General features: G+C 43.8%; 51 protein-coding genes and 1 pseudogene (1 of these 52 running past the window's edge). 25 read left to right on the forward strand and 27 right to left on the reverse strand.

The genetic code is table 11. From position 1 onward, the window contains the following. From BWI44_RS19150 to BWI44_RS19175, 6 genes are all read right to left on the reverse strand, one after another. A partial coding sequence (locus tag BWI44_RS19150; RefSeq protein ID WP_286816001.1) for a transposase occupies positions 1-903 on the reverse strand: 903 nt, incomplete at its 3' end. 439 nt (positions 904-1,342) lie between these two features. After that, positions 1,343-2,929 (reverse strand): endonuclease/exonuclease/phosphatase family protein, encoded by a 1,587-nt coding sequence (locus tag BWI44_RS19155; protein WP_138291968.1) that lies wholly within the window; start codon positions 2,927-2,929, stop codon positions 1,343-1,345. 30 nt (positions 2,930-2,959) lie between these two features. Further along, positions 2,960-4,072 carry an endonuclease/exonuclease/phosphatase family protein gene (locus BWI44_RS19160; RefSeq protein WP_138291967.1) on the reverse strand — a complete coding sequence of 371 codons (1,113 nt, stop codon included), beginning with the start codon at positions 4,070-4,072 and terminating at the stop codon, positions 2,960-2,962. 17 nt (positions 4,073-4,089) lie between these two features. Further along, on the reverse strand, positions 4,090-5,043 hold the full coding sequence (locus BWI44_RS19165; RefSeq protein WP_138291966.1) for a D-2-hydroxyacid dehydrogenase: 954 nt from the start codon (positions 5,041-5,043) through the stop codon (positions 4,090-4,092). Positions 5,044-5,169: 126 nt separating this feature from the next. Continuing rightward, positions 5,170-6,444 (reverse strand): replication-associated recombination protein A, encoded by a 1,275-nt coding sequence (locus tag BWI44_RS19170; protein ID WP_195208854.1) that lies wholly within the window; start codon positions 6,442-6,444, stop codon positions 5,170-5,172. Between the two features lie 93 nt (positions 6,445-6,537). Next, positions 6,538-9,126, reverse strand: a complete 2,589-nt coding sequence (locus BWI44_RS19175) for a DUF5686 and carboxypeptidase-like regulatory domain-containing protein (RefSeq protein WP_195208855.1) — start codon at positions 9,124-9,126, stop codon at positions 6,538-6,540. Positions 9,127-9,324: 198 nt separating this feature from the next. Here BWI44_RS19175 and BWI44_RS19180 point away from each other — a divergent pair, with 198 nt between their 5' ends. After that, complete coding sequence (locus tag BWI44_RS19180; protein ID WP_138291964.1) at positions 9,325-10,449, forward strand: glycosyltransferase family protein; 1,125 nt, start codon at positions 9,325-9,327, stop codon at positions 10,447-10,449. Here BWI44_RS19180 and BWI44_RS19185 read toward each other — a convergent pair. Continuing rightward, positions 10,430-11,524 (reverse strand): UDP-N-acetyl glucosamine 2-epimerase, encoded by a 1,095-nt coding sequence (locus tag BWI44_RS19185; RefSeq protein WP_171032143.1) that lies wholly within the window; start codon positions 11,522-11,524, stop codon positions 10,430-10,432. The two genes, BWI44_RS19180 and BWI44_RS19185, sit on opposite strands and share 20 nt — an antisense overlap. A gap of 121 nt (positions 11,525-11,645) precedes the next feature. Between BWI44_RS19185 and BWI44_RS19190 the strand changes: the two genes are divergently transcribed. Further along, positions 11,646-12,284 carry a trimeric intracellular cation channel family protein gene (locus tag BWI44_RS19190; protein WP_007663390.1) on the forward strand — a complete coding sequence of 213 codons (639 nt, stop codon included), beginning with the start codon at positions 11,646-11,648 and terminating at the stop codon, positions 12,282-12,284. A gap of 107 nt (positions 12,285-12,391) precedes the next feature. On the opposite strand, the gene BWI44_RS19195 is transcribed toward BWI44_RS19190, so the two are convergent. Then, positions 12,392-15,292, reverse strand: a complete 2,901-nt coding sequence (locus BWI44_RS19195; RefSeq protein WP_007663388.1) for a M16 family metallopeptidase — start codon at positions 15,290-15,292, stop codon at positions 12,392-12,394. Positions 15,293-15,558: 266 nt separating this feature from the next. On the opposite strand from BWI44_RS19195, the gene BWI44_RS19200 reads away from it, so the two are divergent. Then, positions 15,559-16,062 (forward strand): RNA polymerase sigma factor, encoded by a 504-nt coding sequence (locus BWI44_RS19200; RefSeq protein ID WP_021967203.1) that lies wholly within the window; start codon positions 15,559-15,561, stop codon positions 16,060-16,062. 306 nt (positions 16,063-16,368) lie between these two features. Beyond that, positions 16,369-18,144, forward strand: coding sequence for a hydroxymethylglutaryl-CoA lyase-like TIM-barrel protein (locus BWI44_RS19205; protein WP_007663384.1), 1,776 nt, complete (start codon positions 16,369-16,371; stop codon positions 18,142-18,144). Between the two features lie 68 nt (positions 18,145-18,212). Here BWI44_RS19205 and BWI44_RS19210 read toward each other — a convergent pair whose 3' ends face one another. The 3 genes from BWI44_RS19210 to BWI44_RS19220 form a co-directional block, all read right to left on the reverse strand. Beyond that, a complete protein-coding gene (locus BWI44_RS19210) occupies positions 18,213-20,867 on the reverse strand; it encodes a PAS domain-containing hybrid sensor histidine kinase/response regulator (RefSeq protein WP_138291963.1) in 2,655 nt (884 codons plus the stop codon). Positions 20,868-20,906: 39 nt separating this feature from the next. After that, entirely contained in the window at positions 20,907-22,103 is a 1,197-nt protein-coding gene (locus BWI44_RS19215; RefSeq protein WP_021967201.1) for a glycosyltransferase family 2 protein, read from the reverse strand. A gap of 84 nt (positions 22,104-22,187) precedes the next feature. Further along, positions 22,188-23,396 carry a BamA/TamA family outer membrane protein gene (locus BWI44_RS19220; RefSeq protein ID WP_007663378.1) on the reverse strand — a complete coding sequence of 403 codons (1,209 nt, stop codon included), beginning with the start codon at positions 23,394-23,396 and terminating at the stop codon, positions 22,188-22,190. Positions 23,397-23,731: 335 nt separating this feature from the next. On the opposite strand from BWI44_RS19220, the gene BWI44_RS19225 reads away from it, so the two are divergent. The 12 genes from BWI44_RS19225 (at position 23,732) to BWI44_RS19280 (ending at position 36,411) form a co-directional block, all read left to right on the forward strand. Next, positions 23,732-25,132 carry a C1 family peptidase gene (locus tag BWI44_RS19225; RefSeq protein ID WP_044155019.1) on the forward strand — a complete coding sequence of 467 codons (1,401 nt, stop codon included), beginning with the start codon at positions 23,732-23,734 and terminating at the stop codon, positions 25,130-25,132. Positions 25,133-25,280: 148 nt separating this feature from the next. After that, positions 25,281-26,633, forward strand: coding sequence for a Na(+)-translocating NADH-quinone reductase subunit A (locus tag BWI44_RS19230; RefSeq protein WP_286816010.1), 1,353 nt, complete (start codon positions 25,281-25,283; stop codon positions 26,631-26,633). A gap of 33 nt (positions 26,634-26,666) precedes the next feature. Continuing rightward, a complete protein-coding gene (locus tag BWI44_RS19235) occupies positions 26,667-27,836 on the forward strand; it encodes an NADH:ubiquinone reductase (Na(+)-transporting) subunit B (RefSeq protein WP_007663374.1) in 1,170 nt (389 codons plus the stop codon). 14 nt (positions 27,837-27,850) lie between these two features. Beyond that, positions 27,851-28,537 carry a Na(+)-translocating NADH-quinone reductase subunit C gene (locus tag BWI44_RS19240; RefSeq protein WP_007663373.1) on the forward strand — a complete coding sequence of 229 codons (687 nt, stop codon included), beginning with the start codon at positions 27,851-27,853 and terminating at the stop codon, positions 28,535-28,537. 4 nt (positions 28,538-28,541) lie between these two features. Then, positions 28,542-29,177, forward strand: coding sequence for an NADH:ubiquinone reductase (Na(+)-transporting) subunit D (locus BWI44_RS19245; RefSeq protein ID WP_044155222.1), 636 nt, complete (start codon positions 28,542-28,544; stop codon positions 29,175-29,177). Between the two features lie 22 nt (positions 29,178-29,199). Beyond that, positions 29,200-29,826, forward strand: a complete 627-nt coding sequence (nqrE, locus tag BWI44_RS19250) for an NADH:ubiquinone reductase (Na(+)-transporting) subunit E (protein WP_007663369.1) — start codon at positions 29,200-29,202, stop codon at positions 29,824-29,826. A 19-nt stretch (positions 29,827-29,845) separates the two neighbouring features. Next, a complete protein-coding gene (nqrF, locus tag BWI44_RS19255; RefSeq protein WP_007663367.1) occupies positions 29,846-31,120 on the forward strand; it encodes an NADH:ubiquinone reductase (Na(+)-transporting) subunit F in 1,275 nt (424 codons plus the stop codon). Between the two features lie 109 nt (positions 31,121-31,229). Then, on the forward strand, positions 31,230-32,573 hold the full coding sequence (locus BWI44_RS19260; protein ID WP_044532461.1) for a DEAD/DEAH box helicase: 1,344 nt from the start codon (positions 31,230-31,232) through the stop codon (positions 32,571-32,573). Positions 32,574-32,847: 274 nt separating this feature from the next. Next, positions 32,848-33,915 carry a 3-phosphoserine/phosphohydroxythreonine transaminase gene (gene serC, locus BWI44_RS19265; RefSeq protein WP_007663365.1) on the forward strand — a complete coding sequence of 356 codons (1,068 nt, stop codon included), beginning with the start codon at positions 32,848-32,850 and terminating at the stop codon, positions 33,913-33,915. A gap of 104 nt (positions 33,916-34,019) precedes the next feature. Beyond that, positions 34,020-34,943, forward strand: coding sequence for an NAD(P)-dependent oxidoreductase (locus tag BWI44_RS19270; RefSeq protein ID WP_286816013.1), 924 nt, complete (start codon positions 34,020-34,022; stop codon positions 34,941-34,943). Position 34,944: 1 nt separating this feature from the next. Continuing rightward, positions 34,945-35,139 carry a hypothetical protein gene (locus BWI44_RS19275; RefSeq protein ID WP_007663363.1) on the forward strand — a complete coding sequence of 65 codons (195 nt, stop codon included), beginning with the start codon at positions 34,945-34,947 and terminating at the stop codon, positions 35,137-35,139. 24 nt (positions 35,140-35,163) lie between these two features. Next, positions 35,164-36,411 carry a DUF1015 domain-containing protein gene (locus tag BWI44_RS19280; RefSeq protein WP_021967628.1) on the forward strand — a complete coding sequence of 416 codons (1,248 nt, stop codon included), beginning with the start codon at positions 35,164-35,166 and terminating at the stop codon, positions 36,409-36,411. A gap of 60 nt (positions 36,412-36,471) precedes the next feature. Here BWI44_RS19280 and BWI44_RS19285 read toward each other — a convergent pair whose 3' ends face one another. Together BWI44_RS19285 and BWI44_RS19290 are read right to left on the reverse strand one after the other, a co-directional pair. Continuing rightward, positions 36,472-36,843, reverse strand: coding sequence for a hypothetical protein (locus BWI44_RS19285; RefSeq protein ID WP_021967629.1), 372 nt, complete (start codon positions 36,841-36,843; stop codon positions 36,472-36,474). Beyond that, positions 36,840-37,344 (reverse strand): annotated as a pseudogene (locus BWI44_RS19290) (RNA polymerase sigma factor). Before BWI44_RS19290 ends, BWI44_RS19285 begins: the two are co-directional and overlap by 4 nt. A 143-nt stretch (positions 37,345-37,487) precedes the next feature. On the opposite strand from BWI44_RS19290, the gene BWI44_RS19295 reads away from it, so the two are divergent. The 4 genes from BWI44_RS19295 (at position 37,488) to BWI44_RS19310 (ending at position 39,362) form a co-directional block, all read left to right on the forward strand. Beyond that, on the forward strand, positions 37,488-37,886 hold the full coding sequence (locus tag BWI44_RS19295) for a DUF6249 domain-containing protein (protein WP_007663356.1): 399 nt from the start codon (positions 37,488-37,490) through the stop codon (positions 37,884-37,886). Between the two features lie 135 nt (positions 37,887-38,021). After that, positions 38,022-38,195 carry a hypothetical protein gene (locus tag BWI44_RS19300; protein WP_009128493.1) on the forward strand — a complete coding sequence of 58 codons (174 nt, stop codon included), beginning with the start codon at positions 38,022-38,024 and terminating at the stop codon, positions 38,193-38,195. 49 nt (positions 38,196-38,244) lie between these two features. Beyond that, positions 38,245-38,496: a hypothetical protein gene (locus BWI44_RS19305; protein WP_044534268.1), complete on the forward strand. Its 252-nt coding sequence runs from the start codon at positions 38,245-38,247 to the stop codon at positions 38,494-38,496. Beyond that, positions 38,478-39,362: a D-isomer specific 2-hydroxyacid dehydrogenase family protein gene (locus BWI44_RS19310; protein ID WP_286816017.1), complete on the forward strand. Its 885-nt coding sequence runs from the start codon at positions 38,478-38,480 to the stop codon at positions 39,360-39,362. The genes BWI44_RS19305 and BWI44_RS19310 overlap by 19 nt, the downstream gene beginning before the upstream one ends. Positions 39,363-39,367: 5 nt before the next feature. Here the strand turns inward: BWI44_RS19310 and BWI44_RS19315 are convergent, their stop codons facing one another. Further along, entirely contained in the window at positions 39,368-40,159 is a 792-nt protein-coding gene (locus BWI44_RS19315) for an aspartate dehydrogenase domain-containing protein (RefSeq protein ID WP_130070015.1), read from the reverse strand. A gap of 123 nt (positions 40,160-40,282) precedes the next feature. Here BWI44_RS19315 and bamJ point away from each other — a divergent pair, with 123 nt between their 5' ends. Together bamJ and BWI44_RS19325 are read left to right on the forward strand one after the other, a co-directional pair. Beyond that, positions 40,283-40,684, forward strand: coding sequence for a BamJ family beta-barrel-assembly machinery protein (bamJ, locus tag BWI44_RS19320; RefSeq protein ID WP_286816019.1), 402 nt, complete (start codon positions 40,283-40,285; stop codon positions 40,682-40,684). A 10-nt stretch (positions 40,685-40,694) separates the two neighbouring features. Next, a complete protein-coding gene (locus BWI44_RS19325) occupies positions 40,695-41,267 on the forward strand; it encodes a flavodoxin family protein (protein WP_286816020.1) in 573 nt (190 codons plus the stop codon). A 25-nt stretch (positions 41,268-41,292) separates the two neighbouring features. Here the strand turns inward: BWI44_RS19325 and BWI44_RS19330 are convergent, their stop codons facing one another. Both BWI44_RS19330 and BWI44_RS19335 read right to left on the reverse strand, forming a co-directional pair. Continuing rightward, positions 41,293-42,423: a glycerate kinase family protein gene (locus BWI44_RS19330; RefSeq protein WP_286816021.1), complete on the reverse strand. Its 1,131-nt coding sequence runs from the start codon at positions 42,421-42,423 to the stop codon at positions 41,293-41,295. A 4-nt stretch (positions 42,424-42,427) separates the two neighbouring features. Beyond that, positions 42,428-43,045: a hypothetical protein gene (locus BWI44_RS19335; protein WP_195547033.1), complete on the reverse strand. Its 618-nt coding sequence runs from the start codon at positions 43,043-43,045 to the stop codon at positions 42,428-42,430. Positions 43,046-43,257: 212 nt separating this feature from the next. Between BWI44_RS19335 and BWI44_RS19340 the strand changes: the two genes are divergently transcribed. Further along, entirely contained in the window at positions 43,258-43,863 is a 606-nt protein-coding gene (locus tag BWI44_RS19340; protein WP_007663340.1) for an IMPACT family protein, read from the forward strand. A gap of 36 nt (positions 43,864-43,899) precedes the next feature. On the opposite strand, the gene BWI44_RS19345 is transcribed toward BWI44_RS19340, so the two are convergent. Next, positions 43,900-44,109, reverse strand: a complete 210-nt coding sequence (locus BWI44_RS19345) for a CDGSH iron-sulfur domain-containing protein (RefSeq protein WP_007663338.1) — start codon at positions 44,107-44,109, stop codon at positions 43,900-43,902. Between the two features lie 125 nt (positions 44,110-44,234). Between BWI44_RS19345 and BWI44_RS19350 the strand changes: the two genes are divergently transcribed. Together BWI44_RS19350 and BWI44_RS19355 are read left to right on the forward strand one after the other, a co-directional pair. Further along, positions 44,235-45,362, forward strand: a complete 1,128-nt coding sequence (locus BWI44_RS19350; RefSeq protein ID WP_195208861.1) for an HpaII family restriction endonuclease — start codon at positions 44,235-44,237, stop codon at positions 45,360-45,362. Continuing rightward, positions 45,362-45,928 carry a nitroreductase family protein gene (locus tag BWI44_RS19355; protein WP_171032142.1) on the forward strand — a complete coding sequence of 189 codons (567 nt, stop codon included), beginning with the start codon at positions 45,362-45,364 and terminating at the stop codon, positions 45,926-45,928. Before BWI44_RS19350 ends, BWI44_RS19355 begins: the two co-directional genes overlap by 1 nt. 990 nt (positions 45,929-46,918) lie before the next feature. Here the strand turns inward: BWI44_RS19355 and BWI44_RS19360 are convergent. From BWI44_RS19360 to BWI44_RS19405, 10 genes are all read right to left on the reverse strand, one after another. After that, positions 46,919-49,249, reverse strand: a complete 2,331-nt coding sequence (locus tag BWI44_RS19360; RefSeq protein WP_195208862.1) for a TonB-dependent receptor — start codon at positions 49,247-49,249, stop codon at positions 46,919-46,921. Positions 49,250-49,480: 231 nt separating this feature from the next. Then, positions 49,481-49,849 (reverse strand): GntR family transcriptional regulator, encoded by a 369-nt coding sequence (locus BWI44_RS19365; protein ID WP_022393556.1) that lies wholly within the window; start codon positions 49,847-49,849, stop codon positions 49,481-49,483. Positions 49,850-49,852: 3 nt separating this feature from the next. Next, a complete protein-coding gene (locus BWI44_RS19370; RefSeq protein WP_286816024.1) occupies positions 49,853-50,614 on the reverse strand; it encodes a hypothetical protein in 762 nt (253 codons plus the stop codon). Positions 50,615-50,623: 9 nt separating this feature from the next. Further along, on the reverse strand, positions 50,624-51,448 hold the full coding sequence (locus BWI44_RS19375; RefSeq protein ID WP_007663325.1) for an ABC transporter ATP-binding protein: 825 nt from the start codon (positions 51,446-51,448) through the stop codon (positions 50,624-50,626). A gap of 141 nt (positions 51,449-51,589) precedes the next feature. Beyond that, the gene (locus BWI44_RS19380) at positions 51,590-52,204 is read right to left on the reverse strand and encodes a GNAT family N-acetyltransferase (RefSeq protein ID WP_118295892.1); all 615 of its coding nucleotides are present in this window, start codon (positions 52,202-52,204) and stop codon (positions 51,590-51,592) included. A gap of 15 nt (positions 52,205-52,219) precedes the next feature. Continuing rightward, positions 52,220-52,879 carry a PAQR family membrane homeostasis protein TrhA gene (trhA, locus tag BWI44_RS19385; protein ID WP_195208986.1) on the reverse strand — a complete coding sequence of 220 codons (660 nt, stop codon included), beginning with the start codon at positions 52,877-52,879 and terminating at the stop codon, positions 52,220-52,222. 375 nt (positions 52,880-53,254) lie between these two features. Further along, positions 53,255-56,104: an aminomethyl-transferring glycine dehydrogenase gene (gene gcvP, locus BWI44_RS19390; RefSeq protein ID WP_195208864.1), complete on the reverse strand. Its 2,850-nt coding sequence runs from the start codon at positions 56,102-56,104 to the stop codon at positions 53,255-53,257. A gap of 22 nt (positions 56,105-56,126) precedes the next feature. Beyond that, a complete protein-coding gene (locus tag BWI44_RS19395; protein ID WP_044533096.1) occupies positions 56,127-56,765 on the reverse strand; it encodes an MBL fold metallo-hydrolase in 639 nt (212 codons plus the stop codon). Positions 56,766-56,796: 31 nt separating this feature from the next. After that, entirely contained in the window at positions 56,797-57,417 is a 621-nt protein-coding gene (rsmG, locus tag BWI44_RS19400) for a 16S rRNA (guanine(527)-N(7))-methyltransferase RsmG (RefSeq protein WP_007663315.1), read from the reverse strand. 113 nt (positions 57,418-57,530) lie between these two features. Further along, a protein-coding gene (locus BWI44_RS19405) for a DUF3298 and DUF4163 domain-containing protein (protein ID WP_195208865.1) crosses the window boundary here: on the reverse strand, positions 57,531-57,671 show its end. The gene runs 720 nt beyond the window's last position; only the last 141 of its 861 coding nucleotides appear in the window; its start codon lies off the right edge, out of view; the stop codon is at positions 57,531-57,533.

Consider the following 57,671-nt stretch of genomic DNA (forward strand, 5'->3'; position numbering starts at 1 on the left):
CAGTCGGAAGTCTATGAGAAATTGTTTTTCAGTACCTATTTGCAAATTATATCCGGGCTTGGTCTGCCCGTTCTTCATGGCGTCTTCTTTCATACGCATGAATGTGGCATCAGGATCAGTCTTGGAATAGGAATTACGTTCTCCAAGAGTGTCAAGATGATTGTCGTATTCCATCAGCTTGTCACGATACCCTTCAAGTTCCTTGAGCTGTTTCTTCTTTTCGCGCAGGGCTTTCTTTTGTTCCTTATCCTTTGTCGCAGGCTGGTGTTCTAGGACTTCTTTAAGTTCATCCACTATGTCAGAGAGCATGGCGGGAGTGAATTGGGCGGGTGTGTCTTTTACGGAGTTCTCTTGTGCAATGGCTTCGTCCACCTGTTCCAGAAGGATACGAATCTTGTCCAGCAACTTCGTGCGGTGCTTTTCAACACTCTTGCGCCAGACAAAAGTATATTTGTTGGCTTTGGATTCAATCTTAGTGCCGTCGATATACTCCACCTCACGACTGATGAAACCTTTGTCGGCAAGGACAAGAACTAACTGGGTGAATACATTATTTATCTCCTCCTTTACACGGTTACGAAAACGATTGATGGTGATAAAATCCGGATGCTCATTACCGGCAAGCCAGATATAATGAATGTCACGCAAGAGAAGCTTCTCTATTTTACGGCACGAATAGATATTATTCATGTAGGCGTAGATAATTACCTTAAGCATCATTTTAGGATGATAAGGACAGCGGCCGGTTTCTTTATAAAGTTTATTGAAACCTTCAAGATCGAGAGTATCAACAACTGTGTTAACTATGCGAACCGGGTCGTTCGACGCAATGTTTTCATCAATTCTTTGAGGAAAAAGAACGGTATGGTTGGGAATGTAAGGACGAAAATGTAACTTTGCCATAACGAAATACTTTATGCCTAAAGATACAAAAACTTTGGGTAATAGCAAAGCCCGGGCTTGCGAAAGTCTGGGCTTTGTGCATAAAAAAGGTTGTGCCAGAGTTTTGACACAACCTCATATTTTTCTCTTACCTCTATTACTTTTCCCCTTCACTTCAAGGTATGGGTATTCTTTTCTTCGCTTTATCGACTTGATCTCTGGATTCAAATATCGACATCCTACATTCGAGTTTTAGGGTAATCCATTTTTTATACTCATATTTGCGGTGGATATCGTTGTTGTTATAGGTATCTTTTATGTTGTGCTTTATCCTTCCATATGCCACATCTCGTTACTATCAATGGCATAGATGTACAATTGTGGCATATGGAAGGATAAAGTATGGCATAAAAAGATATGACCGCTTTCTAAGTTTGTGCTGCGGGCACTTAGTCAAGTTTTAGGGAAGTACTACCTTATATGTCGTGCATCTGTTTTGTGCATCGTAGGCACGTACTAGATAGAAGCCACTCGCAAGGTTTTTGACAGGCAGTGTGAAGTGCTTTTCCGTATTTCCGGTGTTGTTGGTATCATATGCAGCAATGATTTGTCCGCCAATATTGACAATTTCGGCACGGATGAGTACAAAGTCGGTATTACTCACCAAAGTAAGGTAACCACTGCGTGGATCACCAATCAACTCAATATCAGGGCGCGAAAGGGTAGGGGATTCAATACCTGTAGTAGTACCCAGCTTTATGAAAGTAACGATAGGATTATGGTCGGAGCAGCGGTACATATTGTCTTCTTGCGGTTTACCTCCAATTTTAAGTGCATCAGGCTCATCGGCATTGATATGAAAAGGATGAGCATAACGTATTTGAGCATCCAATGTAGCAGTAGCAAAACTATGGTCTAAATAACCGGTTGCGTAGCTATTGTTGCTAAAAAAGGCATAGCTGTATTCATTAGGTGCATATTTTTGAAGTTCATTTATCAATTCGCCTTCTTCCAGTACTCGGATGGGGTCTTCTTTGGAGTATGAGTTTAAGTCACCAACTATGAGGACATCTTCATCTTCAAAATAGGCAGTAACAGTTTTGATAAATTCAAGAGTAGCTTCAGCTTCGTGCACACGGCGTAGAACATGACTACCTTGACCATCACCTGTATCGGCATATTCATCTGGTTTATTATAGCTATTATCTTTTGCTTTCCAGTGATTTAAGCAAACGATAAAACGCTCATTATTAGCCTTGAGATCAAAAGCCTGTGCTATCTTTCGGTCTGGCAGATATCCGTTGTCTGCCAATCTGTTTTTTTGAAGCTCTTTGAAAGGAATTACTGTATTACTGTTATAAATGAAGCAGGCCATGCCTTGATTAGCTGTTGAATTCTCAATGTATTTATATTGGTTTGTTTGACAGGCGGTGTTCAATGCAGTGCAGAGATCGTTCAGAGAAGAGTTTCCGAAAACTTCAAGTAGGGCATAGATATCGGCATCCATGGCTTTCAGTGCAGCTACTATCTTGGTTCGTTGTACGTCATTAGCTCCTTTGTAGTTCTCGACATTAAAACTAACAACTTTCAGATTATAATCTTCTTCAATGTTACAGGTTGTGGGACGTTCATTACCTTGAAACTCCGGTTTCTTTGTTAGCGTAATGGTGTATTTACCATTACTGTAACTGGCGGTTCCGGTCAGTTTTGCTACGGTCTGTCCGATACGACAGGTACCATTTGCATCAGTGAATGAGTAAACTCCTTGCTTTACAGTGATCTGATTATCTTGATTCTCTTTATTCTTTTGATTGAACATCTCTACACCGGGTAGATTCTTTTCTGTGGGAGTCCATAGCGGACCCTCAGAAAGAGTGATTGAACCGTAGGCATAGCTGTAATTGTTTGTCAGCGTCAGTGTATTAGTAATAGTCACTTCTTTCCCATCTAAAGCGTTCGTTTTAAAATCATCAGGGAAGATAACTTCTTGCTGTGCAAACAGCAATGCAGGTAATAAATGAATAAATAGGAGTAGTTGTCTTTTCATAAGCAAATGTTTTAGATGAATGATTTAGATTTATTTCTTTATTTTCATTTCCATCAGTACCGGGTTGTGGTCACTGCATAAGTCCAGATCAGGCGAGTAGTAACGGTATCCCTGAATGGCGGGTGAATGGAAAATATAGTCGATACGCAACAAACGTTTGAAGTAGCGGAAGGTATACATGTAACCCCGTCCACTGGTGCGGAACCCGTCTTTAAGTATATCACTTAATTCCGCATAGGTGTAGGAAGACGGCAAAGAGTTGAAGTCACCGCACACCACTACGGAGTAAGGACTGGCAAGGGCCAACTGGCGGATACTGTCAGTCTGTTCGGCACGCTTCACAAAGTTGTCGTGTAAAGTGTTGATAGCACCTTGTACAACTTCCACTTCACGACGGGTGTCATTTGTATTGTTAAGACCACGTTCCCATTTCCGACGGTTTTGATTGACACTGGTAGTCTGCAAGTGGTTGTTGAGCAGACGGACAGTGTCTCTTCCTAATATGATGTCGCACTGCATGCTGCAGTTGGCACTTTGCGGATAAGAAATAAACCGGGGATTGATGAGTGGGTAACGGCTGAATATGGCGATAGGGAGCACTCCGCTGATGGAGTCTTCAGTGGGTATCAGGGCATATCGCCAGTGGGAAAATACATTGCGGATGCTGTCCATCGGAAAGTGCTGATTGTCGCCGAATTCCTGGAAGCAGAGTACATCTACTTCTTGCTGTTTCATGTAGCGGGCAATCTCTTTGCAGGAGTAGCCAGTAATCTCAGTTCCAAAATTGCCGACATTATAAGTGGCTACTTTCAAATATCCATCGGCATAGTTACTACTGTAATGTCCTTCAGGGATTTTTTTTGTGAAATTGAATTGAAAAACGGAAAGTATATAACCGTAGTTGAAAGCCAATGCCGCAAAAGGGATGAGGATCCAGCGACTGCGGGCTAATGCCCAACAGATAGCAACCAGTAGATTGCATATCAGCAATACTGGAAGAGCTAATCCCAACACAGGCATATATTTGGAATTAGCAGGATCAAAGTTCCCGGAAAAGGCGGAGATAATAGTAACAGTAGCCAGAATGACTGTCAGGATCACCGGAATACTGCGGAAGAGACTGTGAATTTCAGATTTTCCCATGTTTATTGAAAGGAATGTTATTTTATAATATTTACCGGTTTTCCTTCCGCGTATGCTTTCAGGTTACTGACTGCTATATGTATCAGCCTTTGGCGTGCTTCAAAGTTGGCCCAGGCGATGTGTGGAGTGATGAAGCAATTCCGTGCAGTCAATAGCGGGTTGTCCGGACGAGGTGGTTCTTCGGAAAGAACATCCAGTCCGGCGGCATATATTTGTCCGGTGTTCAAGGCATTGGCGAGATCTTGTTCATTAATGAGTGGCCCACGCCCGGTATTGATAATGATGGAGGTAGGTTTCATTAAAGAGAGACGGCTGGCATTGACCATTTCGCGAGTACTGTCGTTCAGCGGACAGTGCAGGCTGACGATGTCACATTCGTGAAATAATTGGTCGAGATCTGCTTTTCTGATTTCGGGTGGGAGTTGCAGACGCGATTTAGAAGTATAGGCCCATACCTTCATTCCGAAGCCGATGGCTATACGAGCAGTGTTATACCCAGTTTGCCCCAGACCGACGATTCCTATTTTTTTGCCAAGTAGTTCAATGAGTGGAGTATTGTAGAAACAAAAATCGGGGCTCTTGCTCCAGTCTCCTCTGCTGACCTCTTCAGAGTAATGGCGTACTTGCTGAGTGATATTCAGTATGTGAGCAAATACCATTTGTCCTACGGAGGGAGTGCTATATGCAGGAATGTTGGTGACAATGATACCTCGTTCACGGGCGGCAGCTATGTCTACTACGTTGTAGCCTGTAGCCAGCACGCCGATATATTTCAGATCGGGCAGGGCAGCCATCATTTCGCTGTTGATCACTACTTTATTGGTGAGGAGGGCTTCTGCACCGGCAGCACGTTCCAGTACTTCAGCGGGGGCGGTACGGTCATAAATTACGCATTCGCCCAACTCTTTCAACTTATCCCAGCAAAGATCACCGGGATTTGCGGTGTAACCGTCTAATACTACAGTTCTCATTTTGTTTATGTTTAAAGTGAGTACGCAAATTTAGGGAAAAGATTTAGGATTATGCTTATAATGGTATATTTTGTTGTGGTCGGTGTGTTTGTTGGAAGAAGTAGTATGGGATATATTAAGTAAGGATTATTTCTTAAATTCATCCTCGCCCCATAATGCTTTCATGCGTTCTGCATGTTTCTGCTCGGCAGCATTGTCTTGTGCTTCCCAAAGGCGACGTTTTTTCAGTTCATCGGGCATGAATTGCTGTTTCACGAAATGACCTGGATAGTCATGGGAATACTTATAATTGTCTCCGTAACCTAATTGTTTCATTAATTTGGTAGGTGCATTACGCAGATGCAACGGAACGGGTAGATTGCCCGTTTCCCGTACAAGTTCCAAGGCATTGTTGATGGCCATGTAGGCAGAATTACTCTTCGGGCTTGTAGCAAGATAAATAGTAGCCTCTGCTAGTGGAATACGTCCTTCGGGCCAGCCCACTTTCATTACAGCATCAAAACAGGCATTGGCAATCAGCATAGCATTTGGATTTGCCAGTCCGATGTCTTCCGATGCGGAAATAACGAGTCGGCGGGCAATAAAGGCAGGATCTTCCCCGGCTTCTACCATACGGGCGAGCCAATATACGGCACCATCGGGATCACTACCACGAATAGACTTAATGAAAGCAGATATGATATCATAATGCATTTCTCCATCCTTATCGTAAGCCAGAGGATTTTGTTGCAGACGTTCGGTAACTATCTCATCAGTAATGACCACCGGATCATTGGCTTCGGAAGAAACTACAAGGTCCAGAATATTAAGCAGTTTACGCGCATCTCCACCACTATAGCGGAGCATGGCAGTCGTTTCTTTCAGTTCGATTTTACGCTCTTTCAGAATATGGTCGGTGGTGACGGCACGTTGCAGTAATTCCATGAGGTCTTCTTTCTCCAAAGACTTCAGTACATAGAGTTGGCATCGTGACAGCAGTGGGCGGATTACCTCAAAAGAGGGATTTTCTGTAGTGGCACCTATCAATGTCACTGTACCTTGTTCCACTGCACCAAGCAAAGAATCTTGTTGCGATTTACTGAAACGGTGGATTTCATCAATAAACAGTATGGGGCTGCCTTGTGAGAAGAAGCGGTTGCTCTTGGCGCGTTCTATCACTTCGCGTACATCTTTCACACCACTGGTAACGGCACTCAATGTATAGAATGGAGTTTCCAGTTTATTGGCAATGATCTGTGCCAGTGTGGTTTTTCCTACACCCGGAGGTCCCCACAAAATAAATGAAGAGATACGTCCCGCATCAATCATCTTACGTAGTATTGCACCTGGTCCTACTAAATGTTTCTGACCGATGTACTCATCTAAAGTTTTAGGACGAAGCCTTTCTGCTAAGGGAGTCATGTGATTTAATTATGAATTAAGAATTATAAATTATGAATGACCATGCGGTAACTATAGCGTAGTCTAATTCATGAATTTATAATTCATCATTATTTAGAATATCATTAATATCATAAAGCGTATGCCTCCTTTCTTTACACCTGGAATATCCGTGTAAGTGAGGCGGCGTACATATTCGATATGCAACAGTTTGAAAATGTTGTAGATACCTACGCTGGCTTCCAGATAAGGAGTACTACCCATTACATGGCTGGTAGGTATACCGTCGCGCATAGGGAAGAGGAACAATTCGTCATTGTGGCTCTTATATGGGTTATTTTTATCCGTAAGTGTTCCGTATATGCCACGGATACGGAAAGTTTCGCGCCATTTCAGCTTTTTAATGAGGGGAATACGATTGAATAGCTTCCCGTTCATATCATAAGTGATGGCAAGAGAGGCATAACGGTCATTCAGGAATTCCATATTGTTGATAAGGCTGAAAGACTCATTGTGCTGGGTGATATATGAAAGGTTTGCCATGGGCAGGTTCAGTAAAGGGAACGGTACTGTATTCCATTGGGCACCGGCACGGGCGGTGATGTCTAGTTTACCCCAGGAGCCAAACCAGAAACGTTTGCGGATACTGGCTTCAGTAAGATTGAAGTTATATTCGCCACCCAGCACACCTTTCAGACCAATGGTATGGGAAAGAGAGAAGATCGGGGCATCCAGAGACACCGGAACACGACGTTGCTTCGTATTGACAAATGTTTCCCCCGGAGCATAACGTAGGGTAACGCCAAGCTCGGTTGTAGTGATATCTTTGACGAATGTATTTGTGTCATCCCATGAACCAGCTATGTTGCCGTCGTTCTTCCAATATTGCAATACACCGCCGGCAGGTTCGTCATTGCGGTGACGTGCCATAGCTTTGATGGAGAAACCGGCATTCGTTTCCAACTCATACGTCAGGGTAGCATCACGCATATATGACATTTGGTCTACCTTTGTCCACTTCCAGCCTACAAACATATTGTCCTTATCTGTTGAGAGGTATTTGTCCATCGGAGACATGACATCGTAGCTGTAATCGAAAGCGATATAATGTTTTGGGAATTCCCATAACACATACTCACGCTTATTAAATGAGTAAGCTGCCTGACCTTTATAGAACCATTTCTTATCTTTTGTACCATAAGCACCATATCCGCTGAAACTCCAGTGTGGGTCGAAGTTACCGGTAGTCATACCACTGAGGCGGAAACGTGTACCGTTTACATAATTACTTGTGATACTGGTATTGATAGGACCGAAATCGAACTTGCTGGGGTGCTTTTTGCTTCCTGTTTCTACAAAGTTCTCTATCAGGGCTTTTGCACCGAAGATAACATACTTGAAGCCTGGAATCTGTTCAATGCGATTCATGAATACGTCCATGTTACTCTCCTTTTTGGTGAGGGGAACCTGGCGTACTGAAGCCCAGTATTCATCGCTCTTGTTAAGCATGTTGGCTTCCTTGATGACATTACCTTTCAGGCGGAAAAGACGGGGCTCTATATCTTCAAATTTGTAATTACTGTACTTGGTAGTACGTTGTACTTCAAGTCCTTGCAAACCTTTCACGAATTGTAATTCTACAGTCATGTCGTCATCTGTCAATACCCAGTTGCCATCCGGCATCTGTTCAAACTGCTGCACAATATCAAGATTGTCCACGAAGTTGACTCCAGTCTTTTTAGGGAGGTTCATGGTACATTTCTTCACTGCATAGGTGGAGTCTTTCACGACATAGAGATGTCCTGTAAAACCAAAGTCCTGCGAGTTCTGTGGAACGAAAGTAAGGTGTACACACTCCTGGCGGTCCACCATAATAGTATCCATAAGATAGAACTTATAAAAACTGATAGCGCCTCGTCCGATAGGGCTGACGAAACGGCGTTGCAACAGGCGGATGTCGTCATCATAGATATTGACGTCAGAGAATACATCGGTTAGAATGGTTCCCAGCATATCTCCAGTGTTGAAGAACTCTTCAATACCGCTGGAATTCATACCTTCGATAATAGTCTTTTCGCTTTTGGGACTTTTACGATAGATGGTTTTTGAAGACGTCTCTTTGATGGAAATAGGGAGAATCATCTTGTTGGTCTTGGGCGATATTTCTACCTGGTCCTTGAAGAATGAGAATTTTTTATAGATACCTTTCTCCATCTTCTCTGGAGTGACGTCGTTCATGGACATCTTCATCTTTTCATATTTCTGGTATTGATAGAAGTCATTGGCTTCCAGTTTCAGCCCTTTTTTATTTTCGATGACTTTTCTCATGAAATCCACGGCAGGGTTGTTTTTCCGGGAATATTTCTCTTTTTGAGGTTTTACCACTACTTCAGAGAGCATGACGTCGGCAGGTGCCATCTTCACGTTCAGCACTTTGGTGTTAGGAGTTAGTGTGACTTTCTTGGTCACATATCCGATGGCGGAGAATGTAAGCTCATTCCAACCTTTGCGGGTTTCTACTGTATATTCTCCTTCGGCATTGGTGATAGCACCTACACCTTTCCCCTCGTATTGAACGGTGATGTACATTAATGGTTCGTTGGTTAGGGAGTCGGTAACGACACCTTTTATCTGTGCGGATGCACTATGTGCAACAAATAGTAACAGCAGAAAAAGGATGATAGTTGTATATTGTTGTTTCATATTTAAGTCAGTATGAGGCTGCAAAGGTAGCAAATTACCATTAAATAAGAAGTAAATATAATCTAAAGAAATAAGAGGAATGTTTATATGCGCTCTTCTTTTATATCAAGGTAAAGGAAAAGATGCTGTTTTTTAGATTTTATGTTACCTTTGCAGGGATGAATAAATCTTGTCACAGCTTAACTATAAGAGTAATATATGAAACTTCATGTTGTTAGTTTTCAAGTGCCGTTCCCTCCTGATTATGGAGGGTTGATAGATGTGTATTATAAACTGAAGGCTCTGAAAGAAGCTGGCTGCTCGGTTGTTTTGCATACATATAGGTATGAGGTGGCTGAGCAACCTGATTTGCTTAAGGTGGTTGATGCCGTCTATTATTATGAACGCTTTACAGGTTGGTGCTCTATGTTTTCTTTTCGTCCTTATATTGTTTACAGTAGGAGAAGTAAGTTATTACTGGAACGTTTGTGTGAGGATGATTCCCCAATTCTGTTTGAAGGACTGCACACCTGTTATTTCCTCTCAAATCCTTTATTGAGAGACAGACAGAAATGGGTGAGGATGCATAATGTAGAGCATGATTATTATTACTTTTTGGGGAAGTCGTGTGTTTCTTGGTACGGGAAATGTTATTATTATTTGGAAGCTTGGAAATTGAAACATTATGAACGGGTATTGCTGTATGCTGATAAAATATTGGCTATTACCAATACGGATGCTCTTTATTTCACTCAGAAATATCCTTTTGTGTCGACTTATTGTCTGCCTTGTTTCTTTGATAACATTAGTGTAGAAACTGTGACGGATGTAAGTCCGGAGAATGAGAAGTATATACTATATCATGGAAATCTGTCTGTTCTTGAGAATGTTCGAGTGATTAATTATATTCTGGACAACTTGCTGCCTAAGTTGGATATAAATATGCGGGTGGTTATTGCCGGTAAAAATCCTGATAAGCATTTACGGGAGAAAATTTCCAGAATTCCGAATGTATCTCTTGTCGCAAATCCTTTGCAGGAAGAAATGAACTCTCTGATAGTCTTTGCACATATTCATTTACTGCTGACTTTCCAGAATACAGGAATCAAACTGAAGTTGATATATTCTTTGATGAAAGGGCATGGACATTGTCTAGTGAATTCGATGATGATTCCGGATCCAGGCTTTGAGGAAGTGTGTACAATTGCTGATGGACAAGAAGCACAAGTTATAGCTCTCCGTAAATTGTATCATACTCCTTTGATGCCTGAAGCGCTCCAATGGCGACAACAGGCTTTAACGAAAATGGGATATAACAATCAGGTTACTTTAATTCTCCATTAATCAACGTTTGCACAATACGTTCCGCAGTACGTCCGTCCCAACGGTCGGGCAGCGTGGTGTGTTTCCATTCGCCATGCATCAACGTTTCAAGTGCGGCGGCAAGTGCAACGGAGTCTTCGTTCACTAATTCATTGGTACCTACACGCCAGGTTTCGGGATGTTCGGCATAAGAGTTGAGCGTGATGCAGGGAACATCAAGGAAAGTAGCTTCTTCTGCAATGTTGCCGGAATCTGTGATGATACCTTTGGCATGGTTGATAAGATATCCGAAGTGCAGGTAACTTTGAGGCGGTAGAATGTGTAGGTTTGGTGCAAGAATTTCCAGCGCCTTGATAGCCTTCTGCACGTATGGGTGCAGCGGAGCAATGATGGGCATGCCTCCGGATTTATCCACTAATGTTTGTATCAGAGATTTAAGCACATTCTTTTTGTTCAGCAACTCGTGACGATTGAGAGTGAGCAATAGGTAGCCGTGTCCTTTCAATCCCATGGTAGAGAACCATACGGGTTGCAACAGGCGGTGACGGTTATAGCGGACGGTATCTATTAGAATATTACCTACATAGTGGATGTATTCGGGAATCATGCCTTCCTGATTCAGGTTGCGGTTAGCCACCATACCTGCGGTAAACAGATAGTCGGAAATGGCGTCTACAATGGTACGGTTCACTTCGCGAGGCATATTCATATCGAACGAACGGGTACCGGCAATGAGGTGTGCGACTTTCAGCCCGCGCTTCTTGGCAACGATAGAACAACTCATGGTGGCCGTAAGGTCATCTACAACAAGAACTACCTGGGCGGGATGTGTGTTCAATTCCTTTTCGAAGGCAAGCATGATGGCAGCTGTCACTTCCGATTGGTCATGTCCGCTGACTCCAAGATAACCATCGGGTTTCTTCATGTCCAGATCAGAGAACAGAGAGGCATCCAGACTGGTATCGTCTTGCCGTCCAGTATAAATAAGACGGTATGAAATTTTCTTTCCAGCTTCCTGTGCGGCTTTAATAGCCCGGGTGATAGGAGCTATTTTCATGAAGTTGGGGCGTGCACCCGATACGATTGTTATTTTCATTATATATAAATTGATGAGACAAAAATACGTTTTCTTAGGGAAATTATTTGTTACTTTGCCAATAAATTTAATGAATAGCAATTATAAATCATTAAACATTTAACGTTAATCATTGATTATTATGCCAACATTTGTTCAAATACTCGACTTTATAGGTACGTTTGCTTTTGCCATCAGTGGCATTAGGCTGGCTTCGGCAAAGCGGTTCGACTGGTTCGGGGCGTATGTGGTAGGTTTTGTAACTGCCATTGGTGGCGGTACGATACGTGATGTATTGCTGGGTGTCACTCCAGGCTGGATGACGGATCCTATCTATTTGATTTGTACGGGACTGGCCTTACTGTGGGTGATTCTTTTTGGAAAACATCTGATTCATTTGCATAACACCTTCTTTATATTCGATAGCATTGGTTTGGCGCTGTTCACAGTAGTCGGTGTGGGAAAAAGCATTGCACTGGGATATCCGTTCTGGGTAGCTATCATTATGGGTAGTATTACAGGTGCTGCAGGTGGTGTGATTCGTGATGTGTTTATCAATGAAATTCCACTGATTTTCCGAAAAGAGATTTATGCTATGGCGTGTGTAGTAGGCGGTACGGTTTACTGGATGTGCGATCTTATCGGGATACATTCATATGGATGTCAGGTGGCAGGTGGTATTTCAGTATTCGTCACACGTATTCTGGCTGTGAAGTATAATATCTGTCTGCCTATTCTCTCGGGAAGTGCGGCAGAAGTAGAAGATAAAGACAAGGATTAAAGACTTTGTTCCAAGAACAAACTGAATAATTGTAAAAGCGAATGGAAAAAGAAAAGGGTATCACCGGAAGAAGAGGTGATACCCTTTTTAATTAAAGGAGATTCTTGTTAGAACATTGCGTCTTTCGTGTTGAACAATTTTCTTTCATTCAGTTTCACTACTTTGCCGTATTTCTCCAGCTTCTTCACGTCGATATCTTTCGGGTTACCCATGATACCGATACAGTATGGTTTACCTTTGACATTTTCTTCGTAGAACTTTACGATATCATCGAAAGTCAGGGCATCAACCTTAGGCAGATTCTCTTTGGTAGGATCATCGTTATAGCCTACACGTTGCAGTGATCTCATATACTCGGCTTTGTTACGGAAAGAAGGATGTGTAGTCAGCATCTCCTGGCGCATGTAGCTCTTGATGTTATCTATACGGTCAGCATTCTTCGGCATGTCTGTAATCAACCCCATGAATACATCCAATGCATCGTTGGCTTTATCATTCTGTGTACCGATGTTACCGAACAGATAAGTCGGGTTGCCAGGCAATGAAGGTGTACCGATATATGCTCCGGCTGAATAAGCCATAGAACGTTTTCCACGGATTTCATCCAATACCAATCCATTGAAACCACCAGAGAAGTATTGATTGAATGCATCGCGAATCACGTCATCTTTCTTGTCGAATTTCTCCATTGGCATGAAGAAGTAGATTTGAGCCTGTTCAGCATCAGAGTTCGGCAGGAAGTAAACAGTGTTCTCCGTTACGGTAGCCATAGGTTTGTCCTGCGGTGAAGTGGTCGGTTTTTCGTTGGCAACCAGCGGCAGGTTTTTGCTGAGAACTTCATAAGCATTGTCGAAAGGCATTGTTCCGCAATAGAAGATTTCTGCTTCATAGTTGGCTGCGCGGTTGATGTCACCTGTCAACTCGGAAATCTGTAATTCATAAACTTCCTTGTCTGTCAGTTCGTCGATGTAGGATGATTTATCCTGGTAAATCATATACTGCATAAGTGCGCTGGACAAAGCGTTTACGTTTTCCTTGCGTTGCTGACGGCTACCCAACATGGAACCTTTGATACGGCTCAGCTGCTTTTCGTCCAGTTTCGGCATCAGAATCTGACGGGCGAGGAGCTGGCAAGCTTGCGGCAAAGTTTCTTCATAACCTTCCATGGTGATGTAGAGATAGTTGCTGTTAGCACTTACTTCACAAGTAGCATTCAGTTTACCAAGCTCTTCTTTCAATTGTTGTGGCTCGTAAGCACCCATGATACCTGCATTATTCATCAGGTCTGCTGCGATACCCAGTTTGCGGAATTCGCGCTCACCAACACCGTAACGCAGTGTTAAGCTGAATACATTATTTTCCGGATTCTGTGTATAGTACATCTTAGAGCGGTCGTTCAATTGTTTGCTTTGTACGTCAGCGAAGTTGATGAACTTCTCATCTACTTGTCCGATTGGCATGTTCTTGAATTGCGTAGCATACAGTGATTGTTTTCCTACAGGAGGTTCGATAGGTTTATATCCCGGTTTCTTAATTTTGGTACTCTTATCGAGTTTTCCTTTTTCGATGTAAATGGCAAGATAATCATTTGTCAGGTATTGCTTGGCAACACGTTTGATATCTTCTGTTGTGATAGCCATTACTTCATCTTTGTAGTTGAGAACTTGTCCCAGGTCTTCTTCACTGATGAAAGCATCCATCAACATATGTGCTTTGTAAGTGTTAGACTCCATTCTGCGGTCGAAATCACGACACATATTGTTCTTAATAGAATTGATTTGCCATTCTTCAAATTCACCGTTAGCTACTTTCTCAATAGCTTTCAGAGCTTTCTTTTCAGCACTCTTATTTGATTCGAAGCGACGTTGGTTTTCGTCGTACAAAGGGATGCAACGCACGATATTACGGCCTTGTTCGCGACGACTGTCTGAATAAGCAAAGCCTTGTGTCAATTCACCGTCAATGGTCAGCTTGTCCAGTGTACCGGTGTTGCTGTTATTGCTCAACAGAGACATAGCGATATCCAAAGGCTTTTCATCGGGATGTCCGGAAGGTACACCTTTATATACGAGGCATACATTGGGATAATAACCGATCTTTGCATTATATTGCTTACGGCCTTTGATTTCAAGGTCGGGATAAGTTTTACGTTCGGGAGTCGGTTTAGCTTGCAGGCGTCCGAAAGTAGCGTTGATACGTCCGCTGATTTGTTTAGCATCTACGTTACCAACGAGGATGAGCACCATGTTTTCCGGAGTGTACCAATCGTTATAATAGTCGATCAACTTACTCAAACGTGGGTTTTTCAGGTGTTCCGGCAATCCGATAATAGGGCGTGCGTAGGGATGTCCTTCGTATGCCTTGCTTGAGATGAACTCTTGCTGTACGCTGCTTGGATTGTCTTGGTACATGTTATATTCCTCATATACACTTTCCAGCTCGGTCTGGAAAGTACGGAATACTGGATTAATCATACGTTGTGAGTAGATTTCCAACCATTTATTGATTTGGTAAGGAGGGAATGAGTTGTGATAATAAGTCACATCGAAACTTGTTCCGGCATTCAATCCTTTTCCACCCATACTTTCTATCAGATTCATGAATTCGGTAGATACACTTACTTTAGCGGCTTCTACTGTCAATTCATTGATTTCTTTAGCAATGGCTTCTTTCTTTACGGGATCGGCTTCATCCGCCATTTCATCGTACTTGGCAATGATTTTATCATAAAGCGGCTTTTCGGTAGCCCAGTCCAGAGCCCCGATCTTGTCGGTACCCTTAAACATTACGTGCTCCAGGTAGTGTGCCAGTCCGGTATATTCTGCCGGATCGTTCACTGAGCCTGTTCGGCAGGCCACAATACCATATACATCCGATTTGGTGTTGTCTTCCCATATATATACGGAAAGGCCATTCTTCAGCTTGAATGCTTTCAGCCCTTGACCGTATGACGGCAGAGCGATAGCCATGATAGCCAGAAGAATAATGGAATTAATAATTCGTCTCATAAAATAAAGTGTTTTTTAAATAAAGTGTTTTTGCTATATGTAGGCAAAACTATAAAAAAATCACAAACACTTTACGAAATCTTCGGAAAAAGATACGCTTTTTTTTAAAAAGACCGCCAGAAAACTCTCAAAATGGGGGTGAAAACTGCCATTTGATAGTTTTTGCCCTAAATAAAAACAAAACTCGACCCCTCGGAAACTTGAAACTTCCCTATACTTGCAATCGTGAATTTAAAATAATTATTAACTATTTAAAAGAGCAAAGTATGAATACCTACAGTTTTAGGAAGGATTTGATTAGTGTGCAAGAAGAACTGCTTCGCTTTGCATATAAGTTGACAGCCGATAAAGAGGAGGCGAATGATTTATTGCAGGAAACCTCACTCAAAGCGTTGGATAACGAAGACAAGTACATGCCCGATACAAATTTCAAAGGGTGGATGTACACCATTATGCGGAATATCTTTATTAATAATTACCGCAGAATTGTTCGCGAACAAACTTTCGTGGATCAGACAGATAACCTTTATCATTTAAACCTGCCGCAAAACTCCGGTTTTGCAAGCGCTGAAGGAACTTATGATTTGAAAGAGATGCACCGCATTGTCAATTCATTACCTCGTGATTATAAAGTCCCCTTCTCCATGCATGTTTCCGGTTTCAAGTATCGTGAAATAGCCGATCGGCTCGGATTGCCTTTAGGAACTGTCAAAAGCCGCATATTCTTTACCCGCCAGCGGCTACAACAAGAATTGAAAGACTTTGTTTAAAAACTACAGGTTAGGCTGCGAGCTTGACTATGAGCCTCTTACAGTGTGATTCTGTAAATTAAGCCTATATGGCTTTAACCGAATAGCCCAGGGCAGTGCCCTGGGTATATTTATGTGTAAGCATTGGTGAAGACTGCTTGAATTGTGAAGAAATGAAATTCTGCTTTCAATATGATATAAAACATAACTTTTATAATAAATATTTAGCTCTTGTTTTTGACTATATGTCAGAATAAACCCCTATATTTGTACTTATTAAGTTAACTTACTAATCCATATATGTTAAACCGCTAACTACCGACTGCGATGAAAAAAGAAATTAAATTCAGTCTTGTTTACCGTGACATGTGGCAATCTTCCGGTAAATATCAACCTCGTGTAGACCAATTGGTACGTATCGCCCCCTTGATTATCGAAATGGGGTGTTTTGCCCGTGTGGAAACTAACGGAGGGGCTTTTGAGCAAGTGAATCTGTTGTATGGCGAAAACCCCAACAAGGCCGTACGTGCTTTTACTAAACCTTTCAATGAAGCAGGTATACAGACACATATGCTGGATCGTGGTCTGAATGCTCTGCGTATGTATCCGGTACCTGCCGATGTTCGTCGTTTGATGTATCATGTGAAGCATGCACAGGGAGTGGATATCACTCGTATTTTCTGTGGATTGAATGAAACGCGCAATATCATTCCATCTATAAAATATGCATTGGAAGCAGGTATGATACCGCAAGCTACGCTGTGTATCACGCATTCGCCTGTACATACAGTGGAGTATTACGCTCATGTTGCTGATCAGTTGATCGAAGCCGGAGCACCCGAAATCTGTCTGAAAGACATGGCAGGTATCGGTCGTCCGGGTATGCTGGGGCGATTGACGAAAACAATTAAAGAGAGGCATCCGGAAGTGATCATTCAATATCATGGTCATAGTGGGCCGGGCCTGTCGATGGCATCTATTCTTGAAGTCTGTGAGAATGGAGCTGATATCATTGATGTAGCTATGGAACCGATGTCCTGGGGTAAAGTACATCCGGATGTAATTTCGGTGCAGGCTATGTTGAAAGATCTGGGTTTCCAGGTACCGGATATCAATATGAAAGCCTATATGAAAGCGCGTGCCATGACGCAGGAATTTATAGATGATTTCCTGGGTTATTTCATGGATCCTACGAATAAACATATGTCCTCTTTGTTGCTGAAATGTGGACTTCCCGGTGGTATGATGGGTTCTATGATGGCGGATCTGAAGGGGGTACATTCAGGAATAAATATGATACTGAGAGGGAAAAACGAACCTGAACTTAGTATCGATGATTTACTGGTGATGCTTTTCGACGAAGTGGAATATGTATGGCCTAAATTAGGTTATCCACCACTGGTGACACCCTTCAGCCAGTATGTGAAGAATGTTGCGTTGATGAACGTTATGCAACTGGTGAAAGGTGAGGAGCGCTGGACGATGATAGATAATCATACCTGGGATATGATTTTGGGTAAGAGCGGACGCCTGCCAGGTGAACTGGATCCTGAGATTGTAGAACTCGCAAAGTCTAAAGGTTATGAGTTTGTAGATACAGATCCGCAGTTGAATTATCCGGATGCATTAGATGAGTTCCGGAAGGAAATGGATGATAACAACTGGGAATATGGTGACGATGATGAAGAACTCTTTGAGTTAGCCATGCACGACCGTCAGTATCGTGACTATAAGTCAGGTACTGCTAAGAAGCGTTTTGAGGATGAGTTACAACGCGCTAAGGATGCTGCCATGGTGAAAAATGGATATTCAGAAGAAGAAATAAAAAAACTGAAACGTGCTAAGGCTGACCCGATAATTGCTCCGGATAAAGGACAGGTACTGTGGGAGGTATCAGTTGAAGGTCCTTCTGTTGCTCCGTTCATCGGGCGTAAATACCAGCATGATGAAGTGTTCTGCTATCTTTCCACCCCGTGGGGAGAATACGAAAAAATACCGACCGGATTTACCGGACGTGTCGTAGAGATATGTGCCAAGCAGGGTGATACTGTGAATAAGGGCGATGTGATCGCTTATATCCAGAGGAGCGATATCTTTGCGTAACTAGTGATTAGTAATAAGTGATTAGTGATAGCAGGCTGCATTATGATACCGCAAGGGCTAATCACTAATCACTTATTAACCCACTTTTTTATCGTCTCCTTTAGTACCTCCTGTGTGAAAGGTTTAGTCAGGAAATCGTTGCACCCCACTTCAAGTGCTGCTTTACGGTCATGATCATAGGCAAAAGCAGTCAGGGCGATGATGGGGATATCGGGTGATAGTTCACGGATGATTCTTGTTGCATCCAGTCCGCCGAGGTTCGGCATTTTCATATCCATCAGGATAATATCCGGATTTAATTCCACAAACATATTGACGGCTTCCATTCCATCTTTGGCACGTTCCAAGTGATATTCTTTTCCTAAGATGGCTTTGATCAGGATATAATTACTGTCGGTATCTTCGGCTATCAGGATTGTTTTCATTAGAGAACTTTCAGGTATAGTTTGACTCTTTTCAGTTGTTTCTTTTGGTTCATTGGTTGTCGATCCACTCTCTTCAAGTACAGTTTCAGGCATTTCTTTTTCTTCCTCTTTGGCAATCTTTGCAGGCAGGTTAAAGGTGAAAGTAGTACCTTTCTCCAATTCGGAAGTCACGGAGATTGTTCCGCCCAGACGTTCAATGATGGTCTTGCAGATTGCTAACCCTAATCCTGTACCCTGTGCAAAATTGTTTGCTTTCACAAACCGTTCGAAAACTTTTCCTATCTTTTCGGGAGCAATGCCTGTTCCTGTATCAGTTACATGGAAAATGATATTTTCCCCTTCTTGGTGGTATCCATAACTGATACTTCCATGAGTTGTGAACTTGAATGCATTTCCTATCAGGTTTGATATAACCTGGAAAATACGATTCTTGTCCGAATCGATGCGAATATCTTCATCCGAAGGTTCAAATATTAACTCAACATCGGAAGGACAACGGAATACATGGGCATCATGAATCTCTTTACAAAGCGGATATAGGCGGACGGGAGCAATGCTGAATTCAACAATACCGGCTTCTATCTTTGATAAATCCAGTATTTCGTTGATGAGTTGCAGCAGGCGTTCGTTGTTAGCTTCCACTATGTTGTAATATTCTTTGCGTTCCTCTGTATTTTCACTTTCGGCGATGATGCGTGAGAAACCGACAATGGCATTGAGTGGCGTACGTATTTCATGGCTCATATTGGCAAGGAAAGCTGATTTGAGCTGATCGGAAGTTTCCGCTTTTTCTTTGGCAACCATTAATTCACGTTTCATCAGTTCCATGTCGGTGATGTCCCATTCTATATTCAATAAGATGGGAGAGAAGTCGTTACTTTCTATTTTCATCTTCCGTTTGTCAAGGAAAAGAGATTGTCCGTTACCATCACGTTCTTCCGTAATCCAGTGCATTTCTTGTCCTGTAGCAGCTATCTCAATGTCTTGGCGACGTTTTTCTTGTGCTATTTCCAGAGGATAGAAGTCGAAATCGTCTTTTCCCAGAGCTTCCTGCATAGTGATTTCACGGTTATATGATTCACGGTTGCGGTATAAGTACTTAAAATTGTTTTTTATATCTTTCACGACGATACCTGCGGGCAAATACTCTATGGTTTTGTCTAATATCTGGCTGAAGCGTTTGATTTGCTGTTCGTGTTTGATGCGTTGGGAAATATCCCGGCCGAATGCCCAGATAGTTCCTTCACCTTCATCACTGATGATACAATAGGCATTACTTTCGTATGCCAGTATTTCGGGGTAGAGTGGCAGAGGGTTATACATAGTGACACACAGTTTCTTTTCTCCATTCTTGATGGAAACAGCCAGTTTTTTCCATTCTTCTTCATTCCGGACATATGAGTCGATTTCATAAATTTTTAGTTGGGTGATGTCATCTGTATTGTTCAGGTTGTGGTGCAGCTTGAACTGGCGGTTGGCAAATATCAACGTACCATCTTCATGGGCTGCAAAGATGTCTTCTGTGGAATTGTTGATGGCATGTGTCAGCAGATTGATGTCATTGCGTCTCTGCTGGATGTCGGTGATATTTTGTATATATCCTTCCAGGGTAACATTGCCGTCCTTGTATCGTTCGCGGGTGAATGCTTTCAGGCGGATATAAAAGACTTTTTTGTCTAAGGAAATACGATAGTCTATGCTTTCTTCCATATTCCCTTTGAGATTTTGGACGAGCCAGTTGCTGAAACTGTCTCTATCTTCAGGAAGAATAAAATTCAGGTAGTCGGATAGGAGAATACTTTGTTCTGCTTCCGTACACATGATACCTGTCTGACCTGAATAGCTGAATTCCTTGGCGTTGGCATTATATATCCACCTGCCAATGAGCGCGGCCTTTTGTATTTCAAACAGTTCCCGATTTTTTCTTTCCAGTTCCAGTTTGCGTTGGCTGCGTTCCGTAATGTCACGATATTGACATAATATTAGGTCGCCATAGGGCTGCATGATACATTTGAAGAAATAATTTCTACCCCGCAATGTGAGTTCATAATTGCGGATTGATTTTGTTTTCTGGAGTAAGACTTTCTTGAATTCCGGATAAAACTCACGGTAGGTATTGGAGGGTAACAGGGATAGTAAATTCTTTCCAAGTAGCCTTTTTTCTTTTATGAACCATAAATCTACATTATGGATAGCTATATCTACACATACACCGTCTTTGTCCATGAGTATTAGTGTGTCTGATACCATGTTCAATAGTTTTTCGGAGTTGTTTGTGTCTTTCAGGATGCTTTTCATGTCTTCTTGTGTATTTAGATTTATAATTGGGCAGGTATCTTATTTTCCCGCCCTTCGTGATTTTTCCCAAGCTCCACTGCTATTGCCTTTACGTTTACTTAGGTAGCGGAATCCCCTTATTACATTGACGTTCATAAAAAGGAAGTAATAAGGTATGAAGAGAATTTTGTTTTTAATATGTCTTCTTGAAAGGATATATCCCCAGATACCCATCAGGTAAAATAGAACCTGTAATCCCAGAATGATAGCGTAGAATAGAGGACAGTTACCAGTAAAGAGTAATATAACATTGAGGGGCAGCAACAGGAACAGGAGGATAGGGGTGATAGACCATCGCAGAACACGATGGGATACATATTGGAAATTAAGCCAGCCATAGCGGAACGGGTTCAGTAACGGACGTAATCGCCAGATAGACTGTAGTCCTCCGGCTGCGATGCGTACTTTACGTTTTTCTTCTTCCTGCATATCGGCAGAACCACTTTCGGTGGCGTAAGCTGTAGCACAGTAAGCGATGGTATAACCGTGCATGGCTATGCGGAGGGAGAGGATGAAATCATCGAGTAGGGTATCCGTTCTCATGTCTTCGAATAATTCGCGGCGTACAGCGAACAATTCTCCGGCGGCTCCTACAGCTGAGTAAAGACGTGAATCGAGTGCTTTCAAAGTCGACTCATATTTCCAATAGATGCCTTCTCCACCTGATGCTGCATTATCTTTGCTTTGTACGGCAATACGTTTTTCTCCGGCAACACACCCTACTTTAGGATTGGCAAAAGCATGAACGATTTCACGCAGAGCTTCACGGTTCAAGTGGGTATTGGCATCAGTGAATATGACGAGTGGCGTTTTTACAAACTTCATTCCCCGGTTGAGGGCAGCGGTTTTTCCCTGCCGTTGGGGCTGATGGAGTACGGTGGCTTGAGGCCAGCGTGAAAGGCGTTCATTAGTGTGGTCGTTACTGCCATCGGTTACCCAGAATATTTGCAGTTTCTCTGTAGGGTAGTCTAAGTCCAGGCAGTTTTGCATTTTTTCGTCTACAACGTCTTCTTCGTTGTAAGCTGCAATAAAGAGTGTGAGTTCAGGCAACTCTTCATCAGGAGGTATGGGGTAGTGGATCGGCTTACGGAAAGTTTCCTTTATCTTAACCAGAATATATAATACAATTCCATATCCTATATAAGTGTAGAATACGATAAAAAGGCTTATCCAGAATACTATCTCGAGGGTTCTCATTATAAAGTTGTTTAAGGTAAACAAGTAATCATGCTCAAAAGTATGGATAATCTTTTACTGATGCAAGAAAAGGGGGAAGATTTATCAAAATGCTTCTGTCATATTGAAATAAAACAGTGTTTGGTTGTTGACTGTATTTTTACCCAAATCAAGACGGACATTCATACGGGGCTGTACTTCAATACGTAGTCCGACACCGTAGTTGGGAAGTACACCTTCTATCTTGCCGGGAGTGGGCCCCATGAATCCGCAACCTGTCCAAGCTACGAAACCTACATGGTTTAGCATACGCTTCAGCCAGGTACTCTTATCAGTGTTTATCATCTGGCGATACTCCGCCATAACCACATGGGAAGATTTGTCACGATATTGTCCCATATAATAACCACGCAGGTCAAAAGGAGTTCCAGTAAGCATGTATTGTGTCAAAGGTACATCTCCAAACACGTTTTTAGTTTGTGCTGTCCAGGCAATGACCTTACGTTTCCCGACAGTCTTATATTGACGATAGTCTATCTCCAAGCGATAAAAGTTTTTATCGCTCCCGAGAAATTTGGTATACATCATTCCACGGAAATCGAGGTACATGCCCGAGTAGGCATTGGAGGGAATGTCACGGCTGTCATAAGTCAGCAGAAAACCAAGTCCGGAATTGAAATTTTTGTAACCTTTCTCTGTACCTCCGGCTGCCTTGTAGGATGGCTCGTCTACCAGATGTTTGGCGGGTTCTGTTATATCGTCATAGTTGATGTCTATCTGTGGTCCGGCAAATATATTGCTGTTGCCTAAGCGGAAAAGGAACCAGGGATTGAACTGGATACCACTGTAGCGGTATTGGCTGGTACTGTCGCTACGAACATAATTCTTGTTTGTACTGTAGCCCAGACCGTAGAAATTATCTTCCGTGTTTTTATAAGCAAATTTTCCGAAGATGCGGAAACGGTCACCTTTAAAAAAGAGTTGAGGCTTGGAAAAGAGGTTGATGCCACCATTGAACAAGAAAGCGATGGCTACAGGAACTACAGAACGCAACTGTGTAGTGTCACTGGGATTCATGCGGAAAGTCATCAGAGCGCTACCACCAAGTACTGCACCAAAATCGGGAGTATAACTCGGACCACCCAAAATATTATAATGCAAGTTTCGTTTTGCTACCTTTTGTTTACGCAATTCACGCTTAGTCAATGCAGGAGTCGTATCGTTGCCAGTAATCATCAAATTCATTCCTTCCTGAGCGGAAAGTGCTGTTACTGAAAGTAGTAATGTAATAATACCTGTTATATATCTTTTCATATCATACGAATGAGGGTGCAAAGAAAACTAATAAATTTGAATTAGTTTTCAATTCAAAAGACAATAAATCTAAAGATTTTACTAAAAGTTTCAAAAAAGCCATTAATTTTGCATCTAATCAAAGAACTGACAGTGGGAATTGTCAATGGTCTTTTTTCGAAGTATCGGACATTTAGACTAATATAAGACCATCCCCGTACCCGGTCCGTGTCTGGTCCATACCAAAGCCGTACCAAGTCCAAGTTCTTAGACACGGAGCAAGTACGGACTTGATAGGGGGCAGACCTGTAGAGGACAGGAAAAATAGACCAATTACTATACAAACCATATATTTTATGAATAAACGAATTTTATCAGTTTTTGTTTTCAGTGCCGCTTTATTTTCCATGCAGGCACAAGACGGAAAAGGGGGAATCAGCGAGACTATGCTGAACCAGATTAAACAGAGCTATCAAGGCACCACTGCCGATAAGGCTCTTCGTAATGCCATCGGAAACAATGACATTCGTAAACTTGCACTGAATCAGGAGAATCTGACAGGAATGGATACTCATTTTTCTGTGAAGGTAAACTCTAAAGGAATTACAGATCAGAAGTCGTCCGGACGTTGCTGGCTCTTCACCGGACTGAACGTGATGCGTGCCAAGACTATTGCCAAATATGATTTTCAATCTTTTGAATTTTCGGAGATTTACCCTTTCTTCTGGGATCAACTGGAGAAAGCCAATCTTTTCCTGCAGGGTATTATCGACACCCGTGAAAAGCCTATGAGCGACAAAACAGTGGAATGGCTTTTTCAACATCCTTTGAGTGATGGAGGAACATTTACGGGGGTTGCTGATATTGTCAGCAAATACGGTCTGGTACCTAAGGAAGCTATGCCGGAAACCAATAGCAGTGATAATACTTCGCGTATGGCAAATCTGGTTTCTTTGAAATTGAAAGAATACGGCCTGCAATTGCGCGACCTTGCTTCTAAAGGGGCAAAACCGGCGGCATTGGAAAAAGAGAAAACAACAATGCTCGGTACTATATATCGTATGTTGGTACTGAATTTGGGTGTTCCACCTACAGAGTTCGATTATGTACGTAAGGATGCCAAGGGTAATCCTGCGGAGACCGAACATCACACTCCGATGTCTTTCCTGAAGAAATATGGTGATGAGAATCTGCTGGGCAATTATGTGATGGTAATGAACGACCCTTCCCGTGAATACTACAAATGCTATGAGATAGACTATGACCGCCACCGCTACGATGGCAAAAACTGGACCTATGTAAACCTGCCTGTAGAAGATATCAAAGAAATGGCTATTGCTTCTTTGAAAGACAGTACCATGATGTATTTCTCTTGTGATGTGGGTAAGTTCCTGAATTCCGAACGTGGTTTGCTCGATGTGAAGAACTATGATTACGAATCGCTTATGGGCACTACTTTCAATATGGATAAGAAACAACGTATCCAGACTTTTTCCAGCGGTTCTTCTCATGCCATGACGCTTATGGCAGTAGATTTGAATAAGGACGGAAAGCCTGTGAAGTGGATGGTGGAAAATAGTTGGGGACCTGCAAGCGGTTATCAGGGGCATTTGATCATGACGGATGAATGGTTCGATGAATATATGTTCCGTCTGGTTTTGGAAACTAAGTATGTGCCTGCTAAGGTAATGGATCTGTTCAAACAGAAGCCTATTCGTCTGCCGGCTTGGGATCCTATGTTTGCGGAAGAAAATTAACACGATAACTCATCTTGTCGTCATCGTGCTCGTTAACGAAAGGAATTGCGGAAATTTATCCGTAATTCCTTTTGTTTTTGCTCTTTATTCACGTTCTTTTTTGCTACTTTTGCGGCAAATTAATGAAACCATTATTTTATATAAACGCATGGCAAATGTAATTAAGTTACGTAAAGGCCTTGACATCAACCTGAAAGGTAAAGCTTCTCAGGAGTTTATGTCTGTGAAAGAACCGGGATTCTACGCATTGGTTCCCGATGATTTTACGGGTATCACTCCGAAAGTGGTAGTCAAAGAACAGGAGTATGTGATGGCCGGAGGACCCTTGTTTATCGACAAGAATCATCCTGAATTGAAATTTGTTTCGCCCGTTAGCGGCGTAGTGACAAGCGTGGAGCGCGGCGCACGCCGTAAAGTGCTGAACATTGTCGTTGAAGCTGCAGCCGAGCAAGACTATGAAGAATTCGGTAAGAAAGACGTAAATGCCCTGAATGGCGAGTCGGTGAAAGCTGCATTGTTGGAAGCCGGTATGTTTGCGTTCATCCGTCAGCGTCCATACGATGTGATTGCTGATCCGACGATGTATCCGAAAGCTATCTTTGTTTCGGCCTTCGACAGTAACCCGCTGGCACCTGATTTTGAATTCGCCCTGAAAGGCGAGGAAGCAAACTTCCAAACAGGATTGGACGCTCTTTCCAAAATGGCAAAGACGTATTTAAGTATTAGTGTAAAACAAAAGGCAGCAGCGTTGACGCAAGCTAAGAATGTAACGATTACTGCATTTGACGGACCGAATCCGGCCGGCAATGTAGGCGTACAGATTAACCATATTTCACCTGTTGTGAAGGGTGAGACTGTATGGACAATCGGTGCGGAAGCTGTTATATTCATCGGACGTCTGTTCAATACAGGTCGTGTGGACATGACACGTAAAGTAGCCGTAGCAGGTTCCGAAGTGTTGAAACCTGCTTACTGTAAACTGAAAGTCGGTGCTCTGCTGACAAACGTATTCAGTGGAAACGTGACTACCGGTAGAGATTTACGCTACATCAGTGGTAATGTACTTACAGGTAAAAAAGTGAATCCGAACGGTTTTCTTGGCGCTTTTGACAGCCAGTTGACAGTGATTCCCGAAGGTGACGATATTCACGAAATGCTGGGTTGGATTATGCCGCGTTTCAATCAGTTCAGTGTGAACCATTCTTATTTCAGCTGGTTGCTGGGTAATAATAAGGAATATGTGCTTGATGCCCGTATCAAGGGTGGTGAACGTCACATGATCATGTCTAATGAGTATGATAAAGTATTCCCGATGGACATCTTCCCTGAATATCTGGTAAAAGCTATCATAGCAGGTGATATTGACCGTATGGAGGCTTTGGGTATTTATGAGGTAGCTCCTGAGGATTTTGCCCTTTGCGAATTCGTATGTTCTTCGAAAGTAGAAGTTCAACGCATTGTTCGTGCAGGACTTGACATGCTCCGTGCTGAAATGGCCTAATTCAATTTAAAAATCAAGAATTAAAAATTAAAGATGAAAGCGTTAAGAAATTATCTCGACAAGATAAAGCCGAACTTTGAAGAGGGCGGCAAATTCCACGCATTCCAGTCTGTGTTCGACGGATTCGAAACATTCCTGTTCGTCCCCAGCACGACTTCGAAATCGGGAACGCACATTCACGACGCTATCGACAGCAAGCGCATTATGTCGATGGTGGTCATTGCGTTGGTACCGGCGTTGCTGTTCGGTATGTATAACGTAGGTTACCAGCACTTCCATGCTACCGGTGCTACGGGTAGTTTTATTGAAATGTTTGCCTACGGTTTTCTGGCTGTATTGCCTAAAATCATTGTTTCTTATGTAGTAGGTTTGGGTATTGAATTCGTTGTGGCTCAATGGAAGAAAGAAGAAATCCAGGAAGGTTTCCTCGTTTCAGGTATCCTGATCCCTATGATTGTTCCGGTAGACTGCCCGCTGTGGATTCTGGCAGTGGCTACTGCATTCTCCGTAATTTTTGCAAAGGAAGTATTCGGTGGTACAGGTATGAACGTATTCAACGTTGCCCTGATTACTCGTGCATTCCTTTTCTTCGCATATCCTACGAAGATGTCCGGTGATGCTGTTTGGGTATCAGGAGATACTATCTTCGGTATGGGGCAGGCTGTTGACGGATTGACCGTAGCTACTCCGCTGGGTGAAGCTGCTACTACAGGTGCCATTCCGCCTTTCTCTTGGGATATGGTAACGGGGTTGATACCGGGTTCTATTGGTGAGACCAGTGTAATTGCCATTGCTCTTGGTGCTATCTTGCTGTTGGCAACAGGTATCGCAAGCTGGAAGACGATGTTCTCCGTATTCGTGGGTGGTGCATTCATGGCTTGGGTGTTCAATACAGTCGGTCCCGACACTCCGATGGCTCAGATGCCTTGGTACGAACATCTCGTGCTGGGTGGTTTCTGTTTCGGTGCTGTGTTCATGGCTACCGATCCTGTAACTTCGGCTCGTACCGAGACGGGTAAGTATATCTTCGGTTTCCTGATTGGTGTCATGGCAATCGTAATCCGAGTACTGAACCCCGGTTATCCCGAAGGTATGATGCTTGCCATCCTGCTGATGAACATCTTCGCTCCGTTGATTGACTACTGTGTAGTACAAGGTAATATCAGCCGTCGCGAGAAACGTGCAATTAAGTCTAACAATTAAAATACCGTAAGAAAATGAATACCAATAGTAATAGTTATACTATCATTTATGCTTCGGTAATGGTTGTTATCGTTGCATTCTTGCTGGCATTCGTTAGTTCCTCATTGAGAACCATTCAGAACAAAAATGTGGAACTGGATACGAAGAAGCAAATACTCGCTGCATTGAACATCAAGAACGTGAAAGATGCCGAGGCTGAATATAATAAATATGTAAAAGGAGATATGCTGATGAACGTAGACGGTACTTTGACCGAGAATACCGGAGCATTTGCTACTGGCTACGAAAAAGAAGCTAAAGAACATCAACGTCTGCACGTATTCGTAGCAGAAGTGAATGGAGAAAAGAAATATGTGTTCCCTGTTTACGGTGCCGGTCTTTGGGGTGCTATCTGGGGATATGTTGCACTGAATAGCGATAAAGATACTGTTTATGGTGTCTATTTCTCTCATGCCAGTGAAACTCCGGGTCTGGGTGCTGAAATTGCCGGACAACACTTTCAAGATGAATTCTTGGGTAAGAAGACACTGGAAAACGGTGAAATTGCCTTGGGTGTTGTGAAGAACGGCAAGGTTGAGAAACCTGATTATCAAGTGGACGGTATCTCTGGTGGTACGATTACTTCTGTAGGTGTAGATGCCATGCTGAAAGCTTGTCTGAATAGTTACAAGAGTTTTTTAACCAATAATGATGAGGAATAAGGATATGGGACAGTTGTTTTCAAAGAAAAATAGAGAAGTATTCTCAGCTCCGCTGGGCATGAACAATCCTGTTACCGTACAGGTGCTGGGTATCTGTTCTGCACTGGCTGTAACTGCCAAACTGGAACCCGCCATCGTAATGGGTCTTTCGGTAACAGTGATTACGGCTTTTGCCAATGTGGTTATTTCATTGTTGCGTAAGACAATTCCCAACCGTATCCGTATTATCGTTCAGTTGGTTGTGGTAGCAGCTTTGGTAACCATTGTGAGTGAAATATTGAAAGCTTTTGCTTATGATGTAAGTGTACAGCTTTCTGTGTATGTAGGTTTGATTATTACAAACTGTATCCTGATGGGACGTCTGGAAGCATTTGCCATGCAGAACGGTCCGTGGGAATCTTGCCTGGATGGTATAGGTAACGGTTTGGGATATGCTAAGATTTTGATTATCGTAGCTTTCTTCCGCGAACTGTTAGGCTCGGGTACATTGCTTGGTTTCAATATCCTGAACCATGAATGGCTGACAAATCTGGGTTATGTGAACAACGGTTTGATGCTGATGCCGCCGATGGCTTTGATCATCTGCGCTTGCATCATCTGGTATCAACGTGCTCGTCACAAAGAATTGCAAGAAAAGTAATCACTAGTAAACAGAAAGAATTATGGAACATTTAATAAGTTTATTTGTCCGCTCCATATTTGTGGACAACATGATATTTGCATTCTTCCTGGGTATGTGCTCTTACTTAGCTGTATCTAAGAATGTAAAGACTGCTGTAGGACTGGGTATCGCTGTAACTTTCGTATTGGTGGTTACGCTTCCAGTCAACTATTTATTGCAGACCAAGGTGCTGGCTGCCAATGCTATTATTGATGGCGTTGACCTCAGCTTCCTCAGTTTTATCCTTTTTATTGCTGTAATTGCCGGTATCGTACAGTTGGTAGAGATGGTTGTGGAACGTTTTAGTCCTTCTCTCTACGCTTCACTGGGTATCTTCTTGCCGTTGATTGCTGTAAACTGTGCTATCATGGGTGCTTCTCTGTTCATGCAGCAGCGCATCAATGTAGGTGAGAGTGACCCGAAGTACATCGGTGATATATGGGATGCCATCTCTTACGCACTGGGTTCCGGTATTGGTTGGTTACTGGCTATTGTCGGTCTGGCAGCTATCCGTGAAAAAATGGCTTACTCTGACGTGCCTGATGCGCTGAAAGGCTTGGGTATCACGTTCATTACAGTAGGCTTGATGGCAATGGCATTCATGTGTTTCTCTGGTTTGAACATCTAATAAAGAAAGGAATAGAACAATGGATATGAATTTAATATTAGCGAGCATTGGAGTATTCCTGGTGGTTATTCTGCTGCTTGTCGTTATCCTGCTGGTTGCCAAGAATTTCTTGGTGCCTTCAGGTAATGTAAAACTGACTATAAACGGTGACAAGGTACTGGATGTGGAGTCTGGTGCTACGTTGCTGAATACATTGTCTGTGAATGGAGTATTCCTTTCTTCCGCTTGTGGTGGTAAGGGTTCTTGCGGACAGTGTAAATGCCAGGTACTGGATGGTGGCGGCGAGATTCTGCCGTCTGAGGTTCCTCATTTTAGCCGTAAACAAGTACAGGATCACTGGCGTCTGGGTTGCCAGGTGAAGGTAAAGAGCGATATGGCTATCAAGATTGATGAGTCTGTGCTTGGTGTAAAAGAGTGGGAATGCGAAGTTATCTCCAACAAGAATGTGGCTACGTTCATCAAAGAGTTCATCGTTGCGTTGCCTAAGGGTGAACACATGGACTTTATTCCGGGGTCTTATGCGCAGATCAAGATACCTAAGTTCGATATGGACTATAACAAAGACATTGATAAGAGCCTGATTGGTGATGAGTATTTGCCGGCATGGGAAAAATTCGGTCTGTTTACACTGAAGTGTCGAAATGACGAAGAAACCATTCGTGCATACTCTATGGCTAACTATCCGGCAGAGGGCGACCGTATCATGTTGACGGTACGTATCGCAACTCCGCCGTTTAAGCCCAAAGAACAAGGTCCGGGCTTTATGGATGTGATGCCGGGTATCGCTTCTTCTTATATCTTTACGCTGAAACCAGGTGACAAGGTTATCATGAGTGGTCCTTACGGAGACTTCCATCCGATATTCGACTCTAAGAAGGAAATGATGTGGATTGGTGGTGGTGCCGGTATGGCTCCGTTGCGTGCCCAGATCATGCACTTAACGAAGACATTGCATACTACTGACCGTAAGATGACTTACTTCTATGGTGCACGTGCCCTGAACGAAGTATTCTATCTGGAAGACTTCCTGCAAATAGAGAAAGATTTCCCGAACTTTACGTTCCATCTGGCATTGGACCGTCCGGATCCCGCAGCAGATGCAGCAGGCGTGAAGTATACTCCGGGATTCGTTCATCAGGTAATTTACAATACATACCTGAAAGACCATGAAGCTCCTGAAGATATTGAATATTACATGTGTGGTCCTGGCCCGATGTCGAAGGCTGTTGAGAAGATGCTCGACGATCTTGGTGTTCCGGCTCAGAACTTGATGTTCGATAACTTCGGCGGATAAAATTAGGCAAGGTTTATAAAAAACTTCGATATTTGTAGAAACTCCTGCAAGGCTACGGCTATGCAGGAGTTTTTTTGTTATCTTTGGCCCGTTATCGAAAAAGAATGTTATGGAAATTCAGGATATACTGCGTAATCTGCAAGTAGAACAACTCACCCCGATGCAGGAGGCTACTCGGGAGGCTTATCATGAAAATAAAGATTTGGTGCTACTCTCACCTACGGGTTCGGGTAAAACACTGGCTTTTCTTCTTCCGTTGGTACAATCATTAAAGACGAATGTGCAAGGTGTGCAGGCCGTTGTGTTGGTACCTTCGCGGGAGCTGGCATTGCAAATTGAAACTGTATTTAAATCCATGGGAACTCCCTTTAAGGCTATGAGTTGTTATGGTGGCCGTCCTGCTATGGAGGAACATAGGACGATGAAAGGTGTTAATCCTTCAGTCATTATCGGTACACCGGGGCGAATGAACGATCATTTGAGAAAAGAAAATTTTGATGCGGGTACTGTTACTACATTAGTAATAGATGAGTTTGATAAATGTCTTGAATTTGGTTTCCATGACGAGATGGCGGAAGTTATCGGACAGTTACCTTCATTAAAAAAGCGTATATTACTTTCAGCTACAGATACCGAAGAAATTCCCCAATTTGCCGGAGTGGGAGGAGATTCCCAATCTTCAGTCTCCGGTTCTCAACTGGTTAAGCTTAATTTTCTTGATCCCGATGCTCTTGCCCCTCGTCTGAAGTTACATAAAGTTGTTTCTCCCGAAAAAGATAAGCTGGAAATACTCTACAATTTGCTTTGTACGCTTGGTTATCATTCCACTCTTGTATTTTGTAACTATCGTGATAGTGTGGAACGCGTCACCGGATACCTGCAAGCAAAGAAGTTCCCGTGTGATATGTTTCATGGGGGTATGGAACAGCCTGACCGTGAGCGGGCACTCTATAAATTTCGCAATGGTAGTTGTTCCGTATTAATTTCTACTGATCTTGCTGCCCGCGGACTGGACATTCCGGGCATCGAAAATGTGGTGCATTATCATCCTCCCGTGAATGAGGAAGCCTACACTCATCGTAATGGGCGTACAGCGCGTTGGGAGGCATCGGGAAACGCCTATTTGATTCTACATGAAGAAGAATTTGTACCGGAATATATTTCTGATGATATTGAAACTTATGAATTTCCAGAGGTGCTTCCTAAGCCTGCTAAACCTCGTTGGGCTACATTATATATAGGTAAAGGAAAAAAAGATAAATTGAATAAAATCGATATTGTAGGTTTCCTATATAAAAAAGGTGGAATGGCACGTGAAGACGTCGGGCAGGTAGATGTGAAAGAACATTATGCTTTTGTAGCTGTGCGCCGTAGCAAAATGAAGCAATTGCTTACGCTGATACGTGGTGAAAAAATCAAAGGAATAAAGACGATAATAGAGGAGGCTAAGTAAACTCTCTTATAAATATTCATTTTATTTGCATTTATTCTTCTGAATGTAAAGTAATAAATCCTCAATACTTTTAGTTTCTCTAAAAGTATTGTTCTTGATAAGTATGGATAACAAAATGGTGCATATATCCTGTATAAACCATAAAAAAGTAAGCTAAATGCGGTGTAAAAATGGAATTTCATCATGAAAGGTTTGTTTTAAAGAAATATTTCCGTAATTTCGCAAGGTCTAAAGACATTAATGAACGAAATTGTATAACCAAAACAAACTTCAAATGAAAAAGCATAATTTCAATGCAGGACCTTCTATTCTTCCTCGTGAGGTGATTGAGGATACGGCAAAAGCTATTCTCGATTTCAATGGTTCAGGCCTCTCACTGATGGAAATCAGCCACCGTGCTAAGGATTTTCAACCCGTTGTGGATGAAGCTGTAGCACTATTCAAAGAATTACTTAATATCCCTGAAGGGTATTCGGTACTGTTCTTGGGCGGTGGTGCCAGTTTGGAATTCTGCATGGTACCCTTCAACTTCCTTGAAAAGAAAGCTGCTTACCTGAATACAGGTGTATGGGCCAAAAAAGCCATGAAAGAAGCCAAAGCATTCGGTGAAGTAGTTGAAGTCGCTTCTTCCGCTGAATCTACTTATACTTATATTCCGAAGGACTATACAGTACCTGCTGATGCTGATTATTTCCACATCACAACCAACAACACTATTTATGGTACTGAACTTAAGGAAGATTTGAATGTAAACGTTCCGATGATTGCTGATATGTCTTCTGATATTTTCTCCCGTCCTATCGACGTGTCTAAATATATCTGTATCTATGGCGGTGCACAGAAGAATCTGGCTCCTTCCGGTGTTACATTTGTTATCGTGAAGAATGACGCTTTGGGTAAAGTTTCCCGTTATATCCCGACAATGCTGAATTATCAGACACATGTTGACAGCGGTTCCATGTTTAATACTCCTCCGGTTGTTCCTATCTATGCTGCATTGCAGACTTTACGTTGGATCAAGGCACAGGGTGGTGTGAAAGAAATGGAACGCCGTGCCATAGAAAAGGCAGATATGCTGTATGCTGAAATCGACCGCAACAAAATGTTCGTAGGTACTGCCGCACAGGAAGACCGTTCACGCATGAACATCTGTTTTGTGATGGCTCCCGAATACAAAGAATTGGAAGCTGACTTTATGAAGTTTGCTACAGAAAGGGGTATGGTAGGTATCAAAGGACACCGTTCAGTAGGTGGATTCCGTGCATCTTGCTATAATGCTATGCCAAAAGAAAGCGTACAGGCTTTGATTGACTGCATGCAGGAATTTGAGAAACTTCATTAATAATATTTATTCACCACAGAGTCACGCTGAGGTTTCACAGAGTTGTAGAACTCAGTGTTACTCAGTGAGACTCTGTGGTGAGTCTTTTTTAATATCATAGAATTATGAAAGTATTAATTGCAACAGACAAACCGTTTGCTAAAGTAGCTGTAGACGGTATTCGCAAAGAAATTGAAGCAGCAGGTTATGAACTTGCTTTGCTGGAGAAATATACAGAGAAAGCACAGTTACTGGATGCTGTGAAAGATGCCAATGCTATCATTATCCGTAGTGACATCATAGATGCCGAGGTGTTGGATGCAGCTAAAGAACTGAAGATTGTGGTACGTGCAGGTGCAGGTTATGATAATGTAGACCTGGATGCAGCTACTGCACATGGTATATGCGTAATGAATACTCCGGGACAGAATTCAAATGCCGTGGCTGAACTTGCTTTCGGCATGATGGTGATGGCTGTCCGTAATATGTATAATGGTACTTCCGGTACGGAACTGAAAGGTAAGAAACTGGGTATCCATGCATATGGTAATGTAGGTCGTAATGTAGCCCGTATTGCTAAAGGTTTTGGAATGGAAATCTACGCTTTCGATGCTTTCTGCCCAAAAGAAGTAATTGAAAAAGATGGTGTGACAGCTGTTGACTCTGCTGATGAGCTCTATTCTACTTGTAATGTAGTTTCATTGCATATTCCGGCTACTGCCGAAACAAAGAACTCTATCAACTATGCTCTGGTAAACAAGATGCCGAAGGGTGGTGTATTGGTAAACACAGCCCGTAAAGAGGTTATCAACGAAACAGAATTGATTCAGTTGATGGAAGAACGTGCTGACCTGAAATACATGACTGACATCATGCCTGCTGCCAACGAAACATTTGCAGCTAAGTTTGTCGGACGCTACTTCTCTACACCGAAGAAGATGGGAGCACAGACTGCCGAAGCTAATATCAATGCAGGTATTGCTGCTGCTCAGCAGATTGTAGGCTTCCTGAAAGACGGTTGCGAGAAATTCCGCGTTAACAAAAAGTGAGATGAATAGCAGGACTGCCTATCAATTTGCAGTAATCTATCTGACGATAGGTGCTGGTATATTTGCATTGAGCAGTATATTCAGAAAAGAACTTTCAGATTTCGCCCTCGGCTTTTGCGAGGGCGTATCTGTTGTGCTGATAGTAGGTAGTGCCATCTATTTGATAGTGCATTTCATGAAAAAGAAATCTCAATAATCCATTAAAAACACACCTTGACTTATGGCTATAATTAAACCTTTTAAGGGCGTTCGTCCTCCGCAGGACCTGGTAGAACAGGTTGCTTCCCGTCCGTATGATGTGCTGAACTCAGCAGAAGCGCGCGAAGAAGCGAAAGGAAACGAGAAATCCCTGTATCATATCATTAAGCCCGAAATAGATTTTCCGGTAGGCACTGACGAACATGATGAATGTGTTTATCAGAAAGCTGCTGAAAACTTCCAAATGTTCCAGGATAAAGGCTGGTTGGTGCAGGACGATAAAGAAAACTATTACGTCTATGCGCAGACCATGAATGGAAAGACGCAGTATGGTCTGGTAGTTGGCGCTTATGTTCCCGACTATATGAACGGTGTCATCAAAAAGCATGAATTGACCCGCCGCGATAAGGAAGAAGACCGCATGAAGCATGTTCGCGTGAACAATGCCAATATCGAACCGGTATTCTTTGCATATCCTGACAATGCTACTCTGGATGCTATTATCGCTCATTATACTGCCGGAAAGCCAGTGTACGACTTTATCGCTCCCGGCGATGGTTTCGGACATACTTTCTGGATTGTTGATAAACAGGAAGATATTGATGCCATCACTCAGGAATTTGCTAAGATGCCTGCCCTCTACATTGCCGACGGACATCATCGTAGTGCTGCCGCTGCTTTGGTGGGAGCTGAAAAAGCGAAACAGAATCCTAATCATTCCGGTGACGAAGAATACAACTACTTCATGGCTGTTTGCTTCCCCGCTAACCAACTGACAATTATCGATTATAACCGTGTTGTCAAAGACTTGAACGGTTTGACACCGGAACAGTTCCTGGCTGCTGTCAGCAAGAACTTCACGGTTGAAGAAAAGGGTGCGGATATTTATAAACCTTCCAGTTTGCATAATTTCTCCCTTTATCTGGATGGCAAGTGGTATAGTCTGACAGCTAAACCGGGCACATATAATGATAATGACCCGATTGGCGTGCTGGATGTGACCATTTCTTCTAATCTTATTCTGGATGAAGTACTCGGTATAAAAGACCTTCGTTCCGACAAACGTATTGATTTCGTCGGTGGTATCCGTGGTCTGGGCGAGTTGAAGAAACGGGTGGATAGTGGCGAGATGAAGGTAGCTTTGGCACTTTATCCGGTCAGCATGAAGCAGTTGATGGACATTGCAGATACAGGCAACATCATGCCTCCCAAAACAACGTGGTTTGAACCGAAATTACGTTCGGGACTGGTTATCCACAAATTGGATTAAAACTATTATTTGAAAAAGAAAAACGAGGATGTTCCTTTCAACGGACATCCTCGTTTCTTTTTAAGAATGGTGCTTGTAATATCGTTTTCTCATCCATCGGTCGAACAGGACGAACAACGGAATTGTAATAAGTATCAGCACCCAGAATGCCGGTATCTGAATATGGTCAGGTTTCAAGTTTTCCGTAGGAGTGAAGGCCTCCTTGATGACATCACCAAAGTAAGTGGTTAATCCGGCAATGCAACATCCTGCTAAGAATACAGAAGCTGCTATCGTAGCAAATAAAGTCTTTCGTTCCGATTTCTTTTCCCGCAGACGCATAGCCTCTTCCACCTTTCTCATGGTGCGGTAAGCAAAGTTGGAAGGCAGGCGAAATTCATTTTCCGCTTTTACGGCTCTTTTCAGTCCTTTATCTTTTTGTTCTTCGTTCATACTTCCTCTTGTTTAATGAGTACATATATCTTTTTGCGTATGCGATGCAATTTTACTTTTGCATTGCTCTCTGTCAGGCCCAGAATCAGGGCGGTTTCATTCATCGTCTTTTCTTCATAGTAGAATAGAGTAATCAAGGCACGTTCGTCAGAGTTCAGTTTTTCTATGGCTCTGTTTAGTTTGATAATCATTTCCTCGCTTTCGTCGTTCAGCGTTTCATCAACCTGTTGCTCCGAAATATTGGCGAGTAACGTATCATCCATGGCAAAGGTATCAAATTTCCTTTTACGGGCTGCCGAAATAGCCGTATTATAAGCAATGGAATATATCCATGTGGAGAAAGAACTTTCGGCTTTGAAAGAGGAGAGGTGCTGGAACGCTTTCAGAAAAACGTCTTGCGTCAGCTCTTCGGTGTTGACCGTACTGATTCAGGAAGTTTTCGTACAGAGCAGTTTCTCCTTTCAATATTCGTCGGATAATATGTGTTTCGTTATTCTCCATTTTGCTCTTTAGACGCAACTCTATATATAAGGTTACAGAATTCGGAAAGAAATATTTTTTTTCGCAGAATGTGTAACCTCATAAAGAAGCCTGCGTCTAAAGTGTACAAAGGAACAAAAATACTAATTTAAAACGAAACGAATATGATGGATTTTATTATGGTGCCTACGATTATGGCAATCATTACTTTGGGAATTTACAAACTGTTTGAATTGTTTGTATGTAAGAAGGAGCGCCTGATGCTGATTGAGAAGATGGGGGATAAGTATGTCCCGGATGTGGCTTGTATGCCGAAACTTTATGGCAATTTTTCTTTCTCGGCATTGAAATTAGGATGCCTGCTGGTGGGCATGGGATTGGGATTGTTGATAGGTTTTGTAATTTGCACTTCGGCAATTCCCGGATACTTGGATAAGGATGTGGACAACTGGCGTGTTTATCGTGAGACGGTATCTTTGGTTTATGGAGCTTGCGTGCTTTCGTTTGGAGGTATTGGGCTTATCACAGCCTTTATTGCAGAGTTGAAGCTCAGTAAGAAATAATGGCCGGAATTTAGGAATTTTCTTATGATAAAAAAGAGTTGTCAGTCATTGGCAACTCTTTTTTGCGTTAAGAGAGAACCTTAAGGATTCTCCGTGTGTTACTATATTAGTAAATAACCTAACCAGAATAAGAATATGGATAAAAAAGAAGAAAAAGCTCTCGAAAATAAGAGCAAGATGCAGAAAAGTGCTGAAGAAACATTACCAGGACGACAATTGGGGTTATATTCCAAAGTCGATAAGAAAGAAGTGCGCAATATGGTTTCTGAAATAAATCCGGATAAGAATAGCTTGGGCAGCAGAGGGTAGTTTCGTTTTAATTGACTATCTTTGCAACGCATTTAAAGTTTATAGAACAATGAAAACGAAGAAACGCAGGGATGTCCTATCGGCATTCAAGGAAGCGAACCGCTCGATAGAGCTGGAACGCAATGGCGGGCGTTGGATTGCAAAAGACCGTCCGCATAAAAACAAGAAGAAGTATTGTCGTAAAGATAGTAAGAAAGAGTTGTCACGTATCATCGATGGCAGCTCTTTTTGTTTTATATCACTCTTTTTGTTAACTTCGCCGTTTCTAAAATCAAAAAAACTATGTTTCGTAAACTTGTAGCAATAGAACCTGTAAGTCTGATTCCATCAGCAGAAAAAGAACTGCACTCGTATGCAGATGAAGTTGTGATGTATCCTAATATTCCGGCAGGAGATGAGGAAATTATAGCCCGCATCGGAGATGCCGATGCTGTGCTCCTGAGTTATACTTCCCGGATAAACCGTGCGGTGTTGGAAGAGTGTACGGATATTAAATATATCGGGATGTGCTGTTCGCTGTACTCTCCCGAAAGCGCCAACGTGGATATCCGCTATGCCAATGAACGGGGAATAACCGTAACCGGTATCCGCGATTATGGCGACGAGGGTGTGGTGGAATATGTGGTCAGTGAGTTGGTGCGTTGTCTGCATGGGTTTGGTCAGGAATCATGGGAAGATATGCCGCGCGAGATTACCGGGCTGAAAGTTGGTGTTGTGGGTCTGGGTAAGTCCGGTGGCATGATAGCGGATGCATTGAAGTTTTTCGGTGCGGAGATTGCCTACTTTGCCCGTAGCGAGAAGCAGGAGGCGGCAGCTAAAGGATATCGTTTCCTGCCGTTGAACGAACTTCTTGCTCAGAGTGAGGTTGTTTTCTGTTGCCTCAATAAGAACACGGTTTTGTTGCATGAGGCGGAGTTCGGACAACTGGGAAACAAGAAGATTCTGTTCAATACCGGATTATCCCCGGCATGGGACGAACCGGCATTTGTCAAGTGGCTGGAAGGTGACAATCTTTGTTTTTGTGATACGGTGGGAGCTTTGGGTGGAGAGCAACTTTTGAGTCATCCCCATGTCCGTTGCATGCAAGTTTCCACTGGCCGCACCCGTCAGGCGTTTGACCGCCTGAGCGAGAAAGTGCTTGCCAATATAAAGGAATATATCCGGTAATCGAATCAGAAGAATACAATCGGTGATGTGATATTGAGCAGGGTGTTCACCACAGACCACCCTGCTATTTCAGCCGTGGCGCTGTACACATCGATTACGGCATGCACCTGCTCATTCTTTATTTCTACTCTTTGCGTATCTCCCACAAATCCGGGGGTGGACTGCATGGACATTTGCATGTTTTCGGGACCGACAGAAGCCAGTGAGGCGGCAACGGCTACATTGACTTTGGTAGGGAACATGGCGATGGCTTCGGTTGCATTGCCTGAGAAGACAACCCGTTGCTCGGTTTGCAGAGCCTCATCATATACGGCAGTTCCTTTCAAGGCATTAGGACCCTTTTCATTAAAAAACTTGGCGGTTGCATTTCCCATCAGAGAGGCTGTACGCAGCACATCAAATCCGCCGGTAGCTCCGGAGACGATATACACACGTGTGCCATTTGCTTGGGCTGTCTCTATCACTTCCTGATAAAAAGCTGTGTCTGCCAGTGCGCCGATAGAAAGGGTGACGATAGAAGTCCCGTTCTTCAATGCAGGCAGGGCAAGTTCTTTCATGGCGGCAGGAGAGGCCGCTTCCACTAAGTAATCGGGTTTCAATGCCAGTAAATCTTCTATGGTTGTGCAAGCCATACATGTTTTTCCATGTTGCTGCATTTTGGCAACGATACGTTCAGCTTTTTCTGCTGTACGAGAGTATACACCCACTAAATCATATTCAGGCAACAAGCCATTGACAACTGCATCCGAAACTATTCCGGCGAGTCGTCCACATCCGACGATAACTAATTTTTTCATGGGGCAAAGATACTCCTTATTCGTATAAACTCCAAAATGCAGCTATGAGCTTCGTCTATTTTTTGCGGGACGATATAAATGTTGTACTTTTGTGATTGAAAAAGCAATAAGAAGTTTGAGTATATGGGACGAAAAGAAGAATATAAACTGCAAAATGAGCAATACTTGGAAGCGTTGCGTGCAGAAGAAGAAATCAAAGAACTACCTTGCGGAATCCTCTACCGTGTATTGGAAAGCGGCAACGGTGATAATACTCCCCGTTTAAATAGCATTGTGACTGTGCACTATAAAGGCACCTTGATAAACGGTCGTGAATTTGACAATTCCTGGAAGCGCAATTGTCCTGAAGCATTTCGTCTGAATCAAGTTATCGAAGGTTGGCAGATAGTCCTGCAACGAATGCATGTAGGTGACCATTGGATAGTCTATATTCCTTACACAATGGGATATGGAACACGTAGCAGCGGTCCTATTCCCGCTTTCTCCACTTTGGTGTTTGAAGTTCAGCTATTAGGAATCGCATAATCATGTCATCATGAAAATTCTGATTATTAACGGAAGTCCCCGCAAGCAAGGCCATATCTCAAAGATGCTTCAACTTATGGAAACAGAAGCAAAAGACAATGGCGACGAAGTAACCGTCGTGAGAGTTGCCAACCTGGCAATCCGTCCTTGCATCGGCTGCATGAGTTGCCGTGAGAAACTGAAATGTTGCCTGCCGGAAGATGATGCACAGCGCGTACTGAAACAGATAGAAGAAGCTCATGCCTTGATTATCGGTGCTCCCTGCTATTGGGGGAATCTGCCCGGACAACTGAAAGTAATGTTCGACCGCATCGTTTACGGAATGATGGGAGAGACATCGCGGGGCATTCCTATCGGGCTGCATAAAGGAAAAAAGGCCGTTATCGTCAGTACTTGCACCACCCCGTATCCTTTCAATATCCTTTTTAATCAGTCAAGGGGAGTGGTGAAAGCACTAAAGGAAATTCTGAAATGGAGTGGATTCAAAGTCATCTCTGCCATTGAGAAAGGCGGAACGAAGCAACATCCCGGACTGACGGAGCGAGAGATGAAACGCTGTCGCAAAGTGATACGTAAGCTGTAATCAGGAAATCATTGAAAGATAAATTTTAGAAGGAACGACAAATCTCTATCACCGTTTCTGAGATATTTGCGCGTGCAACTTCCGGTTGCATGGCCTGCTCCAACGTTATAGATGGTGGATTGATAGAATATACTCCCCGAAATCCCGCCCGATGCAGGTCGTCTGCATTTTCTACGCTACCGGCTATCAGTATAACCGGAATTTTCTGTTTGCGAGCTTTGTCAAGTATGCCGGAAGGAACTTTCCCCATTAATGTTTGTTTGTCGGCCTTTCCTTCGCCGGTGATAATCAAATCGGCACCTTTTATTTTATTGCTGAAATCAAGAGTATCCAGCATCAACTGTATTCCCGGTTTCAATTCTGCATTCAGAAAAGCCAGCAAACTGCCTCCCATACCACCGGCGGCACCTGCTCCGGGATGATTGGAAATGTCTTTTCCCGTTTTGTGGAAGATGACTTCTGCAAAGTTTTTCATGCCTGCATCCAGCGCCTCTACCATTTTCCGGTCCGCTCCCTTCTGAGGAGCAAAGATATATGCGGCGCCTTCCGGTCCACAGAATGGATTTTGTACGTCGCAGGCAACGGTAAAATGGGAAGTTCTTAAATCAGGGTGGACGAAACTTGTATCTATGGAAACAACTTCCATTAAAATTTTTCCGTTACCAGTTTCCAATATCTTCCCTTCTTTATCCAGAAACCGGAAACCTAAGGCCTGTAACATTCCCAGCCCGGCATCATTCGTCGCACTGCCGCCAATGCCGATGATGAAGTTGCGGCAACCACGTTCCAACGCATCACGAATCAGTTCTCCCGTTCCGTAGGAGGTGGTCAGCATCGGATTCCTTTTCTCCGGCGGAACCAGAGGCAACCCGCTGATGCTTGCCATTTCTATAAAGGCCGTTTTCCCGTCTTCCGAAATGCCGTAGTAAGTATCGTGCCATTCCATGAGAGGGTTGTGGGCAGAAATCTGCACTTCACGTCCGTTGGTTGCTGCAATCAGCACATCCAGCATTCCTTCGCCGCCATCGGCTATAGGTAGAGACAGAATTTCACACTCCGGGAATACAGAACGAATACCCTCAGCAGCAGCTTTTCCTGCTTCTGCCGAGGATAAACATCCTTTGAAGGAGTCGATGGCGATGACTACTTTCTTCATGTATTTAGATTTCCTCTATATCTTCTATATCTTCCAGTTTGGCTTCGGTCTTAGCTTCCGTCTTTGTCAATTTCTTGGTATTGTTGGCAATAACTGCCAAAGCGCGATACAGTTCAGCAAGCAGGCGTGCAAATACAACAATCAGGAAACCGTATATCGGCATGAGGAAGAAAATGCCTGTAGATACCGGCATGACGTATTGTAATTCGTTTGCTGCCAAGAGTGCGATAATCAGTGAGCAAAGTGTGCCAACAACACCGATATAAAGTCCGAGCCATTCACCCACTGTCTGTGTCAGATGGGATACTACAGGGATAGCAATGAATTCGTTGTCTTCCTGGATGACTTCTTTCAGTTTGTTTTTCCGGTTCATCCAGAGCAGATAGCTGGCCCATGCACCACCGCAAAGGATAATAAATATCAGAATAAAAGCAAAGATTGCTTTCCCCTCGGCGAACTTGAAGAACCCCGTGTCGATGACTTTCACCAGGATTGCAATAGGAAATAGCAGATTTAGTACAGCAAAGATGACATAAAGCCAACGGAAAGGTTCACGGAAGAAACGTCCGTTGTCGATGTAACCCAGCAGAGGGTCGAGAAAGGTAAACAGCTTGTTGTTCATAGTGATAAATGTTACTTATGGGAGGACCTTGCATTCTAAGATTGTAAGTATGAGGCCCTGATACATACTTATAATCAGAAGTTTTTCTATGGAATGCGGTTCTGTTTTGACAAATTTACTGAAAAACTTTTAAACTCTGTCCGTTTCGTCTGAAAAAGAGAGAGGATTAGAAACTATTTTCTCATAACGATAAGAATACGTATCTTTGCAGCATGAGTGAAGATACCTACAAAACCATAAACGCCCCTGCCGAAGGGATTTATACCGAGAAGCGTAGCAAATTCATTGCTATCGCTTTGCCTGTGCGTACTGTCGATGAGGTAAAATCGCATCTGGAAACTTATCAGAAGAAATATTACGATGCCCGTCACGTCTGCTACGCCTATATGTTGGGAGCCGAGCGCAAGGATTTCCGTGCCAATGATAACGGAGAACCTTCCGGTACGGCAGGAAAACCTATCCTGGGACAGATTAACTCCAATGAACTGACCGATATACTGATTATCGTGGTCCGCTACTTCGGTGGCATCAAGTTGGGGACGAGCGGACTGATTGTAGCTTATAAAGCTGCTGCCGCCGAAGCGATAGCTGCTGCCGAGATTATAGAAAAGACGGTGGATGAGACGGTGGCTTTCCTGTTTGAATACCCTTTTATGAATGACGTGATGCGCATTGTCAAGGAGGAGGAGCCGGAGATACTGGAACAGTCGTACGATATGGATTGCCGCATGGCGCTCCGCATCCGTAAGTCGATGATGCCGAAGCTGAGGGCACGCCTGGAAAAAGTCGAGACATTGCGCTTTGAAGAGGATGCGTAATGTCTCAGCTCCCCGGAGAAAATTCCTCTGGTACGTCTATTTCAGAGATAAATCGTTATAGTGGATTTTCCTGTGCGTCCCGTCGCAGAAGGGTTGTTTATAAGAGCGTCCGCAGCGACACAAGGCGATTCTTCCTTTTCGTACCTCTGCTTTTCCCTCCCGGTCTATCAATTTGAAATTGCCTTCTACAATAAAAGGTCCGTTGGGTGTAGCCGTGATGGCTACTGTATTTTCTTCTGTTTCCATATCATTGTTTTTTTAATGTTATACGTTTCAAATAAAACGTTTGCGCATGGAAATAGTTTGTCCATTCACTTTTTTTGTATGGATTTCCTTATCTTTGTGCGCACTTATAAATAATATATAGATATATGGCATTCGAAGCAACAAAGCGTGAGTTGGGCGAACTCTACACATTCTTTCGCCTGTTGGCAGACGGAAAAGTTTCATTGGGTACACCGCAAGCCCGGAAGGTTGAAACGGAAAGTTGGCCCGTGGCACTGATACAAAGAGAAGAACATGACGGTACGCGTCGTTACTATATAGAACAGGAAAATGTTCGCATTGTCAGTGGTACGGTGGAGAATGATAGTACTTTTACTGTGGCTGATAAAGAAGGACAGAACATTCCCCGCGAAGACTTTGGCGGGGCGGCAGAGCTGATACTTGAATTGCTGAAAACGACTGCCAGTTCCGATACTATTGAAGTTCCTGAAAGTTTGGAAGGTTTTCTGGATGCCATCAATATCTACGATTTGGAGGCGAAGACGGAAGACCGCACGGATTTCTCTGTTGCCTTCTGGCATGCTGAGGCACCGTTGACTGGATTTAATGTGCGTTGCCGCCTCAGTGCAATGAATCCGTTGCTGGATGGCGGACGTACGGCAAACCTGAAATTGGAACAGTCGGGCATCAAGTTTGCTACGCCTACGGTGAACAAGATAAATGCCTTGCCGGAGTCTCCGACGGAAGTGACTGAGCGTATGCTGATGATTGAGCGTCTGGGTGGAGTGCTGAAATATTCGGATGTGGCGGACCGTGTGTTCCGTTGCAACCTGCTGATGATTGATTTGCACTTCCCCCGTATGTTGGCGGAGATGGTGCGCATGATGCACCTCGACGGCATTTCCCGTGTTAGCGAACTGACGGAGCGCATTAAAGAGATAAATCCCCTAAAGATAAAAGATGAACTGATAAACAAACATGGTTTCTATGAGTTTAAGATGAAACAGTTCTTGTTGGCACTTGCCTTGGGCATGCGTCCGGCAAAAATTTATAACGGTACGGACTCTGCCGTAGAAGGCATTCTGCTGGTAAATGCGGTAGGGGAGGTGCTTTGCTATCATCAGTCGGAGCGCCGTACGTTTGCCGATTTTCTTTACCTGAACACCCGTTTCGAGAAAGGCTCGGTAGATAAGGATAAGTATGGTTTCCTTGAAAAAGAGAACGGTGTGTATTATTTCAGACTGAATGTAAAGATTGGATTGACAAAAAAATAATGAGTATGAATGAGATTTTAAAGACCATCAAGTCGCGCCGCAGTGTGCGCGCTTATACGGAGCAACAGATTTCGCAGGAAGATTTAAGCACTATTCTGGAAGCGGCAACCTATGCTCCCAGCGGTATGAATTACCAGACGTGGCATTTCACAGCCATTCAAGATGCCGCTATACTGGAAGAACTGAACGAAAAGATTAAAGGTGCTTTTGCCAAGAGCGATGAACCCCGTTTGCAGGAACGCGGACATAGCCGGACGTATTGTTGTTATTATCATGCGCCTACACTTGTCATTGTTTCCAACGAACCGACACAGTGGTGGGCAAGCATGGATTGTGCCTGCGCCATGCAGAATATCTTCCTGTCTGCCAAGTCTCTTGGTATAGGCTCTTGCTGGATAAACCAGTTGGGGCAAACTTGTGATGATCCTGATGTGCGTGCTTTCCTTACGAAACTGGGCATCCCCGAAAACCACCGCGTATATGGTTGTGCCGCTTTAGGCTATGCCGCTGCCGCTCCGATGAAGGAAAAGAAGTTGGCGGAAGGCACTGTGACGGTTATTAAGTGATACAGAGCGTCCCCTTGTTCTCTATATTTACTTTCGTCTGCTGAATATATTTGTCATCTGTTGTCCTGCATAGAGGTATGGGATAAAGATGGCCGGATTGAATGTTTTGCCATCTTGCGGAGCTTGATGGAAAAGAATGCAGGGAATCCGTATGATGAAAATGCAAAAAGATAGCAGATGGGGGGAATGAAAGGAATATTGTATAGTGATATTCTTGTAAATGTTTCCATACGTCTGTATATGGCGAAATTCCAATCAAATGGACTTTAAGCGAGTGATTGGGATGCTTCGAAATGTAGCGGATAAAACCTCTTTTAGAGGAAGATTTTCCCATGTTTTAGGTAAAAATAGCCTTGTATCCGATAGGGCTACACCCTTTTAGGCACATGGCTACACCCTTTGGGGTATATGGCTACACCCTTTTTGTTGAATGGTGTAGCCCTTTTCAACCTCGTTATCTCCCCTGTCAATGTCCGTTTCTGCCGATGGGAACGATCGTTTCTGCTCGTGGGAACTCCGGTTTCCCTTAATGGGAACTCCAGTTCCCTTTAGTGGGAACGGAAGTTTCTCCTTATGGGAACGCTCGTTTCCTACCGTTGGGAAACTCCAATTGCTTGTTTAATAATTGATTATGAAAGCATTTGGAAAGTGCCGGAAAGCCATGCGAAGCTGCAGGGTAAATCGGGAGCCGATGGACGAATAAGTACTGGATAAAAGATAATATGAGGAAAAGTCATAACAATAACGAAAAGACTTTTCTTCGTATGTTTACCCATCGTTGATGTAGCGAATCACTCTTGCCGTTTTCTTTCCCCACTATACAGCACAAGAAGGTGTTCATAAAAATGCCCGCAGGGGAGGCGGCAGTCAGGTAATTAATGAATTATACATGAAGCAATTTCGTATAATTCCGCCGCCTCGCCCTGTGGGCTCCCTCTTTTCACAAAGCGGGTTGAAATGAAGCCATATTCCGATAAGAATTTACTTCATTTATCTCTGCATATCAATGATACCGCTATCCGTATCGCTATTGTTCAATCCCTTGTTTCCGGCTTTGTGTCTGCGGCCGAACTCAAACGTATAGCCTACGCGGAGTATCAACATCTGTCCCGTTTCTTTCACAAAAGTTTCCGAACGGAAAGGCGCTACCTCACTGATACGTTCTTTTCCCACCTTATAATTATTGGTGAAAGGAAACAGAACACCCATCCCTGCCTGAAAGTTCTGCTTGGCATACATTGCCATAAATGCGGTCTGGTTTTCATTCTTCTTGATGGTTTCACCAAAGAAGTTATTCTGCACCTTCCGGAACTGCCCGAGCAGTGAGAACCCTTTGTATTGCAATTGCGCCATCACACTGTAATAAAATTCATCGTACGTGTGACTGTATTCCAGCCCCTCCGACCAACTGCGGGTATATCCTCCCGAAGCATAAAGCGTCAGGAAATCTTTCAGCCCGAAGAGCGTTGCGCCGTTGATGCCTACCATCAGTTCCGCATTCAGGCTTTGGAACGAGCGTTGGTTTTCATCTTTCAATATCAGTTTCCCGTCCTCAACGAAGATGCTTTCCATGATGGGACTGTCGTAATACTGGTGGCGCACGCTCAGATTGGCATTGAACTGCTTCTTCGAATAGCTGTAAGACAAAGAGTTCGTGAACTGCTGATACGTTTTCAGCAACGGATTACCACGAACTATCTGTATCGTATCTATAGCCTGCTCCACATCCGTCAACGAACCAAGCGACGGTATGGCGGGACTGATATTGAACCGGTAGCGCAGGAAGCCCGCTTTCTTCATATTGTAACTCAATCGTACGGTAGGCGTGAAGGTATAGTAAGCATGGCTTTCGTTGCTTTCCTTGAACCAGGCGCGCGTCATGCCCACACTACCCGCATAACTGAAATCCTTCACCTTGCCCTGCACCTCAAAGAAAGCGGAAGTCTGCGACTGGTCCATTTTCGAAGTAGTGGGATTGGAGCCTTTGTATTCATTCTCCGTCCTCATCTGGTAGTGGCGGGCGCCACCGCTCAGCTTCACATCCTTGAAGCTCTTTTCGTAAATGGCCTCACCGATGACGGAGCGTTTATCGCCATCCACCAGTGTCTGAATATCCGCCAACGGTGCATGCTCGTCCTTGTACTCCTTATATTTACGGTTGTTCTTGGTGTGGATAAGCGTTCCCGTCACATTCATCTGTATGCTTTGCTGATGGGGCAGGGTATGCTGGAAGTAAAGGTCGAGTGCCGGAGAATAGCTGGATGTGTGGTTATTGACGTATGAATAGATAGACTCCGTGCTGCCTACTGCCCACATCCGGTTCAGCTCGTTCTGGTAAGGAGCGTTGTTGAGGTTATTGCGGAAGATGGCGTTGAAGACATACTTGTCCGCTTTCGTCAGATTGTATGTCAGGTTCAGGTTGTTGATGAAACTGAGTGCGGGGGATTCGTCTTCGATACCTTCCTTGATGCGGTCGATGGTACGGTCGCCCAGGTGGAAGGTTTCGTGAGATTCGAGGCGGCTGTGATACTTGCCGTTCTTGTTGAAGTAGTCGATGCCCCATTCGGAGTTTTTGTAATTGAACTTCGCACTCAGGAAATTCTCTCCCCACAGGGTATGGGGTGAGTCGGAAAGCTGGAAGTTTACCACACCACCCGTTTCGCGGCGGCGCAGGATGATGTTCACCACAGCGCCCAGTTCGTCGTCACCGTATTGCTTGCCGGGGTCTTCAATGAACTCCACGCGCAGCACGTCTTTGGCTCTGATGGCGGCTATTTCCTTGTCTGTCACCTTGATGCCGTTGATGCGGGTTTGCACGGCTCCACCGCCACTGACACTCATGCTGTTGGTGAAGTTGTCCACTTGCAGGCGGGCGATGCCGAGATTGTTCAGCAGGTCGTAGGCACCGAACGAGCGTTTCAATTGGCTTTCGGTGGGCAGGATAATCTGACGATCCACCCGTTGAAGCACGTTACTGGCGGATACGGTTACCTCGCCCAGACTGACGGCATCTTCCTGCAACTGTACATCGCCCAGATCGAGGTTGTTGTTCAGTTTCAGCAGGATGACTTCACTCTGATAGCCGATGAAAGTAATGGCGAGGCGGTAGTTGCCCGCCTTGATTTTATTGAGAGTGAACTTGCCCTGTGCATCCGATGTTACTCCGGTCACCAAGGTGGAGTCTGTGGCCCATAGTGATACGTTGGCGGCTATAATCGCCTCTTGAGAAGCGTCTGTGACACGTCCTTTGACGGAGAGGTTCTGTGCCTGCGCACTGAGTACGCAGAGGACAAGCAATAGTAAAAATAGTTTTGTTTTCATATTCGTTTCTGTTAGTAGGTTACTAATCAATTAGGGATACAGATTTCACTCCTCCCCATTGGGGAAGATTCTATCTATTGTATTTCAATTGTTTATACTTTCTTCGTTGAGACGGTGAAAGTTAGGATTGTACGGCGGAATTCAGTTCGTACATCAGCGTAAAAACCTTGACTATGATGAGTACGAAGAGGAGTCCGAAAGTAATCCATAATGCTGTCTTTGCGTATCTCTTCATGAACTGCTGTTTTTAAGTTTATTATATCGTTCTGTTATTTCATCTATGCTGATGCCAAGCAGGTCCATAATGCTGAACAGGTCGGCAAGCTGGTTTTCAAAGAATTCTTTCTTCTGTATCTTCATCACTTTCTTCATGGCATCCTTTGAGAGATAGAAGCCCATGCCCCGCTCGGGATAGATGATGTCCTCCGCTTGCAGGTATTCGTAGGCTTTCAGCACGGTGCGCGAGTTCACGGCAAGCTGCGTGGAAAGCTCCCTGACCGAGACTATTCGTTCGCCCGCCGTCCACTCACGGGTGAGTATCTTGCTGAAACAGAAGTCTACAATCTGCTGGTATATCGGTTTATTGGTCTTGAAGTCCATAGCTTACAGTTGTTTTTCTTTGAGCAGGAAGTAGCTCGATATCCATATTCCGATGCTGAACAAGATAGGGGTACCGTAGTTGCAGAAAGCAATGATGGCTTCTGACGTGCTGCTTATCGGGAAATTATAGATGGGATAGGCTATGTTTGCTATCCAATATCCGTGGCTGTCGGCAGGTTCCCACAATGTTATTGAGAGTATAATCCCGAAAATGAGAATGAAGCAGGAACACAAAACGATGAAGGAATTTATCAGCTTCTGGCGTTTGAAGGCTATGCATCCGAGGAAGAAAATTCCTTGCATCAAGCTGCATGACAGCATCTGGTCTTTTTCTATCAGGTGAAATTCAATGTGGCTGCCGAAGTGTTGCAGGTAGCTGGTACCTGAGAGTGTTAGTAACCCTTTTATGCCTGTTATCAGCAAGAAACAGAACAGCGGGAGTACGAGCAGATACTTCATCCACAAGTGCAGGAACTTTTCAAAAACGGAAGCGGGCATCAACAGGTATAGAGTAGAGGTCTGTTTGGTGATATTTATCTCCAACAGGCAGGGGGCGATGCAGAGGAACCACAACAGGTAGCGGCTGAGGGAGAAAGCCTGTGTATGTTCGATGTAATAGCTTGAGCCTTTGTTGATATCATACATCATGCAGAGAAGACAAATGCCCAGCACAATGCCGGCACTCCAAAGCAAGTGTCGGCCGGTTTCCTGTTTCTTGTACTGTTCCAGCAGGAAGAAACGTTTCAGGTTGAAGGTTGCATTCATATTCTTTGCTTATTTGAACATTGATTTTATCTTTTCCGGCACTTGCAACATTGCTTTGTACAGCAGTTCTATATCCGGTGTATTTTCTTCTTCCTCTTCATTAGGCAACACGGAGAAATATCCGGGTAATTCCTGTTCGCTGTAAATGCTGTCTTCGGGCAGACTGTCTGTCCGGGCAAAGAGGAGGCGCTGGCTGATTTCGTCCAATGAACGGTTCAGCAAGATTTCGCCTTCGCCGAGGATGATGAGGTGATCCAGCAGGTTCTCGAAGTCGTGTGCCTGATGGGTAGAGATGAGGAGCGTACTGTCATCATCTATGCTGCGGCTGATGATACGTTTCAGAGCTTGTCGGGATGTGATGTCCAGTCCGTTTGTAGGCTCGTCGAGTATCAGGAGCGGGGTATGCAGTGCAAAGGCATACGCCAGCATCGCCTTCTTCTGCTGACCATAAGAAACTGCGGATAACTTCTGTTTCCTGTCAATCTTCAGTTCTTCAAGATTCTGTTCAAACTCTTTGTGGTTGAAGTGAGGATAGAAAGCGGAATGCCGTGTGGCAAAAGCGGAAATGCTTTCGGAAGGCATCTGCATTTCTTCGGGCAGAAAGAAGTAGCGGCTCAATAAGGCGGGTTCTCTTTTTGCCGGATTCATCCCATCAATGCTGCATTCTCCTTTCCAAGGAAAAAGTAGTCCGCAAAGGAGATGTATCAGTGTGGTTTTACCTACACCGTTCTCTCCCAGAAGTCCATATATTCCGTTGCCTATCTCCAAAGATATATCATTGAAAATAGGATGGTTAGACTTGTAGCCGTAGCTGATGTTTTCTATCTTTATCATAGTTTTTTAAGTGTTGCACTGATGTACAACACTGCAAACGTAGGGGAAGCTGAGGAGAAAAACAAGAAAGGGAGAGATTAATTAATATATTTTAGCAGTCAGCGAAGTCTTGTCGTAGTGGTATGCCGACTATTGTAACTTTTACAATTCAATGAATTTCCTTTTAAAAGGTCTGTTTTTCCCAATTTGTTTATATATAAGTTTTATTCTGGCTACATATCCGCAACGTTTGAAGCCTTTCGCCGAGGCGCGGTTTGAGGATTGTACATAGGCAAAAGTGACGGATTTACCTTGTTTCCGTGCTTCATACTCTCTTATGGCGATTATTTTCCGATGTAATCCTTCTCCCCTATGATAGGGGTTGGTATAGTCGTCAAACAGATAAGCTGTATTCGGATCCATCTTTCTGTTTATGAAGTTGTCGTGATTTGTTGAGATTGCGCCATAACATATCAGGTTATCGCCATCGTAGATTCCGTAGTATGAATATCCCGGTTGGTCAATAAACCTTTCAATTTGTTTCAACTTGCGATTATTAAACCACTTCCCATCGAATTTCATTTGCTTTCTGAAGTCATCCATTGTCATTTTGTGATACTGTACTAATGTGTCGGTATCTATGGTTTCGGGAAGCTCTTTGAAGTATGCTAAGTACTTAATGTAAGTAATACCCAGCATTCTCACGACTTTAAAGATTGTTTTGTACAGGCATCCTATTATGCCGTAACGTTTGATTATGTCTGTTAGCTTGTTCATTTTGACTGTCCGTTTTTATAAAATCAACCACACCGCCATCATGTGGCATATTGATCCTCCCAATACGAAGAAATGAAATATAGAATGCATATAACGTTGCCGGAAAGAGTAGAACACCGCTCCGGTGATGTAGCAAATGCCCTCACCGATCATCCAGTAGCACGTTCCTGCGGCAACGGCATATAGAGGTTTGAAGGCAACCAGTACGGACAGCCCCATAACGATGAAACAGATTGTTTCCACATTGCTATGTTCCTCCATTTTGCGGAAACTCGCGATAGTGCCGATGATAGCGCACAACCAGACAAAACCGAATAGTCCCCATCCCCAAGTGCCTTCGCTCCGCAGTGCAATGAGTGTGACGGGTGAATAACTGCCCGCAATATGCCAGTAGATAGCCGCATGGTCCCAATTCCGCAACCGCTTTTTCCAGGGATTATGGTATTTCAGCGCATGGTAGAGAGTAGAGGCAACGTAAGAGCCGAGCATGCCGAAGAGGTAGAGCCAGATGCCGAATACAGCCCAGAAGTTTCCACTCTGATAGCTTTTTACGAGAAATATCGTGCCGACAACAACTCCCATCAGGATGCCTGCGGCGTGCGAGAGGGTATTTATTCTCTCTTCGGCTTTTGTGTAGAAAAGTCCGTTTTGTTTCTTTTTCCGGGTGATGCTCATTTCTTCGGTTAGTACTCGTGACACTTCCGCAAAGGTATGCCTTTTGGGGCAGAAAGCAAAGATTTGCTATTTTATATTTTCGCCATCTCCCTATTGTAAGGTGTGCTTTTCGAAACTGTCCTTCTGAATGGAGTAATGGCAAGCCAGACGGTTCCAGTTCCAATGCCCGGTCGTACATATTGAGAGCAAGATATAGGTTCGACTGTCCGCCATAAGCCATGATGATGCCGTTTCCCACTTTTTGCAGACTGTCATTTATTTGATGAAGGTGGGCACGAATGGCAAGTAGTTCGTATTTCAGCAATGAATCGTTAAGAGCAACATCATTATATATATGCGGACGAACATTTATTCGTCCGCATACACCAAGAGAGTTTATTCAAAGCATCCGTAGCATGTCGGCAACAACTTGCGGTCGCCCAGCGTGTTATCCACGCGCGCTACGTTTATCCAGAATTTGTTTTCGCGTACACTTTCTATCGGATAAACCGCCTTTTCCCGAGTATAGCTGTGTTCCCAGTTGTTGGCAACCACTTCATATTCGGGGTGCGGAGCGTTTATCAGAACATTGTCTTCCTTATCTGCTTTGCCTTCTTTCACTTCCTGAATTTCTTCCCAGATGTTTAACATTACATTAATGAAATTATCCAGCTCGCTGAGGCTTTCGCTTTCCGTAGGCTCTATCATCAGTGTACCGTGAACAGGGAAGGAGAGGGTAGGAGCATGATACCCATAATCCATCAATCGTTTGGCAATGTCATTCTCGCTGATACCTGTTTCTTCGTGAACCTTACGGCATTCCAATATCATCTCATGGCCTACGAAACCCGTAGCGCCACGATATACGATGCCATACGTATCTTTCAGACAGGCTGCCAGATAATTAGCGCTGAGAATAGCGATTTTGGTAGCACGTGTCAATCCTTCCGTACCCATCATACGGATATATCCGTAAGTGATAGGCAAAATACCGGCGCTACCGAATGGGGCGGCAGATACAGTATTGGCAGGATTGCCGAACAGCGGATGTCCTGGCAAGAATGGGACGAGATGTTCTGCAACGCAGATAGGACCTACGCCCGGACCACCGCCACCATGAGGCGAAGCAAATGTCTTGTGCAGGTTCAGGTGGCAAACGTCGGCGCCAATGAAGCCGGGATTTGTCAGACCTACTTGCGCATTCATGTTGGCACCGTCCATATATACCTGTGCTCCGCATTCATGGATGATGCGGCAGATTTCTACGATTTCTGTTTCAAAAATACCGTGAGTAGAAGGATAGGTAATCATCAGTGCGGCAAGGTCGTCTTTGTTTTCTTCCGCCTTGGCACGAAGATCATCCATGTCCACATTACCCTGTGCGTCGCAAGCACAAGTCACAGTAGTAAAACCGGCTTGGATGGCAGATGCCGGATTGGTGCCATGGGCTGAAGCGGGAATCAATATTTTATTGCGGTGCCCCTGACCGATGTTTTCCAGATAAGCGCGGATAACGCGAAGCCCTGTATATTCACCTGCCGCACCGGAATTCGGTTGCAGACTGACGCCTGCAAAGCCTGTGATGACTTTCAATTCTTCACTGAGATTGTTTATCAATTCACGGTAGCCCTCTGCCTGGTCCTCGGGAACAAGCGGATGCATGCACATGAATTCCGGACGACTGAGGGGCAGCATTTCCGCCGCAGCGTTCAGCTTCATGGTGCAGGAACCCAGGGAAATCATGGAGTGGGCAAGGGAAATATCCTTGCGATCGAGGCGTTTGATATAACGCATCATTTCCGTTTCTGTGTGATATTTATTGAACACTTCATGGGTCAGATAAGAACTCTGACGTTTCAGAGCCTTGCTGATAGTACTGTTTACGGGAATATCTTCTGCTTTTGTCCAATCCTTACCGGCGGCAATGGCAAAAATGGAGAGCAGGATGTTGGTAGCAGATACATCTGTTGTTTCATCGATACTCATACCTACATCTCCATTGTGGAAATAGCGCAAGTTAACTTCTTTACTCAAGGCAATGGTACGTATCTGTTGTGCAGATACAGTATCAGGCAATGCAAAACGTAGGGTGTCGAAGTATTGCTCGTTCACTTGTTTGTATCCCAGCTTGTTGATGTTCTTTTCGAGATATGCCGCAATGCTGTGAATGCGTTCGGCGATAGTGCGAATGCCTTCCGGTCCATGATATACGGCATAGAAACCTGCCATCGTTGCCAGCAACGCTTGTGCGGTACAGATATTTGAAGTGGCTTTTTCACGTTTGATATGTTGCTCACGGGTTTGCAAGGCCATACGATAACACAACTTTCCGTATTTGTCTTTTGACCAGCCAATGATACGTCCCGGAATGTTACGCTTGTACTCGTCACGTGTAGCAAAATAACCGGCAGACGGTCCACCGTAGAACATTGGTGTGCCGAGACGCTGCGTAGTACCGAATACAATGTCAGCTCCCCATTCTCCCGGAGGTGTGAGTAGGGCAAGACTCAAAATATCGGCGGCTACAGCCACTTTGCAGTTGGCAGCGTGAGCTTTCTCTACAAAGGTGCGGTAATCTTCCACATTTCCACTTGCATTGGGATATTGCAGTATGCAGGCAAAAATGTCCGGCGTCATTTCCATCTCGGAATATTTACCTGTGCGTATCTGGATACCTTGCGGGATGGCGCGTGTGGTCATTACTGCCAATATTTGTGGAAAAATCTTTTCGTCCACAAACACAACGTTTGCACCGGATTTCTGCATATCGCGCGGACGCAGGGCATACATCATACTGACGGCTTCGGCCGCAGCTGTTGCTTCATCCAGCAGGGAACAGTTGGCAAGAGGCATACCTGTTAGGTCGCAGACTGCTGTCTGGAAGTTCATCAACGCTTCGAGGCGTCCCTGTGAAACTTCTGTCTGGTAGGGAGTATAGGAGGTATACCATACGGGATTCTCAAATACATTCCGTTGGATAACGGCGGGGGTGATGGTATTATACCAGCCGAGGCCGATATACGTAGTGTAAAGTTTGTTTTTGCACGCTAATCGGGTGATGTGTTGGCCGAACTCATATTCTGTCATGGGTTCGGGGAGTGCTAATGGCTCTTTCAGCCGAATGTTGGCAGGAATGGTTTTATCTATCAACTCATCCAAACTGCCGACTCCAATTTTCCGGAGCATTTTCTCTTCATCTTTCTCGCTAATGCCGATGTGGCGGCAAGCTAATAGGTCGCTTTTCATGGTAGTATCTGTTTTTTTAAGTTTATCTGAAGAATGGATTTTCTGCCTTTTCAATGCCGATAGTAGTCGGAGCACCATGTCCTGGATAGACTATTGTCTCATTGGGCAATACGAACAGGCGGCTGCAAATATGTTCTTTCAGTTCGTCGAAGTTGCCGCCGGTGAGGTCGGCACGACCGATGCTACCTTGGAAGAGTACATCTCCGGAGAACATGCAGTGATCTGCAGCGCAGTAATAAACAAGGCTTCCCGGTGAGTGTCCCGGTACGTGAATAGCCTCCAGTGTTGTATTTCCAAAACTGATGATGTCTCCATCATGTAAATAGTGCCCTATTGGTGCAGGCAGTTCGTTCCAGTGAAAGCCAAACATACGGCTTTGTTTCGGAGCTTCATCAATCCAGAATTCATCGGCCTTATTAGCTTCTACTTGCAGACCGAATTCTTTAACCATGAAAGCATTTCCAAAGATATGATCCAGATGCAGGTGTGTGTTGAGGAGATGTTTTACGTTCAAACCGTTCTTGATAATGAAGTTCTTCAACGCTTGTTTTTCCTCCTCATAATAGCAACCGGGGTCTATCACGGTAGCTTCAAGGGTGTCGTCCCACAGAACGTAACAGTTCACGGGGAACATATTAAATTCAAACCTTTTTATTTTCATGATAGGTATATGTTAGTCATTATTTCTGTGATTAAGGCGCTACATAAACCACTTTTTTCGTTTCAAAGAATTCCTCCTCGAAATAATCTTTCAGATCGTACATCACAGTCTTGTTCTTGAAAGGCATAGTCTCATTGGCCAGCTCGCCGCCTTTCAGACAGATCAGTCCGTTGGGCAAAGCATTCTGTTGTTTGGGAGTGATATTCTTACGAATGATTTTCAGTAGATCGGCAAGCGGCATTACAGCACGACTTACAACGAAATCGAATAACTGCTTTTCCTCCTCAGCCCGGGCATGGCGGAAAGTGACATTTTTTAGTCCGATACTGTTGGCTACCTCCGTTGCTACGCGCACTTTCTTTCCAATACTGTCTACAAGGTGGAATTTCACTTCGGGAAATAAGATGGCAAGAGGAATACCGGGAAAGCCTCCTCCTGTTCCCAGATCCATGATATGGGTACCGGGTACGAAGCGTGTAACCTTGGCTATACCTAGTGAATGGAGTACATGATGTTCGTACAGATTCTCGATGTCTTTGCGTGATATGACGTTTATTTTAGCATTCCAGTCCGTATAGAGGTCATAGAGGGACGCGAATTGTTGCTTCTGCGTCTCTGTGAGGTCCGGGAAGTACTTTAGAATGATTTCCATGCTTGTTGATTATTAATTTAATTATGAATTATGAGTTATGAATTATGAGTTATGAATGGGCACGCTGTACAATGGCGCAGCCTAATTCATAATTCATAATTTATAATTCATCATTAATTCTCGTTTCTCACTTCGTTCAATACCATTGTATCATCGCTCAGTAAATGCGACATGATTTCGTATGGCAGAGTGATTTCTACCGGTCCCATCACGTATGGAGCGATTTCATAAATATTATAATAGAAAGTGATTCC

The organism is Bacteroides sp. Phil13, from assembly GCF_001940965.1.
In the GTDB taxonomy this organism is placed as follows: Bacteria; Bacteroidota; Bacteroidia; order Bacteroidales; family Bacteroidaceae; genus Bacteroides; species Bacteroides intestinalis.

What these genes read in the sequence shown, in the direction of transcription:
- BWI44_RS19155 (WP_138291968.1), bottom strand. Translation starts at nt 2,929, where the DNA reads ATGAAAAGACAACTACTCCTATTTATTCATTTATTACCTGCATTGCTG.
- BWI44_RS19160 (WP_138291967.1), bottom strand. Translation starts at nt 4,072, where the DNA reads ATGGGAAAATCTGAAATTCACAGTCTCTTCCGCAGTATTCCGGTGATC.
- BWI44_RS19165 (WP_138291966.1), bottom strand. Translation starts at nt 5,043, where the DNA reads ATGAGAACTGTAGTATTAGACGGTTACACCGCAAATCCCGGTGATCTT.
- BWI44_RS19170 (WP_195208854.1), bottom strand. Translation starts at nt 6,444, where the DNA reads ATGACTCCCTTAGCAGAAAGGCTTCGTCCTAAAACTTTAGATGAGTAC.
- BWI44_RS19175 (WP_195208855.1), bottom strand. Translation starts at nt 9,126, where the DNA reads ATGAAACAACAATATACAACTATCATCCTTTTTCTGCTGTTACTATTT.
- BWI44_RS19180 (WP_138291964.1), top strand. Translation starts at nt 9,325, where the DNA reads ATGAAACTTCATGTTGTTAGTTTTCAAGTGCCGTTCCCTCCTGATTAT.
- BWI44_RS19185 (WP_171032143.1), bottom strand. Translation starts at nt 11,524, where the DNA reads ATGAAAATAACAATCGTATCGGGTGCACGCCCCAACTTCATGAAAATA.
- BWI44_RS19190 (WP_007663390.1), top strand. Translation starts at nt 11,646, where the DNA reads ATGCCAACATTTGTTCAAATACTCGACTTTATAGGTACGTTTGCTTTT.
- BWI44_RS19195 (WP_007663388.1), bottom strand. Translation starts at nt 15,292, where the DNA reads ATGAGACGAATTATTAATTCCATTATTCTTCTGGCTATCATGGCTATC.
- BWI44_RS19200 (WP_021967203.1), top strand. Translation starts at nt 15,559, where the DNA reads ATGAATACCTACAGTTTTAGGAAGGATTTGATTAGTGTGCAAGAAGAA.
- BWI44_RS19205 (WP_007663384.1), top strand. Translation starts at nt 16,369, where the DNA reads ATGAAAAAAGAAATTAAATTCAGTCTTGTTTACCGTGACATGTGGCAA.
- BWI44_RS19210 (WP_138291963.1), bottom strand. Translation starts at nt 20,867, where the DNA reads ATGAAAAGCATCCTGAAAGACACAAACAACTCCGAAAAACTATTGAAC.
- BWI44_RS19215 (WP_021967201.1), bottom strand. Translation starts at nt 22,103, where the DNA reads ATGAGAACCCTCGAGATAGTATTCTGGATAAGCCTTTTTATCGTATTC.
- BWI44_RS19220 (WP_007663378.1), bottom strand. Translation starts at nt 23,396, where the DNA reads ATGAAAAGATATATAACAGGTATTATTACATTACTACTTTCAGTAACA.
- BWI44_RS19225 (WP_044155019.1), top strand. Translation starts at nt 23,732, where the DNA reads ATGAATAAACGAATTTTATCAGTTTTTGTTTTCAGTGCCGCTTTATTT.
- BWI44_RS19230 (WP_286816010.1), top strand. Translation starts at nt 25,281, where the DNA reads ATGGCAAATGTAATTAAGTTACGTAAAGGCCTTGACATCAACCTGAAA.
- BWI44_RS19235 (WP_007663374.1), top strand. Translation starts at nt 26,667, where the DNA reads ATGAAAGCGTTAAGAAATTATCTCGACAAGATAAAGCCGAACTTTGAA.
- BWI44_RS19240 (WP_007663373.1), top strand. Translation starts at nt 27,851, where the DNA reads ATGAATACCAATAGTAATAGTTATACTATCATTTATGCTTCGGTAATG.
- BWI44_RS19245 (WP_044155222.1), top strand. Translation starts at nt 28,542, where the DNA reads ATGGGACAGTTGTTTTCAAAGAAAAATAGAGAAGTATTCTCAGCTCCG.
- nqrE (WP_007663369.1), top strand. Translation starts at nt 29,200, where the DNA reads ATGGAACATTTAATAAGTTTATTTGTCCGCTCCATATTTGTGGACAAC.
- nqrF (WP_007663367.1), top strand. Translation starts at nt 29,846, where the DNA reads ATGGATATGAATTTAATATTAGCGAGCATTGGAGTATTCCTGGTGGTT.
- BWI44_RS19260 (WP_044532461.1), top strand. Translation starts at nt 31,230, where the DNA reads ATGGAAATTCAGGATATACTGCGTAATCTGCAAGTAGAACAACTCACC.
- serC (WP_007663365.1), top strand. Translation starts at nt 32,848, where the DNA reads ATGAAAAAGCATAATTTCAATGCAGGACCTTCTATTCTTCCTCGTGAG.
- BWI44_RS19270 (WP_286816013.1), top strand. Translation starts at nt 34,020, where the DNA reads ATGAAAGTATTAATTGCAACAGACAAACCGTTTGCTAAAGTAGCTGTA.
- BWI44_RS19275 (WP_007663363.1), top strand. Translation starts at nt 34,945, where the DNA reads ATGAATAGCAGGACTGCCTATCAATTTGCAGTAATCTATCTGACGATA.
- BWI44_RS19280 (WP_021967628.1), top strand. Translation starts at nt 35,164, where the DNA reads ATGGCTATAATTAAACCTTTTAAGGGCGTTCGTCCTCCGCAGGACCTG.
- BWI44_RS19285 (WP_021967629.1), bottom strand. Translation starts at nt 36,843, where the DNA reads ATGAACGAAGAACAAAAAGATAAAGGACTGAAAAGAGCCGTAAAAGCG.
- BWI44_RS19295 (WP_007663356.1), top strand. Translation starts at nt 37,488, where the DNA reads ATGATGGATTTTATTATGGTGCCTACGATTATGGCAATCATTACTTTG.
- BWI44_RS19300 (WP_009128493.1), top strand. Translation starts at nt 38,022, where the DNA reads ATGGATAAAAAAGAAGAAAAAGCTCTCGAAAATAAGAGCAAGATGCAG.
- BWI44_RS19305 (WP_044534268.1), top strand. Translation starts at nt 38,245, where the DNA reads ATGAAAACGAAGAAACGCAGGGATGTCCTATCGGCATTCAAGGAAGCG.
- BWI44_RS19310 (WP_286816017.1), top strand. Translation starts at nt 38,478, where the DNA reads ATGTTTCGTAAACTTGTAGCAATAGAACCTGTAAGTCTGATTCCATCA.
- BWI44_RS19315 (WP_130070015.1), bottom strand. Translation starts at nt 40,159, where the DNA reads ATGAAAAAATTAGTTATCGTCGGATGTGGACGACTCGCCGGAATAGTT.
- bamJ (WP_286816019.1), top strand. Translation starts at nt 40,283, where the DNA reads ATGGGACGAAAAGAAGAATATAAACTGCAAAATGAGCAATACTTGGAA.
- BWI44_RS19325 (WP_286816020.1), top strand. Translation starts at nt 40,695, where the DNA reads ATGAAAATTCTGATTATTAACGGAAGTCCCCGCAAGCAAGGCCATATC.
- BWI44_RS19330 (WP_286816021.1), bottom strand. Translation starts at nt 42,423, where the DNA reads ATGAAGAAAGTAGTCATCGCCATCGACTCCTTCAAAGGATGTTTATCC.
- BWI44_RS19335 (WP_195547033.1), bottom strand. Translation starts at nt 43,045, where the DNA reads ATGAACAACAAGCTGTTTACCTTTCTCGACCCTCTGCTGGGTTACATC.
- BWI44_RS19340 (WP_007663340.1), top strand. Translation starts at nt 43,258, where the DNA reads ATGAGTGAAGATACCTACAAAACCATAAACGCCCCTGCCGAAGGGATT.
- BWI44_RS19345 (WP_007663338.1), bottom strand. Translation starts at nt 44,109, where the DNA reads ATGGAAACAGAAGAAAATACAGTAGCCATCACGGCTACACCCAACGGA.
- BWI44_RS19350 (WP_195208861.1), top strand. Translation starts at nt 44,235, where the DNA reads ATGGCATTCGAAGCAACAAAGCGTGAGTTGGGCGAACTCTACACATTC.
- BWI44_RS19355 (WP_171032142.1), top strand. Translation starts at nt 45,362, where the DNA reads ATGAGTATGAATGAGATTTTAAAGACCATCAAGTCGCGCCGCAGTGTG.
- BWI44_RS19360 (WP_195208862.1), bottom strand. Translation starts at nt 49,249, where the DNA reads ATGAAAACAAAACTATTTTTACTATTGCTTGTCCTCTGCGTACTCAGT.
- BWI44_RS19365 (WP_022393556.1), bottom strand. Translation starts at nt 49,849, where the DNA reads ATGGACTTCAAGACCAATAAACCGATATACCAGCAGATTGTAGACTTC.
- BWI44_RS19370 (WP_286816024.1), bottom strand. Translation starts at nt 50,614, where the DNA reads ATGAATGCAACCTTCAACCTGAAACGTTTCTTCCTGCTGGAACAGTAC.
- BWI44_RS19375 (WP_007663325.1), bottom strand. Translation starts at nt 51,448, where the DNA reads ATGATAAAGATAGAAAACATCAGCTACGGCTACAAGTCTAACCATCCT.
- BWI44_RS19380 (WP_118295892.1), bottom strand. Translation starts at nt 52,204, where the DNA reads ATGAACAAGCTAACAGACATAATCAAACGTTACGGCATAATAGGATGC.
- trhA (WP_195208986.1), bottom strand. Translation starts at nt 52,879, where the DNA reads ATGAGCATCACCCGGAAAAAGAAACAAAACGGACTTTTCTACACAAAA.
- gcvP (WP_195208864.1), bottom strand. Translation starts at nt 56,104, where the DNA reads ATGAAAAGCGACCTATTAGCTTGCCGCCACATCGGCATTAGCGAGAAA.
- BWI44_RS19395 (WP_044533096.1), bottom strand. Translation starts at nt 56,765, where the DNA reads ATGAAAATAAAAAGGTTTGAATTTAATATGTTCCCCGTGAACTGTTAC.
- rsmG (WP_007663315.1), bottom strand. Translation starts at nt 57,417, where the DNA reads ATGGAAATCATTCTAAAGTACTTCCCGGACCTCACAGAGACGCAGAAG.